Origin of the sequence: Paenibacillus sp. FSL W8-0439, from assembly GCF_038008995.1 — a bacterium.
Classification (GTDB): domain Bacteria; phylum Bacillota; class Bacilli; order Paenibacillales; family Paenibacillaceae; genus Paenibacillus; species Paenibacillus polymyxa.
Genome location: NZ_JBBPAK010000001.1, coordinates 880,001 through 937,671 on the forward strand (window position 1 = coordinate 880,001; position 57,671 = coordinate 937,671).

Consider the following 57,671-nt stretch of genomic DNA (forward strand, 5'->3'; position numbering starts at 1 on the left):
ACGTGGACGTAGACCCGAAACCGGGTGATCTACCCCTGTCCAGGGTGAAGGTGCGGTAACACGCACTGGAGGCCCGAACCCACGCATGTTGAAAAATGCGGGGATGAGGTGGGGGTAGCGGAGAAATTCCAATCGAACCCGGAGATAGCTGGTTCTCCCCGAAATAGCTTTAGGGCTAGCCTCGGAAAGAAGAATCGTGGAGGTAGAGCACTGATTGGGTGCGGGGCCCGCAAGGGTTACCAAGCTCAGTCAAACTCCGAATGCCATAGATTTAGTTCCGGGAGTCAGACAGTGAGTGCTAAGATCCATTGTCGAAAGGGAAACAGCCCAGACCATCAGCTAAGGTCCCCAAGTGTGTGTTAAGTGGGAAAGGATGTGGAGTTGCACAGACAACCAGGATGTTGGCTTAGAAGCAGCCACCATTGAAAGAGTGCGTAATAGCTCACTGGTCGAGTGACTCTGCGCCGAAAATGTAACGGGGCTAAACACACCACCGAAGCTATGGCTTGATGCTTGCATCAGGGGTAGGGGAGCGTTGAATGCGGGTTGAAGGTGTACCGGAAGGAGCGCTGGACTGCATTCAAGTGAGAATGCCGGTATGAGTAACGAAAAGATCTGTGAGAATCAGATCCGCCGAAAGCCTAAGGGTTCCTGAGGAAGGTTCGTCCGCTCAGGGTAAGTCGGGACCTAAGGCGAGGCCGATAGGCGTAGTCGAAGGACAACAGGTCGAAATTCCTGTACCACCGTAATCCGCTATGAGCGATGGGGTGACGCAGTAGGGTAGTGACGCGGACTGATGGATGTCCGTCTAAGCAGTGAGGCTGATGTGTAGGCAAATCCGCACATCGTAAGGCTGGGCTGTGATGGGGAGCGAAAATTATAGTAGCGAAGGTCATGATCTCAGACTGCCAAGAAAAGCCTCTAGCCAGGAGAAGGTGCCCGTACCGCAAACCGACACAGGTAGGCGAGAAGAGAATTCTAAGGCGCGCGGAAGAACTCTCGTTAAGGAACTCGGCAAAATGACCCCGTAACTTCGGGAGAAGGGGTGCCTCGGTAGGGTGAATAGCCCGAGGGGGCCGCAGTGAAAAGGCCCAAGCGACTGTTTAGCAAAAACACAGGTCTGTGCGAAGCCGCAAGGCGAAGTATACGGGCTGACGCCTGCCCGGTGCTGGAAGGTTAAGGGGAGTGGTAAGCCTTCGGGCGAAGCTATGAACCGAAGCCCCAGTAAACGGCGGCCGTAACTATAACGGTCCTAAGGTAGCGAAATTCCTTGTCAGGTAAATTCTGACCCGCACGAATGGCGTAACGACTTGGGCGCTGTCTCAACGAGAGATCCGGTGAAATTTTAATACCTGTGAAGATGCAGGTTACCCGCGACAAGACGGAAAGACCCCATGGAGCTTTACTGCAGCTTGATATTGAATTTGGGTACGATCTGTACAGGATAGGTGGGAGCCGTTGAACCTTGAGCGCCAGCTTGAGGGGAGGCATCCTTGGGATACCACCCTGATCGTATCTAGGTTCTAACTTGGTACCGTGATCCGGTACGAGGACAGTGTCAGGTGGGCAGTTTGACTGGGGCGGTCGCCTCCTAAAGAGTAACGGAGGCGCCCCAAGGTTCCCTCAGAATGGTTGGAAATCATTCGAAGAGTGCAAAGGCAGAAGGGAGCTTGACTGCGAGACCTACAAGTCGAGCAGGGACGAAAGTCGGGCTTAGTGATCCGGTGGTACCGCATGGAAGGGCCATCGCTCAACGGATAAAAGCTACCCTGGGGATAACAGGCTTATCTCCCCCAAGAGTCCACATCGACGGGGAGGTTTGGCACCTCGATGTCGGCTCATCGCATCCTGGGGCTGAAGTAGGTCCCAAGGGTTGGGCTGTTCGCCCATTAAAGCGGTACGCGAGCTGGGTTCAGAACGTCGTGAGACAGTTCGGTCCCTATCTGTCGTGGGCGTAGGAAATTTGAGAGGAGCTGTCCTTAGTACGAGAGGACCGGGATGGACGTACCGCTGGTGTACCAGTTGTTCCGCCAGGAGCACCGCTGGGTAGCTATGTACGGAAGGGATAAGCGCTGAAAGCATCTAAGCGTGAAGCCCCCCTCAAGATGAGATTTCCCAGTATGTAAGACCCCTTGAAGACGACGAGGTAGATAGGTTGGGGGTGGAAGTGCAGTAATGCATGGAGCTGACCAATACTAATCGGTCGAGGGCTTATCCTAAGATAAGACGCAATGAAGTTTCGGATCCAGTTTTCAGGGTGTAAGCATTGCATCGTATAAGTTCGAGTAGCTTATATGAGGCAAGCGAACACACAGCATTTGGCGATGCTGATTCCTGAAAAAGAATTTGCGAGGCAAATTCATGTTTGGTGGCGATAGCGGAGGGGTTCCACACGTACCCATCCCGAACACGACCGTTAAGCCCTCCAGCGCCGATGGTACTTGGACCGCAGGGTCCTGGGAGAGTAGGACGTTGCCAAGCAATAAGTAAAAAGGACCATGATCTTTTTGAGATCATGGTCCTTTTTTGTGTTAAATATCAGTAGAATTTTTAATTAGTTTAAGTTAGTTATAAGTTCGACTGAATCTGTGGATATTAGCTAGTAAATAGATAGACATTTTCTAAAGAAAATTAGTACCAGGTATTAGTATCTGGTGTTATAATATGAATAAGGATTATAAAGGAGAGTGATCAGATTGTTGAATTCAAAAGCAAAGTTAACGGCCCTTGGCACTTATGTACCTGAACGGATTTTGACGAACGCCGACTTGGAGAAGCTTGTGGAGACTAGTGACGAGTGGATTGTACAGCGAACGGGTATGCGGGAACGACGAATCGCGGCCGAAGATCAGTATGTATCTGATTTATGTATACAAGCTATTAAACGTATGGTTAACCTTTATAACGTAAATGTGGACGATGTTGACATGATCATTGTAGCGACGAGTACACCTGATTACTATTTTCCAAGTACGGCTTCCCGTATTCAGGCTTATTTTAATATTCCCAATACAGGGTCAATGGATGTTAGTGCTGCATGCGCAGGCTTTGCCTATGGACTTCATTTGGCAAATGGTCTTATTACGGGTGGTCTACATCGCAAGGTTCTAGTGATTGGAGCCGAAACATTATCCAAAATTACAGATTATACGGACCGGACGACATGTGTTCTTTTTGGAGATGGAGCAGGGGTTGCACTTGTTGAATATGACGAGGATGAAGGGTCGTTTTTGACTTCAGATATAGGAACCTTTGGGCAAGGAGGAGCACATCTTTATCGCGCAGGATTATCTAACTATTTGGATGGAGAGAAGCTGCAAGATAATGGTTTTATCGCTCAAAATGGACGTGAGGTTTATAAATGGGCTGTACGTTCTGTCCCAGCAGGAATCGAGCGATTAATGGATAAGGCAAATATGGGGAAAGAGGATCTTGACTGGTTTGTACCTCATAGCGCTAATCTGAGAATGATTGAGTCCATATGTGAAAAGAGTGCAGTACCTTTAGAAAAGACGCTGACGAGTGTAGAGTTTTATGGCAACACTTCGGCGGCGTCCATTCCGTTGGCTTTACAGTGTGGATTGGATGATGGGCGTTTAAGATATGGACAACATGTGGTGTTATATGGGTTCGGGGGAGGCCTGACGTATGCGGGTCTGTTATTAAAATGGAGTGTGCCTGATTTGTAAGCTGCTAACTAATGCATGAGCAATAGTAATAGTGTGTAAAGATCGTGTTAATAAAGAGACGTTGGTTGGCATTAGATTTATCGTAAGATGGCAGGATGGTATAATTAACATTATGAGAGAAAGGAGCGTAACATGAAGGTATTGGTATTGGCAGAAAAACCATCCGTGGCCAGAGAGATTGCACGTGTGATGGGCAGCCGTGAGAAGCATAAAAGTTATATAGAAGGACCTAAGTATGTAGTGACATGGGCTTTGGGTCATTTGGTCGGATTAGCAGAGCCTGAGGATTACGATTCTAAGTATGCGAATTGGAACTTAGAGGACTTGCCCATTCTTCCGAAGAACTCCAAGTTAAAGGTATTGCGGGAGAGCAATCATCAGTTCAAAGCTGTACAGCAGCTGATGAAACGACAGGACATTGGAGAACTTATCGTGGCAACAGATGCTGCTCGTGAAGGAGAATTGTTGGCGCGTTGGATTATACAAATGGCAAACTGGAGGAAGCCTTTCCGGCGTTTATGGATTTCCTCGCAGACGGATAAGGCAATTAAGGCAGGTTTCGCGAAATTATTGCCTGGCCAGCAGTTTGATCGTTTATATGAATCGGCTCGCTGTAGGGCTGAAGCAGACTGGATGATTGGTCTCAATGTAACCCGCGCGTTAACGGTTCGTTATAACGCCCAGCTTTCGGCTGGAAGAGTACAGACACCGACACTGGGGATGATTATGGAACGTGAGAAAGAGATCACCCAGTTTCGTTCTCAAGAATATGATACGTTGACGGCGGATTTTGGTCATTTTCAGGCAACATGGCGTGCAGAAAATGGGGATTCACGTATGTTTGACCGTACTCAGGCAGAGACTTTGCGCCGCAGGCTTGAGGGGGCCAAAGGTACAGTTGTGAGTGTTAAAAAAAGTGAAAAAAGCGAGCCTCACCCGCTCGCGTATGACCTAACTGAGCTGCAAAGAGATGCTAACCAGCGCTACGGCTTCTCGGCCAAGCAGACGTCTAATGTTCTTCAGCGTCTATATGAGCAGCATAAGCTGGTGACTTATCCACGTACAGACAGTCGTTATCTTACCTCCGATATGGTGGATTCCCTTAAGGAAAGGCTCAGTAGCGTAGCCGTGGGTCCGTATGCTTCTTTAGCACGTCCGCTATTGCGTAACAAATTGCCAATCACAAAACGAGTTGTAGATGACAGTAAAGTCACAGATCACCATGCGATTATTCCTACTGAGCAGACGTTATTGCTTAATCAGTTAAGCCCAGAGGAGCGTAAGCTGTATGATCTGATTGCACGCCGTTTTATCAGTCTGTTCTACCCACCTGCACGTTATGATGCTGTAGCTGTATCGGTCATGGTGGGGCAGGAAACATTTCAGGTAAAAGGTACAACCATAAAAGATAGCGGTTGGCGTGCTGTGTATGACGAAAGTCATTATGAATTGGACGAGGAAGAGACAGATGACCGTGAAAGTAATGGACGGGGCGTTATTTTGCCTGAGCTGAAAAAAGGAGACTCCGTCCAATTGCAGCGTTGTATTGTACGAGCTGGACGAACAATGCCGCCGAAGCGGTATACAGAAGCAGCCCTGCTGGCTCAGATGGAAAAGCATGGCCTGGGTACTCCAGCCACCCGTGCGGATCTGATCGAGAAACTCGTCAGCTCGGATACGATAGAGCGCCAGGGGAACGTGATGCATCCAACTGGCAAAGGCAAGCAACTGATCGAGCTGGCGGCTCCACAGCTGCGAACGCCCGAATTGACGGCACAATGGGAAGCGGAGTTAGAACGGATCGCCCGTGGTCAAGGACAACCTGAGCCATTTCTGAATTCTATCCGTGCTATGGCGAAAGAATTGGTTTCTACTGTGAAAAATAGCAGCGCTGAGTACAAGCCCCATAACGTAACGAATAGCCATTGTCCGGATTGTGGTACAAAGTTGTTGGAGAAGAAAGGAAAGAAAGGCAAGTTTCTTGTATGTCCAAGTGCGGATTGCGGTTACCGTCGTTCAGGCGAAAAACGTTTGTCCAATCGACGTTGTCCGCAGTGTCATAAGAAAATGGAAATGAAAGAGGGCAAGGCAGGTTTGTATGTAAGATGCTTATCCTGTGGCATTACGGAGACGCTAGATAAGGACAAGCAACGGGTAAACAAGCGGGAACAACAAAAGCTGGTAAAACAGTTTGAAAAGAAGGAATCTTTTGGCTCCAGCTTGGGTGATTTGCTAAAAGCAGCAATGGAGCAAAAGCAGGGCGAATAAAGATTGCCAGAGCGTGCTTCAAGCTACACAATTAGCAGGCGTATGTCGGTATAAAAAAGCTTACTCCTTGGCATGGTAATCCGAGGAGGTGAGTATTTATGCCCAAACATAAGCCGCTTAAAATCAATAATCAGCAAAATAAATCAAGTATACTGGAGGAAGAAATCGCTGCTCATCCAGAGAAGCAAGCTAAATATCCTCCAAGCTTGAATGGGATTCCCAAACAGCAGTCTTAATGCTACCTGTAAGGGAAAACGAATGGCTGTATAAGACCAAGACGTTTGGATACCAGATGTAATCGTTATGGGTGCCAGACATTGTCTTGCATAAAAGAAGCAGCAGTACGGTGGTCAACCGTAACTGCTGCTTCTTTTTTATAATAATGAAGTTATATTTATTTGGTTTGGAATAACTGCCCTTAGTATTCATTAAAGAAAGATTGGATTTGATTAACATCATGCGTCTGGGTCAAAGCGAGCATGAGTAAAATCCGTGCTTTTTGCGGATTGAGCGAATCGGTGGACACAAAGTTCGATGCTGCGTCTTTTGTCGATGGGGACACAACTCCACTTCCTACGCGGCTGGAGCGGGCAATAATAACTCCTTTTTTGCCTGCGGCCTCTGCGCCTTCTGAGGAGGTCTTGGATAAGGAACCATTACCGGAACCAGCGACCACTATGCCCTTGGCGCCAGCTGCTACGGCAGCATCATACAGGTAGCGACCGTTGTTTTGATACTCGTATAGAATATCTACTTGCGGCAGCTGGGTGAGATTAGAGACGTCGAATACAGAAGAAGTCGTATGCTTATGAGTGGATTTGTTGTAGTAGTATACTTGATCGCCCACTACAGCTCCAAGGTAGCCCTGCTCCACAGACTTGAACGTATCGACTGCAGTTGTGTTCGTTTTTGTGATGTATCTTGCTGCACCGATGCGATCGTTCAGCAATACGAGTACACCTTGGCCTTTGGAGGCCGAAGCTCCGGCAACTTTTACAGCATTATAAAGGTTGAATGGACCATCGGCACTGATGGCAGTAGCTGGGCGCATAGAGCCAACAACAACTACAGGCTTATCGCTCTTAACGACAAGGTTAAGAAAGTATGCCGTTTCTTCCAATGTATCTGTACCATGGGTAATGACAATACCGTCTACATCGTCTCTGGCAAGCAGCTCGTTGGTGCGTTTGGCAAGTTTTAAGAGGATTTCATTATTAACATCGGGGCTACCCACGTTAACCACTTGCTCACCACTGACATTTGCAATACTTTTCATCTCAGGAACGGCATTGATTAAGGTTTCAACACCTAATGCGCCTGCTTTGTAGCCAGTTGTATCCGTGTTGACGGAGGATGACCCTGCAATGGTCCCTCCTGTGGCTAGTATTTTAATATTGGGTAAATGATTAGTTTGTGGATTTTCAGATTTGTCTGAAGTTGTAGTGTTAGAAGTAGATACCGTTGTGCTGGTTGTAGCTGCTGCCGCAGCGTTAGCAGTAAATCCACCACTCCATAAGGTACTTCCGAGAATAAAGCCGGCCAACAGGGGAATCATTGTCATTTTTTTCATGTTAGTCATATAAAGCTCCTCTCCAATCTTAAACCTTGAAATATTAATGATAGATTAACTGACAAATATTTTGTCGAATTACGTTGATATCACGCATTATAGGGTGTAAAATCGTTTTTAGTCAATATATATGTTAGAAAATATAACTTTAAAACTCGTTTTTATATATGTAATCGCTTTAAATACAGCTAAATGAAAAATGTTTATAAAAGAAAGCAACAAGCAGAAATCTCATAAGGAGTCTGCTTGTTGCTTTTGATAAAAGGTGAACAACTGAGTATACCTTTAATTTTATTTAATGAGAGTCAGATCCCATGATCAGGGGTTTTTGCTATGCTGTTTTGTTGGCAAGCTGGCGCTGGGAGTTCCTTTTCCTTGTTTACGGTTACGTTCTGCCTTTTTTGCATTTTCTCGTAGCTTTTCAACGTATTCATGGGTGCTTTCCATCGTAGTTCCTCCTTTAAGACAAAATAAATGCACTCGGGAATTGCCCTCATACACCGTTACTATTTCCGCAAAAACGTTTTCCCAGTCAGAGAAGGCGTTGTTTCTATAAAAGGGGTGAGGTTATAATGAAGAAGAGAGCCCTATATAAGTCCTAATACCTGAAACTGGTACGGTGTGCAAAAGGAGGAGAGACATTGCAGACAGGCTTGTTGGTATGGCTACTGTTCATTAATGCAGTAGGCTATCTGGTAATGTCGGAAGATAAAAAGAGAGCACGTAAACACCGTGATCGTGTACCTGAACGGACGTTGTTTTTGCTGGCCCTGATCGGGGGCGCATTGGGTGTACTCATTGCGATGTACCGCAAACGCCATAAAACACGGCATATGACCTTCAGATTAGGTATTCCTGCGTTGCTATTCATTAACGCATTGCTCTATGGGTATTTTTTACGCTAAGGCTGGGAGTTTAGCTTCTCATAGGGAAGTTTAATGATGATTGAGAAGGCTATTCTCAGCCATTACATGATGTATGAAGTGAACAACCACAGGAATACATAATTTCAGGCTTTGATTTAACAAACTGAATTCGGAAGAGGTGCGTATTATGCTATTTTCAAAAGTATTGCTTGCTTATGACGGTTCGGATGCTTCCAACAAAGCTTTATTGAAGGCGGCTGAATTGGTGAAGGCATCACCCTCCTCGAAGCTTGAGGTAGTGACAGCATTCGATTTCCCGCGGATTTTTATGGGCGAAGGTTTGGCTCCAATTCCAGCTTCGGTGAATAAAGAGTATTATGATTTGGCTGAGCAAACTACGGATGAAGTTAAAAAGCGGCTTGCTGAGCAAGGTGTAGACGCCAAGGTAGAGCTGATTCAAGGCTCGCCGGCCGAAGTGATTTTGGATTATGCCAATGAGAATGGCTTCGATGTGATTGTGATTGGCAGTCGCGGATTGGGTGGTATTCGTGAATTTGTATTAGGTAGCGTAAGTCACAATGTGGTGCAGCATGCACGTATCCCCGTGCTGGTCGTAAAATAACGAAGTAAAAAAGCAAAAGTCGGATCACTGCCTGTACAGGAAGTGCCGGCTTTTTATTTTTGTTGGAAAGATGTATTGCTGGCCGTTACCAGTGTAGGTAGAGTGATAGCTAAATGTAATACAATAGTCCTGAGGTATGCATATAAAGGGCTTGGTTTTTGTTAAACACGAACATTAAATTGTATCATTATGACAATGTTCGTTTTCAAGTTGACACAGGGTGTAGGGAATTGTTAAACTATGAAGTGTATTGTCGATAAAAAATGAACTTTAGGTACAATTTAATTAGGTACACATGTTGGAGCCGAAATCCATCACGATTATGCTGGGAAAGTATATCGTTGGGTATGGAGTAAGCACAATCCTGACTCGTATAATGCCGGGGATATGGCCCGGAAGTTTCTACCTGGAAACCTTAAATTTCCGGACTACGGGAGACATACGGCTGAAGCCGCATTGGATGCGGTGGAACAGGCTTGCTTTTGGCATGCCTTTAAGAGGCTCTGTCGTTTGTTTTTTCGTAGTCCGGTGTCTTGAAAATAACGTTATTTTCGAGTGCCGGATTTTTGGCGCTTATTGATAAACAGGGAGTGAAGGACATGTCAGTGCAGGTCGCTGTCATTATGGGCAGCACATCAGACTGGGACACCATGCAACATGCATGTGCTGTGCTGGACGAGCTTGAAATCGGATATGAGAAAAAAGTAGTATCAGCCCATCGTACACCGGATTTAATGTTTCGTTTTGCAGAAGAGGCCGCCGGGCGCGGACTAAAGGTCATTATTGCTGGTGCGGGTGGGGCTGCACATCTGCCGGGAATGGTGGCTGCGAAGACCTCCTTGCCAGTGATTGGTGTGCCTGTTCAGTCGAAGGCTCTGAATGGTCTGGACTCCCTGCTCTCCATTGTGCAGATGCCGGGTGGTATTCCAGTTGCCACTGTGGCAATCGGTAAGGCAGGCTCTACCAACGCAGGTTTGCTGGCTGCACAAATATTAGGTGCTTTTGACGAAAAGATAAGTCAGCGGGTTGTGGCAAGACGCAACCGTATCCGTGACGAGGTACTGGAAGGCAGTGACTCGCTATGAATGAAGCATGTGAATCCGCTGGCCGTATTCGCCCTCCTGGCACAGTGATTGGAATTTTGGGAGGCGGACAATTAGGCAGAATGCTTGTACTGGCAGGTACAAACCTAGGCTATCGCTTCGTGACACTGGACCCTGCACCGGATAGTCCGTGTGGACAGGTGTCAGAACAAATCCGTGCTGCCTATGATGATGAGCACGCGGCCAGAGAACTGGCTGAACGGTGTGACGTGATCACGTATGAGTTTGAAAATGTGGATGCGGGTGTAGCCGCGCTTTTGGAACAGGAATCTAGTGTACCGCAGGGCAGCAGTCTTTTGTACACGACACAGCATCGTCTGCGGGAAAAACGTTCTATTGAAGCAGCTGGTGTTCCTGTCGCTCCATATCGTGAAATTAGCAGTCCTGCCGATATGGTTCAATCGGTAGCCGAACTGGGTGTGCCGTGTGTGCTCAAAACAGCAGTCGGAGGTTATGATGGCAAGGGCCAAGTGGTCATTCGCCAATCGGAGGAAGCCACGAATGCCTACGAGCAACTGGCTGGAAGCGGTGCGGAACTGGTGTTGGAACAGTTCATCCGTTTTCGCTGCGAAATCTCGGTGATTGTAGCTCGCAGCACGAACGGTGAAGCCAAAGCCTTTCCACCTGCGGAAAACATCCACGTGAACAACATTTTGCACACGTCGATTGTACCCGCACGCGTACCTGAAGCTGTCCAGGAGGAAGCACGCAAATTGGCGCTGGCTGTGGCGGAGTCATTGGATGCAGTGGGGCTGCTCGCTGTGGAGATGTTTGTCACCGAAGACGGACAATTATACGTTAATGAGTTGGCACCACGACCCCATAACTCCGGCCATTACACGATGGAGGGTTGCGCCACCTCGCAATTTGAGCAACATATACGTGCGATTTGTGGTTTGCCACTGGGCAACACGAAGCTGCTGACTCCGGTGGTGATGGTCAATGTACTAGGTGAGCATTTGGAGGACGTAATTCGACGGTTCGGACAATCAGATGCTGAAGCTGAAAGATTGAGTGTTGTACCAAAACTGCATTTGTATGGAAAAAGTGAAGCCAAGCCAGGCCGAAAGATGGGACATATTAATCTGTTGTGCCAGGACACGGAACAAGCGCTGGAATGGATTGATCAAACCAATATTTGGGGGAATAAATAGTCATGATCGAACGCTATAGCAGACCGGAAATGAGAGCGATTTGGACGGAAGAAAATAAATTTAAAGCTTGGCTGGAAGTAGAACTGTGTGCCTGTGAAGCATGGGCTGAGTTAGGTGTTATCCCAAAAGAAGATACCGTGGCTCTGCGTAAAAATGCAAGCTTTGATATTGAACGGATCTATGAAATTGAGCAGGAGACAAGACATGATGTCATTGCTTTTACCCGTACGGTATCCGAAAGTCTTGGCGACGAGCGCAAATGGGTACATTATGGCCTAACCTCTACAGACGTGGTTGATACGGCTCTGGGCTATCTGTTAAAGCAGGCGAATGAAATTCTGGAACGAGATATTCTGAATTTTATTGAAATTTTGAAGGAAAAAGCATTGGCTTACAAGCACACACCGATGATGGGACGTACACATGGAGTGCATGCTGAGCCGACCACATTTGGACTGAAAATGGGCTTGTGGTACGAGGAAATGAAGCGCAATCTGGAACGTTTCCGCTATGCTGCTGACCAAGTACAATACGGTAAAATGTCCGGTGCAGTCGGAACATACGCCAACATCGACCCGGCTGTGGAAGAATTCGTATGCCGCAAGCTCGGTACCAAGCCTGCCCCGATTTCTACACAAACGCTCCAGCGCGATCGTCATGCTGAATACATGGCCACGTTGGCGTTGATCGCCACATCGTTGGACAAGTTTGCTACAGAAGTCCGTGCATTGCAAAAGAGTGAATTCCGTGAGGTAGAAGAAGCTTTTGCCAAGGGTCAAAAGGGATCCTCCGCGATGCCGCATAAACGCAATCCGATCGGAAGTGAAAACATCTCCGGTCTGGCACGTGTGATTCGTGGGCATATGGTATCGGCGTATGAGAACGTAACGTTGTGGCATGAACGCGACATTTCGCATTCTTCTGTAGAACGTATCATTCTGCCAGATGCAACGATGCTGTTGAACTACATGCTGAACCGTTTTGGCAATATCGTGAAAAATCTGACGGTCTTCCCTGAAAATATGAAGCGCAATATGGCGCGTACGTATGGTGTACCATTCTCCGGCCGCATTATGACGAAGCTGATCGACAAGGGCTTTAGCCGTGAAAAAGCTTACGATACCGTGCAGCCGCGTGCGATGCAGGCATGGGAAGAGCAACGCCAGTTCCGCGAAATTGTCGAGGCGACTCCGGAAATTACTGCCGTGCTCAGTCCGGATGAAATCGAGGATGCGTTCAACCCGGCTTGGCATTTGAAGAACGTGGATACGATCTTTAAAAAGTTGGGATTAGGGGAGTAGAGAAAGGTTGGCGCTTGGAGAGGCCGCTGCGCGAACGGATCATTCTTCCGATTGCTGTTGCCCCTGGATTCCTGGAAAATCTGCAAAGGTTGGAATCCAGGGGCAAAGGCAAGCGCTAACGCTTCTCCAGAACGATTCCGTCCGCTCCGCTGCTTCCAGCACCAACCTTCGTATGGGAGCAGAACTAGGGGAGGTGCGGCACATAAGATGCCGCACCTTCCCAAGAGCGATGGAAAAGCGTGTTCCACTGCTTTTCTATCGCAGACTACGTGCTCGTGAGGGCTGCCGAATTTGCGCAGCAAACAGCCCGCAGTCCTCACGAGCACGCACAGGCTCAAGAAGCGAAGCCTTGAGCCAGCCGTTCGCACCAACGTAAAAGCGTTGCTGGATGAGGGCTTGTGCGAACAAGCCTTCATCCAGCGAAACGCGCTCACTTCACCATAGCTACAAAATACACGCCCTCACCTTGCCCATTAGCCAACCCTTGCGGGAGTCCCGAGGGCAGCAGCCCTGGGGGTCCTCCCTGAGGGGAGGATTTAGGAGGGGCCATACTCTTTTGAAAGAGGTGTAATGAAATGTCATTGTCTACCGCCGAAGGTCTGATTCATGCGCCGCTTTTGTACAAAGGCAAAGTGCGTGAGTTGTATGATCTCGGAGAACATTTTCTGATTGTCGTGACGGATCGGATTTCAGCTTTTGATTATGTGTTGGAGCCGCCTGTACCGGAAAAGGGGAATGTTCTGAACAAGCTCAGTACTTTCTGGTTCGAGCAGACGAAAGACCTGCTGGAAAACCATGTCGTGCATACCGATGTAAACAAGCTCGGACATGTCATCGACGAACAGAATAAAGAGCTGCTTAAGGATCGGATCATGGTCACGCTGAAGGCTGAACGCATCGACATCGAGTGTGTGGTGCGCGGATATATTACCGGAGGCGGCTGGCGTCAATATGAACAGACCGGTGAGGTAAACGGTATTCCATTGCCTAAGGGGCTACGTAAGAATGAACGCTTTCCCAAGCCTTTATTTACACCGGCTGCCAAAAACGACGTCGGTCACGACGAGGACATTTCCCTTCACCAAATGAAGGAACTGGTCGGGGTTGAGCTAACAGGTGAACTTGAGGAAAAAAGCTTGGCATTGTATGAATTTGCGCGTGCTTTCTGCGAAAAGCGAGGAATCATTTTAGCGGATTGCAAGTTTGAGTTTGGACTTGTTGATGGCAAGGTGATTTTGATTGATGAAATTTTCACTCCGGATTCATCTCGTTTCTGGGCACAGGAGAAGTATGAGCTGGATGTTGAGATTGATAGCATGGACAAGGAGCCGGTGCGAAGCTATTTGGCAGCCTCCGGTTGGGACAAGAACAGCAAGCCCGATCCATTGCCTGCTGAGGTCGTAGAAGAAACAACTGCAAGATATACGGATATTTGGCGGCGTCTGACGGCACAGTAAATAGTAATCATAATTCAACCAATAGGATTCACTCATTCGGAGGAGGAACTGAAGGAACATGATGAAAGCAACAGTCTATGTCACGATAAAGCAAAGCGTTTTGGACCCGCAGGGGGTCGCGGTGCAAGGCGCACTGCATTCTATGGGTTTCGGAGAAGTGGACAGCGTCAGAATTGGTAAGTATATGGAACTGAATCTGGATACAACAGACCGCGAGAGTGCAGAGAAACGCATCATCGAGATGTGTGAAAAGCTGTTGGCCAACACGGTCATTGAAGACTACCGCTACGAACTGGAGGGCTGATTCCATGAAATTTGCAGTTCTGGTTTTTCCGGGCTCCAACTGTGATATTGACTGCTATAAGGCGATAGAGGACACGGTCGGTGAACCTGTCGATTATGTTTGGCATACGGCAACGGATCTGTCACCTTACGATTGTATTCTTGTTCCGGGAGGCTTCTCCTACGGGGATTATCTGCGGTGTGGTGCGATTTCCCGGTTTGCTCCAGTGATGAAGGAAGTAGCCAAAGCGGCTGCCGAGGGCAAATATATTTTGGGGATTTGCAACGGTTTTCAAATTTTGACCGAAGCCGGGCTGTTGCCAGGAGCTTTGCGCCGTAATCTGTCGATGAAATTCCTTTGCCGTGATACGGTGTTGCAGGTTGCGAATAACCAAACGCCTTTTACAAGAGATTATGCTGCTGGTGAAGAGATCATTATTCCGATCGCACATGGTGAAGGCAACTATTACTGTGATGATGAGACGCTGGCTCGTTTGCAGGCGAACAATCAGATCGTATTTACGTATAAAGATAATCCCAATGGTTCCATGACGGATATTGCAGGGATTTGTAATGAACAAGGTAACGTGCTGGGCATGATGCCCCACCCGGAACGCGCGGTGGACGCATTGCTTGGAACGGATGACGGCAAACGTATGTTTACATCTATTTTGAATGCTTGGAGGGATCGTCATGGCGCAGCAAGTGTCCGCTAAGGAACCGACGGCAGAGCAGGTTGCCGAACATAAACTGTATCAGCAGATGGGTGTGTCGGACAGTGAATATGCGCTGATCTGCGAATTCATGGGGCGTCAGCCGAATTATACGGAGATTGGCGTGTTCAGTGTTATGTGGTCAGAGCATTGTGCTTACAAAAACTCCAAGCCGTTGCTGAGACGTTTCCCGACGAGCGGACCGCGAGTTCTGATGGGACCCGGTGAAGGAGCAGGGATTGTTGATATTGGAGACAATCAAGCGGTTGTATTTAAAATCGAAAGTCATAACCATCCATCCGCTGTAGAGCCTTTCCAAGGGGCAGCAACTGGGGTAGGCGGCATCATCCGTGATATTTTTTCCATGGGCGCAAGACCTGTTGCTGTTTTGAACTCGCTGCGTTTTGGCAAGCTGGAGAGCGACCGTGTGAAATATTTGTTCGAGCATGTGGTATCGGGTATTGCGGGCTACGGGAACTGTATCGGTATTCCGACCGTGGGTGGAGAGGTTGTATTTGACGAAAGCTACGAAGGCAATCCGCTGGTTAATGCAATGTGTGTTGGACTGATTGACCATGATAAAATCCAACGTGGTGTGGCAAAAGGGGTTGGTAACCCGGTGTTCTACGTAGGCCCACCAACAGGACGTGACGGGATTCATGGAGCAACTTTCGCATCCGTTGAGCTGACAGAGGAATCCGAAGCGAATCGGACTGCGGTTCAAGTAGGCGACCCATTCATGGAAAAGCTGGTTATGGAATCATGTCTGGAACTGATCGACAGCGGTATTGTACTGGGTATTCAGGATATGGGCGCAGCGGGACTTACCTGCTCCAGTGCTGAAATGGCAAGCAAGGCGGGCAACGGGCTTGAGCTGTACCTGGATCAGGTACCGCAGCGTGAAGAGGGCATGACACCTTATGAAATGATGCTGTCTGAATCACAGGAGCGTATGTTGTTCGTTGTTGAGCCTAAGGATGAAGCACAGGCGCTTGAAATTTTCGAGCGTTGGGGCGTCATTTGTGCCAAGGTCGGTAAAGTGACGGATGACGGTCGTTTGCGTTTGTTCCATCACGGTGAAGTGGTGGGTGATATGCCAGTGACGGCGCTGGTTGACGAGTGTCCGATCTATGACAAGCCTTCCGAAGTCCCTGCTTATTATGAGCAAAATGCTGCGATTGACACACTTCGGTATGCAGAAGTAACGGACTTGAACGGCGCGCTGAAAAAGGTGCTATCTTCACCAAGTGTAGCTAGCAAGAAATGGGTATACGAGCAATATGATTACATGGTTCGCACCAGTACGGCCGTTCGTCCGGGTTCGGATGCAGCTGTAGTGACCGTACGTGGCACCCGCAAGGGACTTGCAATGACTACGGACTGTAACGGACGTTATGTATATCTGGACCCTGAGGTAGGTGGACGGATTGCAGTCAGCGAAGCAGCTCGAAACATTGTATGCTCCGGCGGAGAGCCTTTAGCGATTACGGACAATCTGAACTTTGGTAACCCTGAAAAACCGGATATTTTCTGGCAAATGGAAAAAGCCGTAGACGGTATGGCAGAAGCTTGCCGTGTACTGGATACACCTGTTATCGGGGGCAACGTTAGCTTGTACAACGAAAATGCCAAAGGTTCGATCTATCCGACGCCTGTAGTCGGTATGGTCGGTCTGGTACATGACACAGATCATATTACGACACAAGGCTTCAAAGCCGAAGGCGATGTCATTTTCCTAGTGGGAGAGACGAAAGCTGAGCTAGGAGGCAGTGAGTTCCAGGCTATCGTGCACGGTGTATCCGAAGGACGTCCGCCTGAGCTCGATTTGAATGTAGAGAAAAAACTGCTGACTGCGGTACTAGGAGCGATTCAGGCTGGATTGGTACAATCCGCACATGATCTGTCAGAGGGCGGTTTGGCTGTAGCGCTTGCCGAATCTGGCATTAGCGGCGGATTGGGAGCACAGGTTAACGTAGAAACGTCTTTGCGCCCTGACCATGCTTTATTCAGCGAAAGTCAATCCCGCATTTTGTTATCTGCATCACCGGATAAAGCGTCTGCGCTAGAAGCACATCTGCGTGGACTGGAAGTACCAGTTACCGTATTGGGAAAAGTTGAAGGATCACAATTGACAGTTGAGGTAAACGGACAACCCGCTTTGAACGAGGCAGTCGCCAGTTTGAAGCAAATCTGGGAGGATGTCATTCCATGTCTGATGAAATAACAGCACGGACGTTGTGGACTGGAGATTATTATAATGAAGGCTCGGGTAAAGAGGGGCTGTTTGATAAATTAAAAGAGGAATGCGGCGTATTCGGGGTGTACAGACACTCTGATGCCGCTTCCCTAGCCTATTACGGCTTGCACGCGCTTCAGCATCGTGGTGAAGAAAGTGCAGGGATCTGTGTGAGCAGTGGCGACGAATTCCATTATCATCGTGGAATGGGACTTGTCAAAGAAGTATTTAATAAAGACTTAATGGCTTCGTTGACAGGCGATATTGCCATAGGACATGTGCGCTATTCGACAAGTGGAGACAGTAAGCTGACGAATGCACAGCCTTTGGTGTTCAAGTATCGTGATGGTGATTTGGCGGTAGCGACGAACGGAAATATCGTAAATGCTTTGCAAATTCGGCATGAACTGGAGCAGGGTGGGTCTATTTTTCAAACAACCAGCGATACCGAAGTAGTAGCACATTTGATCGCTCGGTCGTCCAAGGATTTAGTGGAGGCTGCCAAGGATGCATTAAAGCGTATTGTCGGTGGGTTTGCTTTCCTTATTATGACCAATGACAAGCTGCTTGTGGCTTCTGATCCCAACGGCTTGCGTCCATTGACGATGGGCAGATTGGGCGATGCTTATTTGTTTGCATCCGAGTCTTGTGCCTTGGAAACCATTGGTGCAGAATTGTTGCGCGATATCGAGCCAGGTGAACTGCTAGTTCTGGATAAAAACGGACTGCACGAAGACCGTTATACGGAAGATAAGCAGCGTAAAGCGCTGTGTGCGATGGAGTATATTTATTTTGCTCGTCCTGACAGTGACTTGAATGGTTCTAATCTTCATGCAGCACGCAAACGAATGGGCAGCCAGATGGCGCTAGAGGCTTTTGTCGATGCAGATTTGGTTACCGGTGTACCGGATTCCAGCATATCGGCTGCAATTGGTTATGCAGAGCAAACAGGTATTCCCTATGAGCTGGGCATGATTAAAAATAAATACACTGGACGTACCTTTATTCAACCGAGTCAGGAGCTGCGCGAGCAGGGTGTGAAAATGAAGCTGAGCGCTGTACGCCGTGTTGTTGAAGGTAAACGGGTCATTATGATCGACGACTCTATCGTTCGGGGCACCACATCTCGTCGAATCGTAAATATGCTGCGGGATGCGGGCGCTTTGGAAGTACATGTACGAATTACCTCACCGCCTTTCAAAAACCCGTGCTTCTACGGTATCGACACACCGGACCGTCGGGAACTGATCGCTTCGTCCAAAACCGTGGAGGAAATTCGGCAAGAGATTAACGCCGATTCGCTCTATTTTATGAGCGCAGAGGGATTGATTGCCGCGGTAGGCGGACATAACGAACAGGATTACAAGGGCGGTTTGTGCCTGGCTTGTTTCGATAATGATTATCCGACACAGGTAGATTTTAAAGGCGAAGAAAAGTTCGGGTGTAGTTGTTAATATAGGAACAAAAGAGGTACAGAGGTGCATGGAGGCATGGGATGGCGGTTCTGAGGAGACCACTCCGCGTGTGCAAGGTTCTTACGATCGCTGTTGCCGCCAGATTCCGGGATTGAAATAACCCCTTACAGGGTAGGAATCCGTCGGCGAACGCTTTCGCTTCTCCAGAATCCTTCCACCCGCTGCGTTCCTCAGAGGTGCAGCATTTTGCAGTAGTGCCTGTACCTCTTCTGTTCCCACCGGGAAGAGGTTAGGTAAGGCCGTTAAAAACTCATGGCATAACTATTTCATGCCATGAGTTTTTAACAGGCGGCTTGTAAAGCCGCCTGTGAGCCAGCGAAGCGAGGCTCAGGCAGCAGGCAGGGCGAAGCTACCTGCCTCAAGGGCCAAAGAAGTAAGCCGCCCGTTGGCGCTGCTCACTTCTTTGGCCGGGCACGTTCCCGCCTTTGCGAAGCAAACAGTCCGGGACGTGCCCCCGCCGCCGTCACTACCAAAGGCGGCCACGCATCAAAGCGTGTCCTTGTGAATTGCGGGAAGACCCGCAACTCACAATGGAAAACACGCGACGCTCATTACGAACCACCACCAAGCAGCACCCAATCCTACGCATCTGACCGACTCTTGAGGGGTCCAGGGGGAGCAGCCCCATGGAATCCTCCCTGCTAGGGAGGACTTAGGAGGGTCAATCATTTGAAGGAGTGTTCATGAATGTCCGAAGCATACAAAAACGCAGGGGTAGATATCGCTGCCGGTAATGAAGCAGTAGAACGGATGAAAAAGCACGTTAAACGTACCTTCCGTCCGGAAGTGCTCACGGACTTGGGCGGATTCGGTGCGTTGTTCGGCCTGAATAAAGATAAGTATGAAGAGCCTGTACTCGTTTCCGGTACCGATGGTGTCGGCACGAAGCTGAAGCTTGCCTTTGCAATGGATCGTCATGACACCATTGGCATTGATGCAGTTGCGATGTGCGTAAACGATATTGTCGTCGGAGGTGCAGAACCTCTCTTTTTTCTAGATTACCTTGCTTGTGACAAGGTTGTGCCCGAGAAGATTGAAGCTATAGTCGCTGGAATCGCAGAGGGCTGCCATCAGTCAGGGTGTGCGTTGGTCGGCGGCGAAACCGCAGAAATGCCGGGGATGTACAGTGAGGGCGAATATGATATTGCTGGATTCACCGTAGGGATTGTAGATAAGAGCAAAATCATTAACGGTAGTTCTATTGCTCCTGGAGATACCGTAATCGGGCTGGCTTCCAGTGGTGTCCATAGTAACGGCTTCTCACTGGTTCGCAAGCTGTTATTGGAACAGCAAGGCTATGATTTGCATGATGAAATTGAAGGCTTGAACGGCAAACTGGGCGATGTACTGCTGGAGCCAACGAAAATTTATGTGAAATCTGTGTTGGCATTGCTGGACAAGGTAAAAGTAAAAGGTATGGCGCATATCACGGGTGGCGGTTTTATTGAAAATATCCCTAGAGTATTACCGGATCACGTCAATGTAGATATACAGTATGGCACATGGCCAATTCTGCCGATCTTCCAGCTCATGCAGGAAAAGGGCGAAATCTCTAACAAAGACATGTTCACTACCTTCAATATGGGGATTGGAATGGTGATCGTTGTTGAGGCAGAGCACGCACAGACTGCATTGGAAGTTCTGAAGGAACAGGGTGAAGCTGCGTATGTGATCGGAAAAGTAACGGAAGGCAGCTCGATCGTGACCTTTACGGGAGCCGAGGTATAATGGGCAATTACCGGATTGCTGTTTTTGCATCAGGCGAAGGGACGAACTTTCAGGCTTTGGTGGATGCGGCCGCACGGGGTGAACTGGGCGGCGCCTCGGTAGAACTACTTATCAGTGACAAGCCTGCGGCTCCGGCTGTAGCTAGAGCACAGAAAGCTGGAATTGCCTGTCATACTTTTCGCCCTAAGGAATATCCTGCCCGAGAAGACTATGAGCGTGAATTGGTGGCTTTGCTGGAGCAGAAATCGATTGACCTCATCGTGTTAGCAGGCTATATGCGTTTGCTATCCAGTGTCATGGTTGATGCCTACGCTGGGAAAATCATCAATATTCATCCGTCACTGCTTCCGGCATTTCCAGGGAAAGATGCTGTTGGACAGGCATTGGCCTATGGAGTCAAGGTAAGTGGAGTCACCGTCCATTTTGTGGACGGCGGGATGGACACTGGTGCGATTATTGCCCAACGTGTCGTAGAAGTTCACGATCATGATACAGCGGAATCCTTATCCGCAGCCATTCAATCCGTGGAACGTCAGCTATATCCAGAGGTAGTTGGTAGACTGGCTCAAGGCAAAATCCAATTGAATGGCCGCAAGGTGAGCTCACTTCTCTAAAGATAACTGTAATTTGTCATATCATTGTCCTAACAAGGATACTGTACAGGCATTTTCCGATATTTCTCGGGAAATAAATTGATTGAAGAGAAATTTGCAAAATTCTGAAAGAGCTAAAGGAGGAGACAGGGTGAGTATTAAAAGAGCGCTCGTCAGCGTATCAGATAAACGGGGAATCGTGGAGTTTTGTCGCGAGTTGTCCAAATTGGGTGTGGAGATCGTTTCGACAGGGGGAACGAGCAGCTTGCTGTCGAAGGAGGGCATTCCTGTCATCGGTATTTCAGAGGTAACGGGATTTCCAGAAATTATGGATGGACGTGTTAAAACACTCCACCCTGCGGTACACAGCGGTTTGCTGGCTGTTCGGGATAATGAAGAGCATCAGCGCCAGATGAAGGAGCTTGGATTGGATTATATCGATCTGGTCGTTGTGAACCTGTATCCTTTTGCGGAAACGATCGCCAAACCCGGTGTAACTTATGAGGACGCGATTGAAAATATCGATATCGGCGGTCCAACGATGCTCCGTTCTGCGGCAAAAAACCATGCTTTTGTCAGTGTAGTGGTCGATGCGGATGACTATAGCACTGTACTGGAGGAAATACGTAAGGATGGTGACACGGAGCTAAATACTCGTAAGCGTTTGGCTGCAAAAGTATTCCGTCATACGGCGTCATACGACGCTTTGATTTCCGATTACTTGTCGAATGTGACAGGTGATCCTCTGCCTGAGCGTTACACTGTAACCTATGAAAAAATTCAGGATTTGCGTTATGGCGAAAATCCCCATCAACAGGCGGCATTTTATCGTGAGCCTTTGGCGGCCAAGGGTACACTAACAACAGCGAAGCAACTTCACGGTAAAGAGTTGTCTTACAATAATATCAATGATGCGAATGCAGCTCTGCAAATCGTCAAAGAATTCAGCGAGCCGACAGTAGTTGCAGTTAAGCATATGAATCCTTGCGGTGTGGGAATTGGCGGCAGTATTTATGAAGCGTACAGCAAAGCTTACGCAGCTGATCCAACCTCGATTTTTGGCGGCATTGTCGCGGCTAACCGGATTATTGACGGCGATACAGCAAATAAGCTGAGTGAAATCTTTTTGGAAATTGTATTGGCACCGGGCTTCACGAAAGAAGCATTGGAGATTTTAACGAAAAAGAAAAATATCCGTTTGCTTGATCTGGGTGAGCTTTCCCCATCTGAGGCGAAGAGCCGTTTCGTCGTGACTTCCATTGAAGGCGGCATGGTTGTTCAGCAAAATGACGTTCATGCTGTGGACCCGGATGCACTTACGGTTGTAACAGAGCGTACGCCATCCGAGGAGGAACTGAAACAACTTTTGTTTAGCTGGAAAGTGGTTAAACATGTGAAATCCAACGCTATCGTACTGGCGGCAGATAATATGACCATTGGCGTAGGCGCAGGACAAATGAACCGTGTCGGAGCAGCCAAGATTGCGATCGAGCAGGCCGGTGACAAAGCAAAAGGTGCCGTATTGGCATCGGATGCATTTTTCCCGATGGGCGATACGCTGGAGTTGGCAGCTAAAGCAGGCATTACAGCAGTCATTCAGCCGGGCGGTTCCATTAAAGATGAGGAATCTATCAAGGTTGCTAACGAATATGGCATTGCTATGGTCTTTACAGGCGTACGTCATTTCAAGCACTAAGTTGTGTGAGTTGTGGATGCAGCACACCTGAACGATCATAATGGGGCGGGAGGAATCACCTGAATGGATATTTTGGTTATCGGAGGGGGCGGCCGCGAACATGCAATTGTGTGGGCGCTGAAGAAAAGCCCCAAGGCCGGACAAATCTATTGTGCGCCAGGTAATGCTGGCATCGGACAATTAGCGGAGTGTGTGCCGATTCCGGTGAGTGAGTTTGACGCGCTGACAGAACTGGCGGAATCCAAAAAAGTCGGACTTGTCGTAGTAGGTCCCGATGATCCGCTGGCAGACGGCATTGTGGATGCCTTTGAAGCGAAGGGCATTCCAGTATTCGGACCGCGTAAAAATGCAGCGGAAATTGAAGGCAGTAAAATCTTCATGAAGGATTTGCTGCACAAATATCAAATTCCGACAGCAACTTACCGCAAGTTTTATACCTATGAGGAGGCACATGCCTACTTGAAGGAACAGCCTATTCCGGTGGTCATTAAGGCCGACGGATTGGCAGCAGGCAAAGGCGTGACAGTTGCTTACTCGATGGAGGAAGCGGAAAAGGCGCTGTCCGATATTATGGTAGCGAGGGTTTTTGGAGAAGCGGGTGCACAGGTCGTGATTGAGGAGTTCCTTGCTGGACAGGAAATGTCGATTCTCTCCTTTGTGGATGGTGAAACGGTTCGTCCAATGGCAGCGGCCCAAGATCACAAGCCGGTTTTTGACGGTGACAAAGGACCGAACACAGGTGGCATGGGAACGTATTCCCCGTTGCCTCACATAGCCAATTCTATTATTGAGGAAGCCATTGAGACGATTATTAAGCCGACGGCCAAGGCTATGGTTGCTGAAGGGCGCCCGTTCCGTGGTGTTTTATTTGCTGGTCTGATGATTTCGCCGGACGGCAAGCCGAAGACCATTGAGTTTAATGCACGTTTTGGTGATCCAGAAACACAAGTCGTATTGCCTCGCCTAAAATCCGACTTGCTCGATATTTTTCTCGCTGCCGTGAACGGTACACTGGATCAGGTGGAGATCGAGTGGAAGGATGAAGCTGCGGTGTGTGTCGTGCTGGCATCCGGAGGTTATCCCGCAGCTTACGCCAAAGGGGTACCTATCCATGGACTGGATCAGGCTGACGAAGCCATCGTGTTCCATGCCGGAACAGACATCAACGAACAGGGTGAGTGGGTAACGAACGGCGGACGCGTATTAGGTGTGGTTGGTTTGGGACGTGACATTGCCGAGGCACGGGACAAAGCTTACGAACAGGCGGCTCGTATTACCTTTGAAGGCAAGCAAAACCGTACAGACATTGCGGCAAAAGCATTGCTATAACAGCAATATATAGGATAAGAGGACCTCTGCGGAGGTTCTCTTTTTTCGTTTGACAAAAGTATACTTATCCTATAGGATTAAAAATACAAAACTGACTGACTGATCAATCGGGAGGAGGAAACCCATGCAGCCACGCAAGGCGAAGCAATCCAAAACCCTTTCGAATGACTCACCTGTTGATCACGGGGGAGAAGAAACAGACCGCAGGACTCAGCTTCTTCACATTGCGTTAAAGCGGTTTGCTGAGCAGGGTTACCACCAAACGAAGATTTCAGATATTGTGGTGGAGGCAGGAGTAGCTCAAGGCACATTTTATTGGCATTTTAAAAGTAAAGAGGCTCTGGCGCTGGAGATTATCGCAACAGGCCGTGAACAACTTTTGTCAGCGATCGGGCAGGGGTATCGCCGTGATGCAGGAACGCTGGCTGATATGGTCAAGGCATCGGAAGCGCTGTTTGTTCGGCTATTTCATTTTGCATTGGAGAACCGTTATCTGATGGGTTTGCTGCTGATCGGCAGTGGTGTCGATGAACCCGTACGGCAGAGTATCCGTGAGACCAGGACTGCAATGGAGCTTGCATTCAGGCGCAATATGGAGAGAGCGATCGAGCTGAACATGTTGCCTGCCGAATTAGATGTCGAATTAAGGGCTGCACTACTCATGAGCATGATCGAAGGGATCATTATACGCTGGTTATTCGGTTCAGAGGGAACACATGACCACATCAAGCAGGTATCCGCTACAAGATTGGCAGAAGAGGCTGCTAATTTTGAATTTTACGGACTATTAGGTCAAAGCTAGACGGTCAACATCGCATGAATGAGTAGTGTGCAACAAATAATATAGCCAAATTACACATACAAACTTAAACATTTACATCTAGACAGGAGAGAACGATACATGAAAACACGTAAAAAAGGATTCTTGGTGACCACACTCATGGCTCTGGCATTGTTCAGCCTTGTGCTGAGCGCTTGCGGTACCAAACAGGAAGCTTCCAATACCGGAACTGGAACGGGCAGCAATAATGAAGCAGCCGCCAATCAGCTCGAAGCCATCAAGAAGGCCGGTGTAATGAAGGTAGGCATGATGGGCACTTACCCACCGTACAATTTCTTGAACGACAACAAGGAGTTGGACGGGTTTGATGTGGATATTGCCAAAGAGTTGGCGAAACGGATTGGAGTAAAAGCGGAATTCACGGCCCAAGAATTTTCGGGATTGATTCCAAGTCTGCAAAAGAAAAAATTCGATGCAGTGGTTAGCCAGGTTGCGATTACAGAGGATCGCAAGAAGGCCATTGACTTCACAGATCCCTATATCACCAATAATGTGAATATTATCGTGAATAGCAAAACAAATGACATTACGAAGTTGGAAGACTTTAAAGGCAAAACCATTGGTGTCGGCTTGGGGACAAATGATGAATCTTATCTGCGCAACGAAGTGCTGCCAAAGGTAGGCGATTTTGAGATCAAAACATATGATGATGTCATTACTTCATTGAAGGATCTAAACTCTGGTCGTATTGATGCAACCATTAACAATCTATATGCTCTCAAACCCATTATCGACAAAAACGGGTTCCAAATTAAAGCCGTAGGCGAGCCGATTAAATCAGACCTAGCAGCTGTAGCCATTAACCAGAAAACTCCTGAGCTCAAGGAAGCCTTGAACAAGGCTCTGAAGGAAATGAAGGAAGACGGCACTTACAAAACAATTTTCAAAAAATGGTTTGGCGAGGAGCCAAAAGAATAACGTAAGCCTGTTACAGGCGTCTGGCTCCAGTCTTGGCTTTTATGCTGACATGGGGCCACTCGTCTGAAAGAAGGGAATATAATTGATGCTAGAATTAATGTGGGAGAACGTCCCTTTTTTATTGAAGGGCGCTTATTATACGCTGTATATAACGATTGTTTCTATGCTGTTTGGTTTAATTATTGGTTTGATTGTTGCTGTAGCGCGCTTGAAGGGGAATCGACCTGTTCGGTGGCTGGCTCGTATGTATGTATCGATCATCCGGGGAACGCCGGTTTTGGTGCAGATTGCGGTCATTTATTATGGTCTGGATGATTACGGAATATCTTTCGGATCGTTAACGGCTGCTTGTCTCGCGCTTAGTATTAATACAGGGGCGTACTTATCGGAGACGTTCCGTGGAGCTATTTTAGCCGTACCACAGGGACAGACTGAGGCTGCTTATGCGACGGGAATGTCGCCTGGTCAAACGATGTGGCGTATCATTCTTCCACAGGCGTTGCGCATTGCAATTGCACCGATGGGGAATACGTTCGTGGGTATGCTTAAAGAAACGTCGCTTGTGTCGGTTATCGGGGTTAGTGAATTGATGCGACAGGCACAGCTTTTACAGGCGCAGTATTTGCACTACATGCCGTTTCTGCTCGAAATCGCCCTGATGTACTGGATTATGAGCATTGGATTCTCCGCTATACTGGAGCGGGTGGAAAAGCGTCTGGCTCGAGCTTATTAAGGTGGAGATGATAGATGATGATAACAACAAACGGATTAGGTAAACGATTCGGACAGGTAGAGGTTCTGAAAAGCATTGATTTTCAGGTTGCCGCTCGTGAAATCGTCGTATTGCTCGGTCCCAGCGGTTCAGGTAAAAGTACCCTGCTGCGTTGCCTGAACGGACTGGAAGAGTTGTCTTCTGGCAAGTTTGAGGTGAACGGGATTGAGGTTGATGCTATGGCTCCTGTTCGTGCCCGCCAAGCAGCCATTCGTGATATTCGCAAGCAGACGGGGATGGTGTTCCAGCAATTCAATCTGTATCCGCACAAAACAGCTATCGGCAATGTCATTGAAGGACTGCTGACAGTAAAGAAAATGCCGCGCGACAAGGCTATGTCTATCGGACAACAGCTGCTGAAGCGGGTGGGGTTACTGGATAAGCAGGATGTACATCCATCTCGTCTGTCCGGTGGACAGCAGCAACGGGTAGCTATTGCACGTGCACTGGCGATGGACCCGGCGATTATGCTGTTCGATGAACCGACATCGGCGCTTGATCCCGAACTCGTGGGTGAGGTGCTGGGGGTTATGCGGGAGTTGGCTCAAGATGGAATGACGATGGTCGTCGTGACGCATGAGATGAAATTTGCCCGCGAGGTGGCAGACAAGGTTGTATTTATGGCGGACGGTATCATTGTGGAAGAAGCTGCACCACAGGCGTTTTTTGATGCTCCCCAGCATGAGAGGACACAAAAGTTTTTGCGTCAAATTAGCGAGTTTTAAGTTAGAGGATGAATCATAGATCACTAAGATGGAAAGAAGGCAATTGATTATGAAAGTATCTACAACTTGGCATGGCAAACGCGCGTTTACTTCGGAAGGACCGTCCGGTTATTCCGTAGGGATGGATGCTACGGCGGCTTATGGCGGCGATGGTAAAGGAATGACACCGATGGAACTGCTGCTTGCAGGTCTGGCGGGATGTATCGGTATTGATATTACGATGATTTTGGATCGTTTTTTGTCAGACATTACTCGAATTGATATTGATGCAGAAGGTACACGCAAGGAGCAAATGCCAACAGGATTTACAGCGATTGATCTGACGTTTCACGTAGATGGAGATATTCCAGATTACCGCGTATGGAAAGCGATTCAGATGGGGAAGGAAAAATATTGTGCAGTATCTGATTCCCTAAAAGCGGAAATCCGGATGCACCTCATTTTGAATGGAACAGAAGTACCCTATCCAGCGTAAGTGTTGAGGGGTGAGGAGAGTCAGCCTGTGTTATATACAGGAGGGCTCTCTTTTTTTATGTTGTCTGACAATATGACGCATAATGAAATCTTGTGTGTGGAATGCATATCGAAGTTACTGTACGATGAATCGTTTAGAAAAGAAACCAATCAGCGGATCGGTCTATAGGTTTCCTTATCCGCTGCTTTTTTGTTTGCGTTCCCGCAGCAAGAGATACAGGAAATAGGGCGCGCCAATTACGGCTGTCACGATGCCGGCGGGGATTTCGAGCGGCGGCTTCAGCCCCCGTCCGAGTGCATCGGCAAGGACGAGGATCAGGGCACCGATCATGGCTGCGCCGGGCAACAGATAGCGGTGGCGATTACCAAACAATCGCCGTGCCAGATGTGGTGCCAGCAGCCCTATAAAGCCGATGGAGCCGATGGCAGCGACACAGGCAGCAGCTAAGGCCACAGATACGGCCAGCAGTCCTGTGCGCATACGCTTCACGCTAAGTCCCAAACCAGCGGAGCTTTCCTCATCCAGACTCATAATATCCAGCTTGTGCTGTAGTGTATAGGCAAGAGGCAGCAATACAATTAACCATGGCAAAAGCCCATATACTTCATCCCAGCCTTTGCCCCACAAGCTTCCAGCTAGCCAAGTCAGCGTATCGCTGGCTTCGAGTGGATATTTGACCAGAATATAATCGGTCGCAGCCTGGAAGATAGCACCTACCGCCAGCCCGGTTAAGGCTAGCATATTAGGACGCATGCCTCCCCTCATCGAAAGCTGTACGAGCAGTAGTGCAGCTAACCCGGCACCGACAAAGGCAGCGACAGGCAGCAGCGCCACCGGGGATGAGGGGAGCAGCACGATGACGAGAACCGCAGCAAAGCCGGCTCCCTTGGATACACCCACCACATCCGGCGAAGCCAGTGGGTTGCGAATCATGCCTTGCAGTAGCACGCCGGCTACAGCAAGACCAGCACCGGCCATGATGGCCAGCAGGTCACGAGGCAGTCGATAATGGTGAACGATGAACCAGGAAGAGGCATTTCGGTTAGTCAGCGCCGTGATCAGCTCAGCGGGCGTAATGTAGGTGCTGCCCACGCCGATAGCTGTAAAGGAAACACCCATCATTATCACGAGTAAAATCCACAGCTTTTTCATCGTGAAGCCCTCCCATTCTTGTGCGCCAGATATAAAAAGAAGGGCGCACCCACCAATGCGGTTACAATACCAACGGGCGATTCATAAGGAAAGGCAATAAATCGTCCAAGCACGTCCGCATATGTCAGCAGCAGAGCTCCGCAGATTGCAGACAGGGGGATGACCCGTTTGTAATTGTCGCCTGTAAATACCTTAATGATATTCGGCACCATCAGACCCACAAAGCCGATGGCCCCGGCTACCGCTACAGCAGAGCCTGCCAGCATAATAACTGAAACTGAGGCCAGCAAGCGGACAAGACGTACGTTTTGCCCCAGTCCCTGTGCGACCTCTGTACCGAGGCTAAGCACAGATAGCGAAGGGGCTAGCGCTAATGCAAGGATCAAACCGACGGCGAACCATGGCAGCACCAGACGCGTGTCGGCCCAAGTAGACCCGTCGATGGCTCCGGCGAGCCAATACAGTACATCGGATATTTGCTCGTTGAACACGAGCAGTCCCTGAGTGACAGAGGCCAGCAGCAGATGCACAGCCATCCCGGCAAGAGCCAGCTTGACTGGCGTCATGCCCGCCGTTCCGGCCAGCGCATATACGAAGGAGCCACCTGCGATCGCTCCGGCAAAAGCAAAATAAATGCTGCCGGACGACCCGATATTAGGCAGCAGCACGACCGACAGGACGACAGCCAGCGAAGCGCCAGAGCTGACCCCAAATACCTGTGGCGAAGCCAGCGGGTTGCGTGTGATGGCCTGCATCAGCGCTCCGGCCACGGCAAGCCCGGCGCCGACGATCAGACCAATGACGGCACGTGGCAGGCGTATCGTCAAGATAATGAGCTGATCCTTGGACGGATGCTCGGTGAATAGTGCAGTCAGCATGGTGGGGATGTCCATCCTGACTGGGCCAATCGCCACGCTCAGCAATAGTCCAGCCAGCAGCGCGAATAGAAGTGCAAAGAAGACCGGCTTATTTAGCCGGTCGCGTAAGGCTTGTCCGATCAACGGGAGCCGTCTCCTTTAGTTTGCGCGGGATACAGAAGCGAAATCGCTTGCTCCAGTATTTTCTCGGCAGAGCCGAGTCCACGGTACCGGGTCCACAGTGCCCGGTTTACTTCGTAAACTTCCCCTTTTTTCACGGCCGTAATGTTTTGCCATAACGGATTTTGCTTCCATTCTGCAAGCAGCTTCTCATCGGCTTCCACTAAGAAGATCACGTCCGGATCAGCTTGTGCAATCTGCTCCAGTGTCAGCTTGACTGTAGGCTCGCTTGTATTTTGAAGGGCATTGTGGATGCCTGCTTGCTCCAGCAGTTGTCCATCAAAAGATGAAGCGCCGTGAGCCGATAGTGAATCAGAACGAAATACCCCAAGCAATACGCTACGTGACTCACCAGCTTGGATGCCTTCTTTCAGCTTTGCCATTGTGGCTTTATGTGCTGCGAGAATTTGCTCACCCTTTTCCTTCTCACCCAACGCGTCAGCGATAACGCCGAAGGATGCCAGGTTTTGCTCATAAGAGGAATTGCGGCTCTTTAGAACAATGGTAGGAGCAATCTCACTTAGTTCTTTGTAAATGCTCTTATGACGGTTCAGATCAGCAATAATCAAATCGGGCTTCAAAGAGCTGATCGTTTCCAGGTTCGGCTGTTTGCGTGTGCCGACAGGTGTAAAGTCGATTCTTTTGCCAAGCAGCCCATCGATATCATCATCATTTTCCTGAGCTATGCCGACAGGCATCACGCCCAGTTGGGTAGCAGCATCGACAAAAGAGAATTCCAACGTCACGATTCTTTTGGGTTTGCCTGTAACTTTGGTTTCTCCCATCTCATGTTTGATCGTTCGAGTGTCGCCTGTGGTTTGAGGTGCTGCTGCGTTATTATTTTGTGATTGGCCTCCACATCCCGCCATAACGGCTGTCAGTAGTACCAGAATCGCTGCAAGCAGCACGCCTGTGCGTAGTGGCTGTTTCGGTGTTGCCATATGTTGTCCCCCGTTCCAAATATGCTTACCAGAGAAACTGATAATCATTATCAATTAACTAACTGTTGACCATTCTAGCAACCGGGAAAGGGGACGTAAATAATGTGATCATTTAAACCATTTTAGCATATTATGAGAATTAAGTTCATTAAAATCACAAGCGAGATGAGAGGATGGAAGAGACCAGACGTATGAATTGGTGGTTTATGCATTTTCCTGCCGTCTGCGGTAGATACGCTCCGGTCTGCCGACAGTTCCGTATACCTGATCGTGGTGAGCATCGCCACTTTCCACTAAATATTCCAGATACCTTCTGGCGGTAGATCGGCTCATACCTAGCTCAATTCCCACTGTACCCGTAGTTACCTCACCTCGTCGGTTCAGGAGATCAAGCACCTTTTCGCAAGTGACTTTATCAATGCCTTTGGCCCATAGCTCTCCTACTCCGTTACCCGTCATCCGACCCGTGCCCGCGCTTTGAAGCAGACGGTCAATTTCCGATTGCTCCACCGTAGAGTGTTCTTCTTGCCATGTTGTGACTTGGCGGCGAAAACGAGCATATTCCTCTAAGGTCGCCCGCAATCTCTCGAATACGAGCGGCTTTACGATAAAATCAAATACGCCTGCTCGAACCGCTTGTACCACAGTTTCAGCTTCTTTGGCGGCAGTCAGCATAATGACATCTGTAGCTGGATAGTGTTGCTTGATGAACGATAGTAGGGTTAGACCATTCGTATCGGGAAAATAAACATCCAGCACGGCTAAAGACGGTCGCAATACATCCAGTTGAAGCTTTGCCTCAAATTCGTTCGTTGCTATTGCACATACGGTGAACCCGTCCACCTTTTCAATAAATCGTCGGTTAATCTCCGCAATTCGCGGATCATCTTCAATAATAAGAACCTCAATGTCCGATAAAACCCGCTCATTCATGGCCGTGACCTCCTTTTACATCATGATTCGTGTCTGTTCTAATTAAAGGAATGTATACTTCAAAAATGCTACCCCCACCAGGCCGTTCATGTACTTTTATGGAGCCACTCATTCGTTCGGTGTACTCCTGCACGAGAGCAAGGCCATATCCGTGTCCTGCCTCTGCTTTAGTTGATGCTCCCTTAACGAACAGTTTTTCCTGGATATCCTCCGAAATACCCGATCCATTATCCATAACTTCGACGACGATGGCTTCAGTCATTTCTTCAAGCCGGAACCAGACCTGTCCGTCAGGTATAGAGCCTATTGCAACTGCTTCCATAGCATTGTCCAGCAGGTTTCCGGCAATGGTAGCAAGAAGCGACCACTCCAACGCAGGAGACGGGGTTGAAAATGCTCCTTTTATATATGAATGGAGTACAATCCCTTTTTCCAACGCCTGTTTTTTCTTGCTGATCAGCAGGCTGGCGATGATTGAATCGGGTGAAAGAGAAGACGAAACGGAACTATGTACACGATACTCTTCCGATTCCTGAGTAATAAAGTCCACTGCTTCGTCATAACACTCCAACTGAATCAGGCCGGATATGAGATATAGCCGATTGGTATATTCATGTGTTTGTGATCGTAACACGTCCGCATAATCCTTGACCTCTGTCAACTGCCGCGTCATGCGAAGCAGCTCTGTTTTGTCACGCAGGCTGGCAACGGTGCCTAGCATTCGTCCGAATCGATCCTTGATCGGTACACGGCTGACGACTACGACTCGTTGTTGGATCTCAATTTCCTCATTGAATACGTTTTGTTCCTGATCCGGCTTCATGCTAGGATTCTTTTCGATAAAATCTGTAGCAAGTACATCTGCCAGCTGATATGCGGCGCCCGCCAAATGACGAAGCTCGCATCCATAGAGGCTAGTTTCCGGAGGAAGACCAAGCAAACGGACGGCTTGTGGATTGGCAAGTGTGACTTGTCCACTGCTATTAACCGCGATAATCCCTTCACCTATGGATTCGAGAATGGCTTGCTTTTCCTGATACAAACGTCCAATCTCCACTGGCTCCAGCCCATGCAGTTCGTGCCTTACCCGTCGTGCTATAACCAGACTTCCTAATATGCCGATCATTAGCGCGCCTACCATGAACCACAGCCATGTATATGTGTATGTACGAATATTTTGCGCCACATCTGTCATCAGGAAACCTACAGAAACGAGTCCGATAGCTCGGCCTTGTTCATCATAGACTGCGGTTTTGGCTCGCAGTGACGGTCCGAGAGAGCCGGTGGATTCCGTAATAAAGGAATGTCCTTGCAGCACCTTATTATTCAGCGGGTCCATCATAGGCTGCCCGATGCGTTCCGGGTTAACATGCCATTGCCGAATGAGATGACGATCTGCAATCGTAATAAAATCAGCGCCGGTGCTGGCTTGGACAGGTTTCACTGCTTCGTTGATCCGAACACGTAATTGCGTCGTGTCGGTCTGTTCCAGAGCATCCCTGACCTGTGCATCTACCGCAAGCGTATTGGCCACAGTCAGTGCCCTTTTCCCAATCTCTTCGTACAAGGCGGAGGTAATCATATAACGCAAGGATAATCCCAACAGCCCGGTAACGACTAGCACTAAAAGGGATATGAATACCATTAATTTTGTCTGAAAACGCACATGCCTTCACCGCCATTAAACAAAATATAGGAGCAGTTGATCAGCGGATAAACACCCCAATATGAATCATTTTACTGTATTCCAGAAACGGCCGCACTTTTAATCTATCGAAAGAATGGTCTATAATAGAAATAGTTACATAATACGAGGAGGAAAATATTATGATTATTATTCATGCAGATATGAAAGTTTTACCAGAAAAGAGAGAGACCTTTTTGCAACAAACCCAAGGGTTGATCAGCGCATCACAAGCTGAAGAAGGCAATGTACGCTATACGTTAATGCAGGATTTGAATGATCCCAACGCATTTACGATGGTTGAAGAGTGGAAGGATGCTGCTGCTGTAGATTTCCATAACAAGTCTGCCCATTTCCAGGCATTTGTTGCTGCAGCTAAAGAATTGTTGGCTGCTCCGCTTGAAGTGAATGCTTTTCAGGATGCAACTAAACTGTAATCATCCCGTTGGATAATTTATAACTAGGAATAGGAGGAGATAGACATGGGGAACATTGCGGATACAGCTTTACTAAATAACGGAGTTCAGATGCCTTGGCTTGGTTTTGGTACGTACAAGGCGGAAGGCAATGAGGTCTACGAAGCAGTCAAAACAGCTATTGAGGTCGGTTATCGTCACATTGATACCGCGGCGATCTACGGCAATGAGGAACTGGTCGGACAAGCCATTCGTGACAGTGGAGCGGACAGAGACAATCTGTTTGTGACCACTAAGCTATGGAATCAAGATCAGGGCTACGATTCAACACTGCGTGCTTTCGAGGAAAGCCGCAAGCGGTTGGGCCTGGATATCATTGATCTGTACCTTATCCATTGGCCTGGCAAGGACAAGTACAAGGAAACTTGGAAGGCGTTCGAACGGCTGTATGAAGAAGGAAGCGTACGCGCGATTGGAGTAAGCAACTTCCAAATTCACCATCTCGAAGACCTCCTGAAAGACAGTAATATTGTACCTGTCATTAATCAGGTAGAGCTTCACCCGCGTCTGACTCAGCAGGAGCTGCATCAATACTGCCGGGAACACCAGATCCAGCTTGAATCGTGGAGTCCTCTGATGAAGGGGAAACTGACGGAGCAGCCAGATATCGTTGAGATTGCTGCCAAATACGGCAAAACGACTTCTCAGGTTATTTTGCGTTGGCATCTGGATCGGGGAATTGTGACGATTCCCAAATCGGTTACCGCGCATCGTATCCGCGAGAATGCCGATTTGTTCGATTTTGAACTGACGACTGAGGATATTGACCGAATTAATGGTCTTCATCTGGATGAGCGTGTGGGTACTCATCCCGATAAGCTGTTGTTCTAATGGAATATGTAGATGTATAAAGAACCTCCCATTCTGCTTTTATCGCGGTTTGGGAGGTTCCTTTTTTATCCCTACTGATGATTTATTTTGCGATGCAGTAGGAAGGAGTAGAGTACAGGAATGACGACGGATATAAACAGCCCGGTGAGAAAAATGACGGTGCCCGCCACTCCATCGACCCATGCCGCTACCAAGCCCGAAGCACCACCGAACATCATCATAGGTCCGCCCAAACGGTGCGTTTTACGCCATACTTCCGGATTGGACAGAGTCCATGGCGTGCGGATACCGAAGGTATAGTTTGGCTGTACCTGAGTCATATAATTACCCAGCACCAGCAGCATCAGACCCAGCACTCCATAAAGGATCGTAAGCATCTGTAGCCGATAATTCAGGTTATACAGCAGCATTCCCCAACCGGCTATAGCGAGAATGAGCGAAGTGCCTACACGCGTAACCTCATAGGCTTTAGTAAATTTCTTGAAATTTGCTCTGTTGGGGTCCATGTAGCGGGATAGCCGAAGGAGCAAAGGCACCAGCCCCAACAGCACCAGCATGAGAATAGAACTGTTTTTACTCATATACCCGTCTGCGGTATTGTCCATGCTAAAATGAGAGGCCAGCACATCGGGAAGCCGGTTATACAGTAGTAAAGCGCCTATAGCAGGTGATAAGGCAAGCAAAGTCGTCAAAACATCCGTCAAGCTCCAACGTGTTCGGAACTTCATTCAGACCCCTCCGTATCCTTAATATCATTCGAAGTTGGTTTTACAGGGGCATCCGATTGGGCGATACTGAACATCCAGCCGATGACATCCGCCACAACTGTTGTATGCAAGGTGTAAATAATGCTTTGCCCCTGTCGCTCATCCAGCACAAGCCCCGCCTGCTTCAGCAAATTCAGATGGTGGGATATGCTGGGCTTGCTGATTTGAAAATGCTCAGCGACGTCGCCCGCGCTCATGCTTTTCTCTTTCAAAAGCTGCAATATTTTGCGCCGGGTCGGATCAGCCAAGGCTTTGAAGGCATCATTCAAAGTTTGCTCACTCCTTTAGATATTTAGATAATTCTCTAAATATCTAATCACATAGTAAAATAAAGCTATACTACATGTCAATGGAACAAGACATCATTTTAGAAAAAATTAACGAGGTCAATTATGTTTGTATAAAGCAGTGAAATGGGCTATAATCAAATTATACAAAAATAAGATTCTTAATTTAAAGTTAATTGGAGGAGGGAATAGATATGAAACACGTCTTTCGTAAAGGAAATGATCCGCAAGCTCCGGTTATTTTGCTGTTGCACGGTACCGGCGGGAATGAACAAGACTTGCTACCATTGGCTGATTTGGTTGCACCAGGCGCATCTGTGTTAGGTGTGAGAGGTAATGTGCTGGAAAATGGAATGCCGCGCTTCTTTCGCCGTTTGGCAGAAGGTGTGTTCGACATTGAGGATCTCGTATTTCGTACCAAAGAACTAAGCGAATTTGTTGATTCAGCTGCAGAGCAATATGATTTTGACCGTAACAAAGTGGTGGCTCTGGGCTATTCCAATGGAGCCAACATAGCGGCCAGTATGCTCTTCCATGATGCAAAAGCGCTGCGTGGGGCCATTCTCCATCATGCTATGGTGCCATTGCGAGGGCTGGAACTGCCGGACTTGAACGGTGTCCCTGTATTTCTGTCTTCCGGTGAAAATGACCCCATTGTTCCAGCGGCGGAATCTCAGGAGCTGCAAGCCCTGCTGGAAGGGGCCGGAGCACAGGTAGAAGCCTACTTGGAACGCAATGGTCATCAATTGACTCGCACTGAAGCCGAAGCCGCAGGCCGATGGTTTGGAAAGCATTTTAATGTATAAAATAACTCGATAACGATCAAGCTACGGTTTAGCGCTCTAGTGAGCGATTCTATGATTAGGAGGCGTCAAACCGATGGCAAAACCGGATAATCGAGCAGATAATGTGGAGCATTTGCAACAAAATATTCAGAATACATTGCAGAATCTTCATGAGGCTGAAGGATATCTAAACGAATTTTCCTCTGAAATCAGCAATGAGGAGCGTCAGCAGATCGAAGAAAAAAATAATCGTCGTAAACAAAGTATTAGATCATTTCGAGAAGAAGTGAAAGACGAAGCAGCACATTCGCAAGAGTAGTTAACATAGCGCGACCCAACTCCGAGTTTCAATTGGAGTTGGGTCGTTTTTTTATGCAGAAATCATCATATTCCCATCCAATTCATTTTCCCCCTATAATGCAATGAGATCTGTTTTACACAAAAACGAATTTTTTTTGAATAATATTGTTGTAAACTAATTTGTATTGATGTTAAATAATAAAAGAAAGCGCAATCATTTACGAATTAGGATTTCATCATGCGAAGGGGGAAGGATATGCTGCTGCGAAGAAAAAGCATGGCTTTGATGCTTATGGCGGTGGTTTTGATGGCTGGACTGCTGCAAGGTTGTTCTTTCAAGACTGATGAAAAGGATGGGCCGGGAACAGAACTTGTATTATGGACATTCAATGAACTGCATGAGAAGTTTTTTCTGCAAATGGCTGACCAATGGAACCAACAGCACCCTGATGAATTGATTAATTTGAAAGCGAATACATTTCCTTATGACAACCACCACAGCAAGCTCTCGATTGCGTTGCAATCAGGGGTGGGAGCGCCGGATATCGCGGATATTGAGGTCAACAAAATTGGTAATTTCCTCAAAGGAATACCGCAATTGGTCCCGCTCAATCCGGTGATTGACCCTGAGATCAATAACATTGTGCCTTCCAGAGTACAGATTTACGGCAAAGACGGTAAGTATTACGGCATTGACTTTCACGTTGGAGCCGAAGTGATGTATTACAATAAAGAGATTATGGATCAGGCGGGGGTAGACCCGGATTCCATCGTTACCTGGGCAGACTACGCTGCTGCTGGCAAGCAAGTGCTGGCCAAAACGGGCAAGCCGATGGCGACCTTGGAGACCAATGACCTGTGGAGCTACTGGCCGATGATCTCCCAGCAAAATTCAGATTTTTTGGATGACAAGGGCGAGTTGACGCTGGATAACGAAACCAATATTAAAACACTTGAGTTTCTCCAACAGATGATAAAAGACAAAATCGCTATTCCCGCACCGGGTGGCGGGCATCATATGGAGGAATACTACGGGTTTATGAACAAAGGCGGGGCCGCTTCAGTGTGGATGCCGATGTGGTATATGGGACGTTTTACGGATTACATGCCTGACTTGAAAGGAAAAGTCATCATTAGACCGATGCCGGCGTGGGAAAAAGGCGGCTATCGCTCAGCAGGTATGGGCGGAACCGGAACGGTAGTCACGAACCAATCGAAGCACCAGGATTTGGCGATGCGTTTTCTAGCCTTTGCCAAGCTGTCCAAGCAAGGGAATGTGGAGATTTGGAAGCAACTAGGGTTTGATCCCATCCGCAGTGAAGTGTGGACTATGCCGGAAGCCAAAGCCAAAAATAAATTTACGGATTATTTCGGAACGAATATTTTTGATACGCTGATCGAAGTAAAAGATGAAATTAATGCGGTGCATATTGGACCGAAAACGCCTGACATCGCCAGTGCTGTACGTAATAAAATACTTTATCGGACACTACAGAGTGGCGAAGATCCAGCCACGGTGCTGCATGAGCTAGCAGATGAACTGAGATAGACCCCAACAGGAAAGGGAGTGAGATTCATGGCAACGCCCGTTCATACGAACGCTAATGTACCGACAGGTCAGCCGCCAAAAACTCAGCGTCCGACCAGAAGCCAATGGAGCCGCTTTATTCATTCCAGTCGTACGGCACCGTATGTATTTGTCCTTCCATTTTTACTGTCCTTTGCGCTGTTTTTTGCGTATCCGGTCATCTCGACGGTCATTATGAGCTTTCAGGAAGTCTTGCCTGGGATAACAACTTATGTTGGCCTGGAAAATTATAAGGATTTAATGAATCCTACATTTGGAAAAGCAATATTGAACAGCGTCCTGTACACGCTGCTTACACTGGTCGTGTTGATTCCTCTGCCACTGGTACTGGCGGTATTGCTAAATTCGCCTAAAATGCCGGGTAGAGGGCTGTTTCGCTCCGTAATGTTTATACCCGCACTAACTTCAGTAGTGGTAGCAGGAACAATCTTCCGACTCATGTTCGGGGAATTGGATGGTTCGCTGATGAACTCCCTGTTGGGGATATTCGGTCTTGAGCCTTACAAATGGCTAATGAATGCGAACACCGGCTTTTTAGCGTTGATCGTGTTGGCCTTATGGAGATGGCTGGGGGTAAACATGCTGTACTACATGTCGGGGTTACAGAACATTCCTCCCGAGTTGTATGAAGCTGCTCAGATCGATGGGGCCAGCCGCTTTGATTCATTTTGGCGGATTACGATTCCTATGCTAAAACCCGTGACAATCTACGTATTTACGATCAGTATTTATGCCGGATTGTCCATGTTCACCGAGAGCTATATGCTGTGGAACGGAAACAACTCTCCGAATGATATTGGATTGACGATCGTTGGCTATCTCTATCGCCAAGGTCTGGAACAGAACAGCATGGGCTTTGGAGCAGCGGTAGGGATTGTATTGCTCGTATTCACATTAGTACTGAACCTGATCCAGCTCAAATTTTTTGGCATGTTTCGGAAGGAGGATTAAGCGATGGCTCAGAAACAAAAAGGCCCGTTATCTGCATTTCTCGTTGTCCTGTTCATTCTGTTTGCCGGGTTCGCCCTGTTTCCGCTATTTGCCGTGACGCTTGCCTCATTCAAGCCATCAACGGAGTTGCTGCGCTACGGCTTGAATCTCAAGCTGGAGTGGGCCATCATGTCCTTAAAAAACTATGCGTTTATCTTTCAGGGGACGACGGATTATTTTCAATGGTACTGGAATAGCCTTGTCATTACTATCTTGTTTACGGTGTTATGTCTGATATTGTCCGCGATGGTCGGGTATGGCCTGGAGATGTATCGTTTTAGACTGAAAAATGTGATTTTTACACTGGTGTTGGTCGTGATGATGATCCCGGTAGAAATTATTATGCTGCCACTTTACAAACTCATGATCGGTATGAAGCTGATCAATACGGTATGGGGTGTGATTTTGCCATTTGTCGTCGCACCGATTCCGATCTTTTTCTTCCGTCAATATTTAAGCGGGGTACCCAAGGACTTTATGGATGCTGCACGGGTTGACGGCTGTTCAGAGTATGGTATTTTTGTGCGGATTATGATGCCTCTGATGGCACCTGCCTTTGCGGCAATGGCTATTTTACAAGCTATGAACAGTTGGAATAACTTCCTGTGGCCGATGATCGTATTGCGTACTAACGACATGCTGACACTGCCAATCGGTCTGTCCAGTCTGCTGACGCCATATGGCAACAATTATGATGTGTTGATTGCCGGTTCAGTCCTGGCTATTTTGCCGATTCTCGTCGTGTTTCTGTTCTTCCAGCGTTACTTTATTGAAGGGATGACTGCAGGCGGGGTAAAAGGATAATCATTGCGGTGCTGAATGAGTCGACTGAAGACAAGAAATGTATAGAGTCAGGAAAGGCGGGTCGGGCATTGTCTCGGCCTGTTTTTTTATGAACTCAATGATTTTCATTCTCATTTTCATGACTATCAACTGCACAAGCTATAGGTAAACGTGGTATGATGTTTGAAAGATTTCAAATACAGCACTTTGCATAATTCGATTCCTAACGCTCAAAAGTTTAATATATAGACGAACTAAACCGATTCGATCTATATATTACTGATTTGAAATCGCTCTTGGGATTTATGCAAAATGCTCAATACAGAAATATTCAGGCGGAGCGTGGAGAACCTATGGAACCAACAGAAACCCAGAAAACTGAGCCGGCCACAGCGTCAACCGTTGGCATGGAGGATATTGTACGGGCGCATCATATGCTGCGTGAGGTGATTGTTCGTACACCTTTACAGAGGGATGCCGTCCTATCGGCCAAATATAACTGTAATGTGTATCTGAAGCGAGAGGATCTCCAAGTTGTGCGGTCCTTTAAAATCCGTGGAGCTTACAACATGATCCGCAGCCTAACTCCTGAGCAAATGGAAAAAGGGATCGTGTGCGCGAGTGCGGGTAATCATGCGCAAGGTGTGGCTTTTTCATGTAACGCGCTTGGCATCCACGGTAAAATATTTATGCCGAGCACAACGCCCAATCAGAAGGTGAAGCAGGTACGTCGCTTTGGCGGAGACAGTGTAGAGGTCATTTTGACTGGAGATACGTTTGACGATGCTTATGACGAGGCCATGAAGGTATGCAGCGAACAGGAAATGACCTTTATCCATCCGTTCGATCAACCGAAAATTATTGCGGGCAATGGCACGATTGCGATGGAAGTGATGGAAAGCCTGGATACACCTGCGGACTATATGTTCGTGACGATTGGCGGCGGCGGTTTGGCGGCAGGCGTAGGCACATATGTTAAAACTGTGAATCCGACCACCAAAGTAATCGGTGTAGAACCCCTGGGTGCAGCATCGATGACGGAAGCGATGCGTTTGAACAAGGTCGTTACACTGGAGCACATAGACAAGTTTGTTGACGGGGCTGCGGTGAAGCGAGTGGGTCAGTTAACATATGACATTTGTAAACATACCTTGGATGATATTGTGAAGGTACCGGAAGGCAAGGCATGTACAGCGATTCTGGCGCTGTATAATGAAAATGCGATTGTTGTGGAGCCCGCGGGTTCGCTGCCTGTAGCAGCACTTGATCTGTATCGTGAGCAGATTCAAGGCAAAACAGTAGTCTGTATCGTTAGTGGTGGCAATAACGACATTGATCGTATGCAGGAGATTAAGGAACGCTCCCTGATTTATGAAGGACTAAAACATTATTTCATGGTTAATTTCCCGCAAAGAGCAGGGGCACTGCGTGAGTTTCTTCAGGATGTGCTTGGACCAGACGATGATATCACAAGGTTTGAGTATACGAAAAAGAATGATAAGGAAAACGGCCCGGCGCTGGTCGGCATTGAGTTGTTCCACAAGGAGGACTATCTTCCTTTAATTGAACGGATGAATCGCAAAGGGATTCAATATACGGAATTGAACAAAAATGAGAATCTGTTTAATATGCTAATCTAACAAAGAGCCTACGGGCTCTTTTTTTTGTATGTGCAATGTTATTGTAAAAAGAAAATAAACCATTAGACTGGGAACGGCATTAAGCTACCGGCAGGATAGCTGGTTCGCGAAAAATAATAATGACTACTGTTAGGCGCAATAAGGTACGCCTATTTTTAATCTAGGGTAAGGAAACTACTGTATTACATTTTTGCTTTTAAAATCATGGAATTTTCGTGAAAATAAAAGTTTTTTCCTCTTAATTCACTTCATCCCCCTTTAATCATCCATGTAAAAAAGTGTTTTATTTATATAAGCTTATACGGAAGCGAAAGCTTTTTTAAGCGGCAAAAAATAAATAAAGGAGATTTTTTTCGTGAACTTAAACACTGCTCTTATAAGAAAAGGCGGTGCAAATGTGTCGTCTTCCAAACGTCTCCCGTGGGTCGGGTTGCTGGCTTTAGCCATGGCGGGATTCATCTGCATTCTTACGGAAAGCCTGCCTGCTGGATTACTGCCGCAAATTGCACAGGATCTAGGGGTCACAGAAGCTCTTGCTGGACAATTGGTTACTCTCTATGCGGTTGGATCTCTTCTAGCCGCCATTCCTTTGACAACGGCTACCCGTGGGTGGAGGCGCCGACCGCTTCTGCTGCTGTGCATCATCGGCTTTCTTGTATTTAACACCATCACCGCGTTATCTTCCGTATATGTGCTGACGCTTGTCGCGCGTTTCTTCGCAGGTGTCTCAGCAGGTGTTCTGTGGGGGATGACGGCCGGTTATGCGCGGCGCATGGTGCCTGATTCGCTGAAAGGAAGAGCGATGGCCGTAGCCATGGTCGGCACCCCGCTGGCATTGGCGCTGGGCGTTCCGCTTGGTACTTTTTTCGGAACATATACTGGGTGGCGTCTCATTTTCGGAGCTGTATCATTACTGACTGCAGCCCTTATTGGCTGGGTGCTCTGGAAGGTGCCGGATTATGCAGGTGAGCCTGCCGGTGATCAACTCCCTTTTCACAAGGTTTTCCTGATTCCCGGTGTACGGACGATTCTGTTTGTCGTTTTGGCATGGGTACTAGCTCATAATATTTTGTACACTTATATTGCACCGTATCTTGCGGAAACCGCGTTTGCTCAGCGAGTGGATTTGGTTCTTCTTATTTTCGGAATTACCTCGGTAGTCGGCATTTGGGTGATAGGCATGCTGATTGACCGTTTTCTAAGAATGCTGGTTTTAATCAGCATCACAGGATTTGCTTTGGCTTCTGTAGCCTTGGGAATAGGAATAAATCAACCTGAAATCATCATTCTTGGTGTTACGGCGTGGGGGCTTACGTTTGGCGGGGCAGCCACTTTACTACAAACAGCAATAGCACAAGCTGGGGGAAAAAGCGCAGATATAGCCCAATCGATGCTGGTTACTGCATGGAATGTGGCAATCGGCGGAGGAGGCATTATCGGCGGGCTTCTTCTCGAACTGCTTGGAGCCGGATTTCTTCCGGGCTCATTAATCATCCTGCTGCTTCCCTCTTTGCTTGCAGTTTGGCTAGCTAAAAAGCATGGCTTTCCTTCCTAAAGAAATCCATGAGTATGTGTAACATAAGCAAAAAAATGAATCCGCTGCATGGCGGATTCATTTTTTTGGGATTAGAGAATTACATCTTATGCAAGCAAATTCGTTTCTCCAATGAAATTTTTATAAGCGATCGGTGAAGACATTACGATCAGAGTCGTATAGGTTCCGTATTGATCGCACCGGTTTTCAAACTCTTCCAGCTCCTGGGTTGTTTCCGTAAGGACCTTCAATAAATAATTATGCTCTCCGCTTATCCGGTAACATTCCGTTACCTCCGGTGATGAACGACAAAAATCAAGGAAAGGATAGCAATTCCGGGTCCGAACAAGCATATAGGCTGTGCATTGCTTACCCACTTTTTGCGAAGAAATGACGGTTCGATATTCCTCGATAACCCCCTTTTCTTCCATGCGTTTTACACGTTCCGTTACGGCTGGCTGAGACAGTCCCACCAGCTTTCCTAAATCTGTCATTGATAATCTTGCCTGGTTCTGCAAATGGAGCAGGATGTTTTTATCGATTTCGTCCAAAAAAATCGACTCCTTTGTTTTAAAAGTTATTTCTTTCAAATACCTTTAGAATCATCGAAAATTTCTTTATTTAACTTGTTTGTTTTATGCAAGACGAAAGAAATTATTTATATAATAAACACACTTGCTATAAATAATCAAGTAAATTACAGCAGGAGAGGATGAGAAGCATGAGAAAAATAGATCTGGAATTGCTGCATAAAAGCGTCAATGAGGTAATTGACCACACACTTGAGGAAAAAAGGATTGTGGGTACCGTTGTCCAAATTGCATTAGGCGGAAACCTTGTTTACAACAAACCTGCTGGTTGGGCCGACCGTGAGCAGAAACGACCGATGCAGGAGAATGCTTTGTTTAGATATGCTTCGGTAACCAAGCCGATCGTGTCAACGGCAGCCTTAGTATTAATTTCGCAAGGGAGATTGCAGTTAAACGATCTGGTTGAAAAATGGTTGCCCGCCTTTCGTCCCAAACTGCCAAACGGAAAATATGCCTCCATGACCGTTCACCATCTGATGACCCATACCGCCGGCTTAACCTACCGTTTCTTCCAGGAAGAAAAGGGAACTTATGAGCTTGCCGGGGTATCGGACGGCATGGATCTGGCGGGAATTACACTTGAAGAGAATCTGCAAAGACTCGCTTCTGTCCCACTTCTTTATGAGCCGGGGAAAATGTGGAGGTATTCCATAGCAACAGACGTGCTCGGAGCGGTCATCGAAAAGGTTACAGGAATGCCGCTAAGTGAAGCTGTACGGTTGCTTGTAACTCATCCGCTTTCCATGATGGACACGGATTTCAAGGCCGTGGATACGGACAGATTGACCACGGCTTACGCAGACAGCGCTGGAGAGCCCCGGCGCTTGCAGGATTTTGATACCGTTCCTTTCGTGGAGGGGACGGCAGGTTTCCTCCTTTCACCTAACAGATTTACCGATAAGACAGCTTATCCTTCCGGAGGAGCCGGCATGATTGGCAGCGCAGGAGACTTTCTTAAACTGCTGGAAGCTTTGCGGCAGGGAGGAAATCCGATTCTGCCTCAGGCTCTTGTCGCAGAAATGACAACCAATCAAATTGGTAACCTTGTGATGCCCTATTGGCCGGGGAGAGGCTTTGGACTTGGTTTCACGCTGCTTAAAGACCCAGCGGATGCCAATACACCGGAATCGCCGGGAACGTGGCGGATGGGCGGTACCTATGGTCACTCCTGGTTTGTTGATCCGAGTGAGGAGCTTAGTGTTGTAGCGTTCACCAATACAGCACTTGAAGGAATGTCAGGCAGGTTTACAACGGAGCTGTGCGAATCTGTCTACAAGGGTATTCGAGGAGTTAAGTAAAGAGTAAAAACGTTATCTTGAACAAATATTCGGAATCAACAATTCCAGTCTAAAACTATATTTTCTTCATACAGTTATGCGTAGTTTATGAATTTCTTTTTATTTGAAATAAAGCGTTTACAAAACCGAAGTTAATAGGTTAATATATGTGTAACTTCATAAGCGAAAACACTAACGTAATAGACGTATCACCAGATTTCTCATTATAAGATACTTATTCGGAGGTGCGAAAGAATGTTGAAAGCATGGAAAGAATCAGTACAGGGTAAATTCGCCCGAACAGCGTTTGCTGCCGTAACTTCGGCTGCTTTGTTGCTGTCCGTGGTGCCGTCTACATCAGCCGAGCATTGGGCGTTAACTGGTGATGTGGCAGTACATGATCCGTCCATCACTAAAGAAGGCAATGCATGGTATATTTTCTCGACAGGGCAGGGGATACAAGTTCAAAGATCGGATGACGGGCGAAATTTTTACAGATTGCCGCAAATATTCTTGTCGCCGCCATCATGGTGGAAATCGTATGTACCTAAACAAACCCCAAATGATGTGTGGGCACCGGATGCTCAAAAGTACAATGGACGTGTGTGGGTGTACTATTCCATTTCTACTTTCGGGTCCCGTACTTCGGCCATTGGCTTGACTTCGGCAACGAGCATTGGCGCAGGAAGCTGGAGAGATGATGGACTGGTGCTGCGTACAACGGATTCTGACGATTATAATGCGATTGACCCGAATCTGGTCATTGACGCTTCCGGAAACCCGTGGCTTTCCTTCGGTTCATGGAATACGGGCTTGAAAGTGACTCGACTGGATAAAAATACGATGAAGCCTACGGGCCAGATTTATTCTATTGCTAGACGTACGGCTGGAGGTTTGGAAGCACCGCATGTTACATACCGCAACGGCTACTATTATCTGTTTGCTTCCATTGATAACTGCTGTAAAGGCGTAAATAGTAATTACAAAATCGTTTATGGTCGCTCCACCAGTATTACCGGGCCGTATGTGGACAAGAGCGGAAAAAGCATGATGGACGGCGGTGGAACGATATTGGATGCGGGGAATGATCGCTGGAAGGGACCGGGCGGACAATCTGTCTATAACAACAGTGTGATTGCGCGTCATGCCTATGATGCCACCGATGGCGGAAATCCAAAGCTGCTGATTAGTGATTTGAAATGGGATTCAGCAGGCTGGCCTACGTATTAAATAGCGGATTACTTGAAATCATTCACAGCGATCTCACATAGATATATCTAAAAACTGTTCCTCCTAATGGGGGAACAGTTTTTGGCTTGCAATGTCATAGAAACATGCTATTATGTATCAAGTTGATAATCATTATCATTGACGTTATCGTAATGAGAGCCATGGTGGCTTTCAGGTATGGAGGGAGTGACCTCACCGAATGCAGTCTAAAGACAGCATGGACAAACATACAGCTTCGACAGAGAGGACCGCACCTGAAGTAGCCTCTGTAGCCCGTCCGGTGCTCCGAGCGGGTAGGATTCGGCAGGCGTTGTTGTTTACAGCTTCTGCTGTATTGTTGGCCTTGGCCATATTCGCTGCCATTTCTTTTGGAGCCAAAGACCTGACCGTAAGCACGGTGTGGTCGGCAGTATTTCACTATGATCGTTCGCTGATGACACACAGGATCATTCATGAGCTGCGATTGCCGCGTGTACTCGGTGCAGCTATCATTGGGGCTGCCCTGGCGGTTGCAGGCTCCCTGATACAAGGCATTACACGCAATCCGTTGGGGGATACAGGTGTGCTGGGCATTAACGCAGGAGCGATGTTTGTAGTTGCAGTGAGTTTTGCTTTTTTCCCCGATCTACCTTATGGGACGTTAATTATATTGTCGTTCCTGGGGGCACTGATGAGTACCTTACTGGTATTCGGGCTGGGGGCATCCGCGCCGGGAGGACTGACACCCATGAGACTAACGGTGTCTGGAGCTGTGACAGCAGCCTTGTTAGGTTCCATGACTTCGGGAATTGCGATTTATTTTGATCTAAGTCAGGATCTAGCCTTCTGGTATGCGGGTGGTGTTGCCGGAATCAAATGGTCGCAGCTTAAGATTCTTGCGCCGATTTTGCTTATTGTGATCGCTTGGTCTATGGGGCTCGCACGCTCCATTTCATTGATTTCAATGGGCGATGAGGTAGCATTGAACCTGGGACTAAATCTCAGGCGTATCCGGCTGTTGGGGTTGCTGACTGTGGTGGTCCTGGCTGGGCTATCCGTATCGGCTGCCGGGGCCATCGGCTTTGTAGGCTTGGTCGTTCCACATATTGCCCGCAAGCTGATCGGTGTGGATTATCGCCAGATCGTACCATTGTCTGCATTATTGGGAGCCGTGCTGCTAGTGCTGGCTGATTTGGGAGCGAGAATGGCGAATCCACCGGAGGAGCTAGCTATTGGAATTATGGTGTCTTTTATCGGAGTACCTTTTTTCCTCTTTCTCGCCCGTAAGGAAAGGAGGGAGTTATAGTGAGTCGCTCTCTAGGGACAGGAGACACAAGAACGACCAAGGCTTGGCTCGTTTGCTTAGTATTGGCTGGAATCAGCTTTGCTGTCCTTGTTCTAGGTTTGAATACCGGAACGATTCGTATTCCACCGCTACGCGTGCTGGATACACTGTTTGGCGGCGGGAGCGGACGTGATCATATGGTCCTGTTTGAATACCGTCTGCCGCGGATTGTTGTAACAGTGCTGGCTGGAGCGGGACTGGGTGCAGCCGGGGCAGTCATGCAGGGCTTATCGCGAAACGCACTCGCAGATCCGGGAGTGCTGGGCCTTCATGCGGGGGCTGCGTTGGGTCTGGTAATGTATGTTAGCTTTTTTCGCGATCTGGAAGGATCAGTAGCCTTGTTCATTCCCTTGTTTACCTTTGCAGGAGGTGTCGTTGCGGCGGTACTGATTGTTATGTTGTCCTATAGTGGCAGCAGAGGAATCGTGCCTGTGCGATTGATTCTGTCCGGTATCGGTGTAGCCTCAGGGCTCAGCGCCATAACGCTGTATTGGTCGTTGCGGCTGGATGAGGATACGTACGCATTTACCGCACGTTGGTTGGCTGGCAGCGTATGGGGACGGGATTGGATACATGCAGTGGCTTTACTGCCGTGGATTGTCATCGTATTGCCCTACGTTCTGTCTCAGACACGTAGCCTGAATAATCTGTCGCTGGGTGATGAGACCGCAGCTGGAATTGGTACAAGTGTGAAGCGCCAGCGCTTGATATTGCTTGGCGCAGCAGTGGCTCTATCGAGCGCCAGCGTATCCATGGCCGGAGGCATCGGTTTTATTGGGCTGATTGCGCCTCATCTGGCTCGCCGTCTGGTTGGACCGATGTATCAGCATTTGCTGCCAGTAGCCGCTTTGGTCGGGGTCGTTATTCTGGTCACAGCAGATACGATTGGTCGTTCGGTATTTCAGCCGAATGCGATTCCAGCAGGTGTAGTGGTTGCTGTGGTAGGAGCTCCGTATTTTTTATTCTTGTTGTCCCGAACCAAATGACAATAGGATTAGGTTACATATGAAATCTAAAGCTGCACATGATGCAGCGTGCGGAACAACAACGAAGTAGAAGTTTTGACGATTTAACATTATAAAATAGAGCTTCTATAGTATAGGAGAGAATATTCATGAGAAAAAATAGATTTGAGGGTTCAGGGCTTAAACATTCATGGGTAGCCCTGTCTCTTGTGGCATGCATGATCATGCTGTCCGCTTGTGGACAAGCAGCAGACAAACAGGCTAGCGATACGAAAGCGGACGATAGTGCCCAAACCACCATTAGTGCGGATTCGCGTATTGCCTCAATGTCTATTCATTTGACGAATAATCTGCTGGCATTGGGCATTACTCCAGCAGGTTCAGTTATTGGTGGAGATGTGAAGGATTTTCTGCCCCATGTAAAAGATCGTCTTCAAAATACTCGTAAGCTGGGAGTTGTCACAGACCCTGATATGGAAGCGGTACTGGAGCTTCAACCTGATCATATCTTCCTCGACAAAAAATATTCGGGAACTGATGTGGCCAAGTTTGAAAAAATTGCACCAACCGAGGTTTTTGATTTGGATGAAGGTACATGGAAAGATCAATTGAAAAAAATAGCTGCTATGGTTAAACATGAAGCACAGGCAGACACTTTTCTAAAAGATTATGATACACAGAGGGAACGGGTCAAAAAGCTCATTCATTCCAAAATCGGAGACGGGACTGTCATGGCTGTACGTGTCACAGCGAAAGAAGTTCGTGTCATGGGGATGAAGCGTCCAGTAGGACCGTTATTGTATCAGGACTTAGGCTTGAAGCCAGCCAAAGGTGTGGAAAAGATCAACAAGGCCTACCAGGTTGTATCCCAAGAGGTTTTGCCGGATTATGATGCCGATGCCATCCTGGTTATTATTAGTAAAGGTACGGATGCGCAAAAGGTATACAAGCAGCTGGAGGGGAATACAGTATGGCAAGGACTTAAGGCTGTGAAGCAAGGTCATGTCTACATGCTGGACGGACAGCCTTGGCTGGACTATTCCGCGATGGGGCACAAAATTGCATTGGATAATGCAGAACAACTATTTTCCAAATAAATGCTAAAGTACAGCAAGCCGTATTTCCCATGCATCTTCTTGCAGGTGGGGATACGGTTTTTCTGACGATCCCAAGCTTCAAGTGAGATAGCTGATTGCAAATAAAAAGGAGCTGCTACGATTCCGTTATGAGGCAGCTCCAGCACTGTGAGAATTGCGAGGTTATGAATGTTTTTTACGCAAAAAAATCGGTTTGAGTCCAATAAAGCCAATAGCCGCAAACACTAAATTCATCCATGGTGAGATTTTGAATACCGGCAGCACACTGCGCAGCGCAAGTCCGGCGACAAGAATGACAACAACCAGTACTACATACATCAAAATGGATTTAAAATTCATTTGGGGCTTCACGGGAGCATGGTCTGGTTGTTGTGTCTCCTCGCCTTCTTCAGGACGATCCATGAAATTCATCAGTGCTTCAACCAGCAGAATGGCACCTGCGGCGATGATGATGAGGGTGGAAAGGCTAATTTTTTCAAAAGGTTTGATATCCCCGCCTGTAAATGTGATAAACCAACCGATAATCGCCTGTGTCAAGAAAAACATGGACAAGGCAACCCATGCAATAAGCGTATAATTTTTTGCTTTATTCATTGCTTCCTCCTGCTTTATGATCGTATTCCAAACTGATGGAATCGCCATTTTGTAACAAAGACAGTATACGTGAGGAAACGCCGGATGGCAAAAGGCTTATCCATTATGTATATTACCGCCGCATTCTCCTCAAACTGGATACAGGGTGAGCGCATGGAGCAACCTGAATATAAAACGTTGAGAGGATGTGGCATCATGGAACTGGAGAACCAGGCAGATTATTCGGTCCAAAAACGACTGACAGGTGCTCCGAACGGGAACAGTGGGGGAGCCTTGCTTGCAAACGTGAGTCACCGGAGCGTTCAAGGGACATCTCCAACGTACCGTATATTGGACGATACTGAATTGGCTGAGGACACAGAATTTGCAGGTGAACTGGGTGAACAGAGCTACCGCAGCCTGTGGCATGAGGATCAAAATAACGGCGCCTCTTGTAAACTGGAGTGGGAGGGACGAGTCGAAACCCACCAAATGTTCAGGCACAGCTACGAATAGCAAGTCGTCTACTTTAATGTAGAGATTGCACTCTAATAAGCGAGTAGTATGGCGTTCTCCGACAAGCATTGGGGAGCGCCATTTCTTTACTTCCATATCGGTATGAACTGACAGGTTGACAAGGAAGCAGGGCGATGATAGACTGACTTTACTATAAAACTTATTAAACTTATCGGAATTAAAGTGAATGAATATTCTGGATGGATATTCCACGTTACTATATGAGCTTGAATGATGAAATGCTGTAATGAAGCTTGAAACAGGGGGAATCAGGATGGAACGGCAAATTGGAATTCGTTTTGAAAATGAGGAACTGGCCGCTACAATTCATTATCCAAACCGTACAAATGAGGGAGAGCGTCAAAGACGTGTTCCACTCGTTGTTATTTGCCACGGTTTTGTGGGCAATCGAATCGGAGTCGATCGATTATTTGTCAAGACTGCGCGTGAACTGGCTGAAGGGGGGTATTTTGTACTGCGCTTTGATTTTGCCGGTTGTGGAGAAAGCACTGGTGAATACGGCAAGCAGGGGCTCGAATCCATGATCAATCAGACACGCACCGTGTTGGATTACGCCGTGAATTGCGCGGACATTGACCCGACCAAGGTGACGCTGATCGGTCACAGTTTGGGGGGCGCAGTTGCCCTTCTCACAGCCGTTCGGGACAAGAGAGTACAGAACCTGGTCCTTTGGTCAGCTGTCGGCTATCCGTTCAACGACATTGTCAAAATTACGGAGCGAAGCGTATACGACGAATCTGTTAAAACCGGTCATGCAGACTACCTGGGCTATAGGTTCACACCAGCTTATTTTGAGTCATTAGCTCAATTCCAACCGTTCCAGGAGGCCGTTAAATTTAACGGTGATGTGCTCGTTATTCATGGCACCTCGGATGATATCATTCCTGTGGATTATGCGTTTCTGTTTCAAAAGGTGTTCTGGATGCGTCCGGAAGGACGCTGTGATAAGGAAATTATTTTTCAGGGAGATCACACATTCTCATCAGGTAAAGAGCGGCAACAGCTGATTGACCGCACACTGGAATGGCTGGATGAACAAGAAAATATTCAACGGGATTGGCAGCACTGGATGATCTGATTTCAGGGTGTAACGGTTTGTATTGGAAATTGTGCCTCCGCCGGAGTAAAATGAAAGAGTAACACTATACTGGCGTGTGGAGGTTGGCAGCGATGACATTACCCTCAATTTTTGTTGCGCATGGTTCACCGACACTGGCTGTAGAAAATAACGCATATACCAGTTTTCTTGCAAAGCTGGGCGCGAGCCTGCCCCGACCCAAAGGAATTGTCATTTTTTCCGCGCATTGGGATAGCCCCGATCAATGTATCGGCGCGGATGATCAGCATGCAGCGTTGCACGATTTCTACGGCTTTCCTGAAGAAATGTACACTCTTGATTACCCTGCACCAGGCGATCCAAAGCTGTATGAGGAGATAGGGCATCTGTTCAGTCAGCATAACCTGTTCCACCAGCCGATTCGGAACCGGGGACTGGATCATGGAGCATGGGTGGTTTTGCGGCATATATATCCTGATGCGGACATACCGGTCGTACCCTTATCCATTGATTCACGGCGCGATCCTCAGGAGCAATACGAGATTGGACGGATGCTGGCGCCACTGCGTGATCAAGGGATTTTGATCCTCGGTAGTGGAGGCTTGGTCCACAACTTGCGGACACTCAAGCAGACGAGTGAGCCAGCCGATTGGGCCGTTCAATATGATGACTGGATCGCACAGCAGCTTCAAGACTGGAATTTGCGTCATCTGTTCCAATATGACAAGAAGGCTCCGTATGCCAAGCAGGCGGTTCCTTCGTATGGAATAGAGCATTTTTCACCTTTGTTTTACGTGATGGGAGCTGCCGATCATGATCGCTCCGCGCGTAAGCTTTTTCAGTCGTATGTCCTTGGCTCATTGAGTCTCAATTGTTGGGCTTTTGGTCAAGAAAGTGATCTGTAAATGTAAGAATAAGAACTTCCGAAACCACATGATGTGTGGGGTTGGAAGTTCTTTTGGTCTGTTCCTCTTTGATTAATTAGCAGGCACGTTCTTTTTTAGCCAGGCGGATACTTGCGTAGTTCGCTTATCTTCATTTTGATCTAGTAGTGTCATAAATGCCTTTAGCTTTTGAATGTAGGGACTCTTCGAATCCCTGTTGCGCTGAACGACGAGCTGATATCCTTTTTTGGCATTGGGGCGAATCTTGTTGGTGTCATCATCGAATAATGGTGTATTGTTCGTACCATAAAAAGTATAGAAGAAATAGAGATCATGTAATGATTTGACTGCTTGTGTACGATTGGAATGTGGATATTGGGTTATAAACGACTCTTGCGCCAGCACTCTTCCGGCTAACTGTTGATAACCGATGTGTAAAGCTGCATCCTTGGTAGCCGGCTGTCCAGATTCCGTCGCCATGATGTCAATATAGTCGCGGATATCTGCGGTAATGTTATTTCCGAGTACTTTATATTTCTCATAATTGATGACTGGGTAAAACATGCCTTCTGCGGTTTCAAGTTTGTAGCCGGCATCTCTTGATTGAGTGAGTAGCTTTTTCAGCTTTGTATCACTTGTCCGACTGATTACATTAGTGAACGAATCACCAGGTTTATAGACTTGATTAATCTTAGTTTGAATAGAGGTCGGATATAAGGCCTGTGCATATGAATCCAATTGCTGTTTCTGTGCATTTTCCAAGTGTAGCACTAGGATGGTAGCTTGAGAGGCCGGAATGGATTGGATATGCTTTTGTAAATAAGTGAATGCCTGAGGTAACTTGCCTGGTTGGCGTAGTAGCTGCTCGAAGGTTTTCGAAATATGTTGCACACCTTCTGCTTGAGATATTGTAGTAGATGTCGCTGCTTTGGCTGATGTCGTAGATCCCAATCCGATCGTCTGTACTGTGAAAGTTACTGCTGCGAGCATGAGGTAGGCTTTGGTGATTTTTTTCATGATATAACCCTCCATTGCGTTCTTTGATGTAACTGTAGTGTACAGGGTAAATGTATCGTGAACATTCCATGTTGTATCCAACTTGTAAACGTTTGTGGGGGAAGATGAATCCGAAAAAGGAGTCTCCAAGTCAGAGTGGACTTGAGGACTCCTTTGTTCATTTAAATAGAGGAGGGGCAGCATGGTCACACATACAAGCAGCATAGCTGCACAAAAAAACAACCATTAGCCAGAGGATAACGGTTGTTTTTTGGGTAGTTAAGCTATTTTTCGATTGGGGTCCGTTTGATAAGTATCTTTATTTTTACCAAACAGTCCACGCAGGAAGGGCAGTACCCAACGGTCAAAGCCGATTCTTCCGGCATTTGCACCAGCAACGATAAGGAAGATTTCAACCAGCAGGTAGATTGCATTGGTGCTTACTGTACCCGAGAACAGGAACGAGAAGTTCATAACCATAGCCATCAAAGTAGCCAGTGTAGTCAATGTACCAAGCAGTAGGCCAACCCCGACCAAGAACTCACCCAATGGGATCAGGACGTTGAACAAACCGACATTCGGCAGAGCAAAGGCTTCAAGGAACGATCCCCACCAGCCTTGTACAGCGGGATGATCTCCACCTGTTTTAGCAATGGCCCCCGAGATAAATCCACCTGCGTCGAATCCGCCAGTCAGCTTCTCAAGTCCGTGGGTCATCCATTCATAACCTAGATAAACCCGTACTACAGTCAGCAGCCACATTGCTACTTTGTTCTCACGTAACCAGTTGTTAAACATTTAAACCACTCCTCTTTCTTAATCTATAATGATGGGTTGTATTTCATTTTGTTTGGGATGATCATCTTTGCTACACCTTTATTGTATTAGGTTCAGTTACAGTTATTTGTGATAAAAATCACAAAGTCTAAATATTTTTTTAAATTTTAATGTCTTCAGATAAGTATTCTATAGAGAGGTAATGCCTCAATCAAGACAAAAACAGGAAATAAAGCTTATAATGAGAAAAATAACTATGTGGAGGGATGAACTTGTCCGGGCCCATGTCTCAACGAAATTATTGGCTGCGTGTGATGGCCTCAGCTCTGTTATGCATGACAATGATGTCTTGTTCTGCTTTGTCCAATACGGGTGAATCTGAATCCGTTCCCAAACCGACCCAGCAAGAAACAGAGAAAAAGGTGCTTGAACCGTCTAAGGAGCCATCTGTTCCGGCATTTACAGCTCCGCTTACCGGGCTTCCGGTGGAGCAGTCTGTTATAGAGCGGCCGCTGGCTGTCATGATTAACAATGCTCCGGCTGCGCGTCCACAGGCGGGGCTTAGCCAGGCAGACATGGTATATGAAGTTCTTGCAGAAGGCGGAATTACCCGTTTGGTAGCTTTTTTCCAAAGTCATGGTGGTGATGTGAAGATCGGTCCGGTCCGAAGCATCCGACCGTATTTGATTGAACTGGGCGAAACCTATGGTGCGTTGCCGATACATGCAGGGGGAAGTACAGATGCCTATGCGATTTTACAGCAGCAGCGGAAGGAGCATCTGGACGAGATTTCAAATGGAGGGGCTTACTTCTGGCGAAGCAAAGACCGTCGTCCTCCACATAATTTATACACAGATGTGAGCAGACTGCGTAAAGGAAGCGATAGCAAAGGGTATGTCAAGCAGACGGAGGTTCCAGTATATCGTTATCTTAAAACTGGCGAAACTCCAGTTATGGTGGACGAGAGTGCCGCCTCTTTGCACATCCGATTTTTGTTAAAAAGCTATCGCGTATCTTATACCTATGATCCAGCTGATCAACGATATAAGCGTTTTGTGAACGAAAAGTCACATCTAGATCAAAATAATAATCAACAGCTCTCAGCGGCCAATGTGATTGTGATGAGTACGAGGCATCGAACGTTGGATGATGTAGGTAGACTAAGTGTTGAGCTGGACGGTAGCGGAGAAGCCATGGTGTTTCAACAAGGAAAGCTAATACGTGCTGAATGGCAGCATATATCTGGCGATGCGATTCGGTTTATGAAAAATGGGGTTGAAATCCCGTTAACGCCAGGCACATCCTATATACATGTGGTACCTGCAGATACTTCACTAGCGGAACATGTAACAATAGAAGCAAATTAGAAAACGTAATACTCCTTTTTAGGGAAAAATTGTCGGATAATGACCTTCCATGTCGGGCATTGTATACGTATATCTAGAAATTTGCTTTTACAAACATTACAAAAACATTGATGAGTGTGATAAGATAGCAAAGGTTGTCTATTGCAGTCGAAACAGGTTGCGGATATTTTCGTAAAGGGGTAATCGTTATGAGATTGAAGAAAAAGGATATATTCTTCGAGACGTTGGAAAATATGGCAGATACGATCGTGCAAGCAGCCGATTATTTTGCCCAACATACTTCAAATCTTCAAGATGTGACTTTGTTTACCAATGAGATGAAGAAGTATGAAAATAAGTGTGATGATTACACACACACGATTATTACTGAGTTGAACAAGACCTTCATTACGCCGCTCGAACGCGACGACATCATGGAACTGACAACGACCATGGATGATGTGCTGGACGGTCTTGAAGCGACAGCCTCTCGTTTTTATATGTACAACATTACAGAGCCGGACGAGTATATTGTGCAGTTCGCTGATATTTTGCGTCAATCAGCTTACGAAATTCAAAAGGCTGTACATTTGCTTTCACAGAAAAAATTGCTGGCTATTCGTGAATACACCATTCGCCTGAATGATTTGGAAAATCAGGGGGATGAATTACTGCGTATTTGCATCAAAAACCTGTTTGCAACTGTAACTGATCCTATTGAGCTGATTAAACGCAAAGAATTGTACGAACGCCTTGAAACGACAACGGATTCATGCGAGGATGTTGCAAATATGCTGGAATCCATCATTATGCGTAACTCGTAAGGGAGTCCTTTTACATGGATACAAGTTTACTGGTACTAGGTATTGTTATTTTTCTTGCTCTGGCATTTGATTTTATTAATGGATTTCATGATACGGCGAACGCAATTGCTACTTCGGTCTCGACCCGTGCATTGACGCCGCGACGTGCGATTATTATGGCTGCGGTTATGAACTTTCTCGGAGCGATCTTGTTTACCGGGGTTGCCAAGACCATTGGTGGAAGTGTCGCTGATCCAACCAAGCTTACGAACGGAATTGATATCGTCATTGCGACGTTGATCGCCGCTATTATCTGGAATCTCTTGACTTGGTGGTTCGGTATTCCTTCATCCTCTTCCCATGCATTGATTGGTGCGTTGGCCGGAGCGGTGTATGTAGGTGCAGGACAGGATAAATTAAATTGGAGCGGCTTTATCGGGATTGTTGAGGGTCTTATTTTCTCCCCGCTGATTGCTTTTGTTGTCGGTTACATTGTGATGATGATTTTGAAATACATCTTTGCTTATCGCAGTCCGCATACGGTGAACAAGGGTTTCCGTACCATGCAGGTGATTACGGCAGCTATTCAGTCGTTTACGCATGGTACGAATGATGCTCAGAAGGCGATGGGGATTATCACGTTCGCACTCGTCTCGGCAGGGTATCAAGACCAT

56 protein-coding genes, 2 rRNA genes and 1 riboswitch (2 of these 59 running past the window's edge) are annotated in these 57,671 nt (G+C 47.5%); of the genes, 44 read left to right on the forward strand and 14 right to left on the reverse strand.

All coding sequences use genetic code 11. From position 1 onward, the window contains the following. From MKX36_RS03950 to MKX36_RS03970, 5 genes are all read left to right on the forward strand, one after another. Positions 1 to 2,219, forward strand: a 23S ribosomal RNA gene (locus MKX36_RS03950); it begins 707 nt to the left of the window's first position. Between the two features lie 145 nt (positions 2,220 to 2,364). Continuing rightward, positions 2,365 to 2,481 (forward strand): 5S ribosomal RNA (rrf, locus tag MKX36_RS03955). A gap of 215 nt (positions 2,482 to 2,696) precedes the next feature. Continuing rightward, complete coding sequence (locus tag MKX36_RS03960) at positions 2,697 to 3,689, forward strand: ketoacyl-ACP synthase III (RefSeq protein ID WP_019686165.1); 993 nt, start codon at positions 2,697 to 2,699, stop codon at positions 3,687 to 3,689. A gap of 132 nt (positions 3,690 to 3,821) precedes the next feature. Further along, the gene (locus MKX36_RS03965) at positions 3,822 to 5,957 is read left to right on the forward strand and encodes a DNA topoisomerase III (RefSeq protein WP_340864252.1); all 2,136 of its coding nucleotides are present in this window, start codon (positions 3,822 to 3,824) and stop codon (positions 5,955 to 5,957) included. Positions 5,958 to 6,055: 98 nt separating this feature from the next. Then, complete coding sequence (locus MKX36_RS03970; RefSeq protein ID WP_016819760.1) at positions 6,056 to 6,193, forward strand: hypothetical protein; 138 nt, start codon at positions 6,056 to 6,058, stop codon at positions 6,191 to 6,193. Positions 6,194 to 6,375: 182 nt separating this feature from the next. Here the strand turns inward: MKX36_RS03970 and MKX36_RS03975 are convergent, their stop codons facing one another. Beyond that, the gene (locus MKX36_RS03975) at positions 6,376 to 7,536 is read right to left on the reverse strand and encodes a type II asparaginase (protein WP_019686167.1); all 1,161 of its coding nucleotides are present in this window, start codon (positions 7,534 to 7,536) and stop codon (positions 6,376 to 6,378) included. A 309-nt stretch (positions 7,537 to 7,845) separates the two neighbouring features. After that, positions 7,846 to 7,974, reverse strand: a complete 129-nt coding sequence (locus MKX36_RS03980) for a DUF4023 family protein (protein ID WP_013369463.1) — start codon at positions 7,972 to 7,974, stop codon at positions 7,846 to 7,848. Positions 7,975 to 8,168: 194 nt separating this feature from the next. Between MKX36_RS03980 and MKX36_RS03985 the strand changes: the two genes are divergently transcribed. The 5 genes from MKX36_RS03985 (at position 8,169) to purB (ending at position 12,573) form a co-directional block, all read left to right on the forward strand. Continuing rightward, complete coding sequence (locus MKX36_RS03985) at positions 8,169 to 8,432, forward strand: DUF1294 domain-containing protein (RefSeq protein WP_013369464.1); 264 nt, start codon at positions 8,169 to 8,171, stop codon at positions 8,430 to 8,432. 148 nt (positions 8,433 to 8,580) lie between these two features. After that, positions 8,581 to 9,015 (forward strand): universal stress protein, encoded by a 435-nt coding sequence (locus MKX36_RS03990; RefSeq protein ID WP_013369465.1) that lies wholly within the window; start codon positions 8,581 to 8,583, stop codon positions 9,013 to 9,015. A 349-nt stretch (positions 9,016 to 9,364) separates the two neighbouring features. Continuing rightward, a riboswitch (purine riboswitch) is annotated at positions 9,365 to 9,466 on the forward strand. A 148-nt stretch (positions 9,467 to 9,614) separates the two neighbouring features. After that, on the forward strand, positions 9,615 to 10,100 hold the full coding sequence (gene purE / locus MKX36_RS03995) for a 5-(carboxyamino)imidazole ribonucleotide mutase (RefSeq protein ID WP_340864253.1): 486 nt from the start codon (positions 9,615 to 9,617) through the stop codon (positions 10,098 to 10,100). Then, positions 10,097 to 11,272 carry a 5-(carboxyamino)imidazole ribonucleotide synthase gene (purK, locus tag MKX36_RS04000; protein ID WP_340864254.1) on the forward strand — a complete coding sequence of 392 codons (1,176 nt, stop codon included), beginning with the start codon at positions 10,097 to 10,099 and terminating at the stop codon, positions 11,270 to 11,272. Before purE ends, purK begins: the two co-directional genes overlap by 4 nt. A gap of 2 nt (positions 11,273 to 11,274) precedes the next feature. Then, positions 11,275 to 12,573, forward strand: coding sequence for an adenylosuccinate lyase (gene purB, locus MKX36_RS04005; protein WP_031462891.1), 1,299 nt, complete (start codon positions 11,275 to 11,277; stop codon positions 12,571 to 12,573). A 255-nt stretch (positions 12,574 to 12,828) separates the two neighbouring features. Here the strand turns inward: purB and MKX36_RS04010 are convergent, their stop codons facing one another. Further along, on the reverse strand, positions 12,829 to 12,981 hold the full coding sequence (locus tag MKX36_RS04010; RefSeq protein ID WP_318300905.1) for a hypothetical protein: 153 nt from the start codon (positions 12,979 to 12,981) through the stop codon (positions 12,829 to 12,831). A gap of 167 nt (positions 12,982 to 13,148) precedes the next feature. On the opposite strand from MKX36_RS04010, the gene MKX36_RS04015 reads away from it, so the two are divergent. From MKX36_RS04015 to MKX36_RS04080, 14 genes are all read left to right on the forward strand, one after another. Next, the gene (locus MKX36_RS04015) at positions 13,149 to 14,030 is read left to right on the forward strand and encodes a phosphoribosylaminoimidazolesuccinocarboxamide synthase (RefSeq protein WP_017426169.1); all 882 of its coding nucleotides are present in this window, start codon (positions 13,149 to 13,151) and stop codon (positions 14,028 to 14,030) included. A gap of 58 nt (positions 14,031 to 14,088) precedes the next feature. Next, positions 14,089 to 14,334 carry a phosphoribosylformylglycinamidine synthase subunit PurS gene (gene purS, locus MKX36_RS04020; RefSeq protein WP_013308797.1) on the forward strand — a complete coding sequence of 82 codons (246 nt, stop codon included), beginning with the start codon at positions 14,089 to 14,091 and terminating at the stop codon, positions 14,332 to 14,334. A gap of 4 nt (positions 14,335 to 14,338) precedes the next feature. Next, entirely contained in the window at positions 14,339 to 15,028 is a 690-nt protein-coding gene (purQ, locus tag MKX36_RS04025; protein ID WP_016819768.1) for a phosphoribosylformylglycinamidine synthase subunit PurQ, read from the forward strand. Continuing rightward, positions 15,006 to 17,249: a phosphoribosylformylglycinamidine synthase subunit PurL gene (gene purL, locus MKX36_RS04030; protein WP_290403586.1), complete on the forward strand. Its 2,244-nt coding sequence runs from the start codon at positions 15,006 to 15,008 to the stop codon at positions 17,247 to 17,249. Before purQ ends, purL begins: the two co-directional genes overlap by 23 nt. Further along, on the forward strand, positions 17,234 to 18,715 hold the full coding sequence (purF, locus tag MKX36_RS04035; RefSeq protein WP_017426172.1) for an amidophosphoribosyltransferase: 1,482 nt from the start codon (positions 17,234 to 17,236) through the stop codon (positions 18,713 to 18,715). The genes purL and purF overlap by 16 nt, the downstream gene beginning before the upstream one ends. Positions 18,716 to 19,423: 708 nt before the next feature. After that, entirely contained in the window at positions 19,424 to 20,464 is a 1,041-nt protein-coding gene (gene purM / locus MKX36_RS04040) for a phosphoribosylformylglycinamidine cyclo-ligase (RefSeq protein WP_019686171.1), read from the forward strand. Beyond that, the gene (gene purN / locus MKX36_RS04045; protein ID WP_016819772.1) at positions 20,464 to 21,078 is read left to right on the forward strand and encodes a phosphoribosylglycinamide formyltransferase; all 615 of its coding nucleotides are present in this window, start codon (positions 20,464 to 20,466) and stop codon (positions 21,076 to 21,078) included. The genes purM and purN overlap by 1 nt, the downstream gene beginning before the upstream one ends. 130 nt (positions 21,079 to 21,208) lie before the next feature. Then, the gene (gene purH, locus MKX36_RS04050; protein WP_016819773.1) at positions 21,209 to 22,753 is read left to right on the forward strand and encodes a bifunctional phosphoribosylaminoimidazolecarboxamide formyltransferase/IMP cyclohydrolase; all 1,545 of its coding nucleotides are present in this window, start codon (positions 21,209 to 21,211) and stop codon (positions 22,751 to 22,753) included. A 63-nt stretch (positions 22,754 to 22,816) separates the two neighbouring features. Next, on the forward strand, positions 22,817 to 24,082 hold the full coding sequence (gene purD / locus MKX36_RS04055; RefSeq protein ID WP_340864255.1) for a phosphoribosylamine--glycine ligase: 1,266 nt from the start codon (positions 22,817 to 22,819) through the stop codon (positions 24,080 to 24,082). Positions 24,083 to 24,206: 124 nt separating this feature from the next. Next, entirely contained in the window at positions 24,207 to 24,884 is a 678-nt protein-coding gene (locus MKX36_RS04060; RefSeq protein WP_016819775.1) for a TetR/AcrR family transcriptional regulator, read from the forward strand. 99 nt (positions 24,885 to 24,983) lie between these two features. Then, entirely contained in the window at positions 24,984 to 25,841 is an 858-nt protein-coding gene (locus MKX36_RS04065) for a transporter substrate-binding domain-containing protein (protein ID WP_017426177.1), read from the forward strand. 85 nt (positions 25,842 to 25,926) lie between these two features. Then, positions 25,927 to 26,574 (forward strand): amino acid ABC transporter permease, encoded by a 648-nt coding sequence (locus MKX36_RS04070; RefSeq protein ID WP_340864256.1) that lies wholly within the window; start codon positions 25,927 to 25,929, stop codon positions 26,572 to 26,574. A 14-nt stretch (positions 26,575 to 26,588) separates the two neighbouring features. Beyond that, positions 26,589 to 27,338: an amino acid ABC transporter ATP-binding protein gene (locus MKX36_RS04075; protein ID WP_017426178.1), complete on the forward strand. Its 750-nt coding sequence runs from the start codon at positions 26,589 to 26,591 to the stop codon at positions 27,336 to 27,338. A 49-nt stretch (positions 27,339 to 27,387) separates the two neighbouring features. Further along, complete coding sequence (locus tag MKX36_RS04080; protein WP_044787193.1) at positions 27,388 to 27,813, forward strand: OsmC family protein; 426 nt, start codon at positions 27,388 to 27,390, stop codon at positions 27,811 to 27,813. 174 nt (positions 27,814 to 27,987) lie between these two features. Here MKX36_RS04080 and MKX36_RS04085 read toward each other — a convergent pair whose 3' ends face one another. The 5 genes from MKX36_RS04085 to MKX36_RS04105 form a co-directional block, all read right to left on the reverse strand. Then, positions 27,988 to 28,965: a FecCD family ABC transporter permease gene (locus tag MKX36_RS04085; RefSeq protein WP_016819781.1), complete on the reverse strand. Its 978-nt coding sequence runs from the start codon at positions 28,963 to 28,965 to the stop codon at positions 27,988 to 27,990. Next, positions 28,962 to 29,966 (reverse strand): FecCD family ABC transporter permease, encoded by a 1,005-nt coding sequence (locus MKX36_RS04090; RefSeq protein WP_090888522.1) that lies wholly within the window; start codon positions 29,964 to 29,966, stop codon positions 28,962 to 28,964. Before MKX36_RS04090 ends, MKX36_RS04085 begins: the two co-directional genes overlap by 4 nt. After that, a complete protein-coding gene (locus MKX36_RS04095) occupies positions 29,963 to 30,943 on the reverse strand; it encodes an ABC transporter substrate-binding protein (protein WP_016819783.1) in 981 nt (326 codons plus the stop codon). The genes MKX36_RS04090 and MKX36_RS04095 overlap by 4 nt, the downstream gene beginning before the upstream one ends. 204 nt (positions 30,944 to 31,147) lie before the next feature. After that, positions 31,148 to 31,876, reverse strand: coding sequence for a response regulator (locus tag MKX36_RS04100; RefSeq protein WP_031462898.1), 729 nt, complete (start codon positions 31,874 to 31,876; stop codon positions 31,148 to 31,150). Next, positions 31,869 to 33,542 carry an ATP-binding protein gene (locus MKX36_RS04105; RefSeq protein WP_151255675.1) on the reverse strand — a complete coding sequence of 558 codons (1,674 nt, stop codon included), beginning with the start codon at positions 33,540 to 33,542 and terminating at the stop codon, positions 31,869 to 31,871. Before MKX36_RS04105 ends, MKX36_RS04100 begins: the two co-directional genes overlap by 8 nt. Before the next feature lie 161 nt (positions 33,543 to 33,703). On the opposite strand from MKX36_RS04105, the gene MKX36_RS04110 reads away from it, so the two are divergent. Both MKX36_RS04110 and MKX36_RS04115 read left to right on the forward strand, forming a co-directional pair. Then, positions 33,704 to 33,997, forward strand: coding sequence for a putative quinol monooxygenase (locus tag MKX36_RS04110; RefSeq protein WP_017426184.1), 294 nt, complete (start codon positions 33,704 to 33,706; stop codon positions 33,995 to 33,997). A gap of 45 nt (positions 33,998 to 34,042) precedes the next feature. Next, positions 34,043 to 34,867 (forward strand): aldo/keto reductase, encoded by an 825-nt coding sequence (locus MKX36_RS04115; protein ID WP_017426185.1) that lies wholly within the window; start codon positions 34,043 to 34,045, stop codon positions 34,865 to 34,867. 71 nt (positions 34,868 to 34,938) lie between these two features. On the opposite strand, the gene MKX36_RS04120 is transcribed toward MKX36_RS04115, so the two are convergent. Together MKX36_RS04120 and MKX36_RS04125 are read right to left on the reverse strand one after the other, a co-directional pair. Further along, positions 34,939 to 35,595, reverse strand: coding sequence for an SdpI family protein (locus MKX36_RS04120; RefSeq protein ID WP_340864257.1), 657 nt, complete (start codon positions 35,593 to 35,595; stop codon positions 34,939 to 34,941). Next, positions 35,592 to 35,903, reverse strand: a complete 312-nt coding sequence (locus tag MKX36_RS04125) for an autorepressor SdpR family transcription factor (protein ID WP_016819789.1) — start codon at positions 35,901 to 35,903, stop codon at positions 35,592 to 35,594. Before MKX36_RS04125 ends, MKX36_RS04120 begins: the two co-directional genes overlap by 4 nt. Before the next feature lie 212 nt (positions 35,904 to 36,115). Here MKX36_RS04125 and MKX36_RS04130 point away from each other — a divergent pair, with 212 nt between their 5' ends. From MKX36_RS04130 to MKX36_RS04160, 7 genes are all read left to right on the forward strand, one after another. Beyond that, positions 36,116 to 36,727, forward strand: coding sequence for an alpha/beta hydrolase (locus MKX36_RS04130; protein ID WP_340864258.1), 612 nt, complete (start codon positions 36,116 to 36,118; stop codon positions 36,725 to 36,727). A gap of 73 nt (positions 36,728 to 36,800) precedes the next feature. Then, positions 36,801 to 37,025: a small acid-soluble spore protein Tlp gene (tlp, locus tag MKX36_RS04135; RefSeq protein WP_016819791.1), complete on the forward strand. Its 225-nt coding sequence runs from the start codon at positions 36,801 to 36,803 to the stop codon at positions 37,023 to 37,025. Between the two features lie 237 nt (positions 37,026 to 37,262). Further along, the gene (locus tag MKX36_RS04140) at positions 37,263 to 38,555 is read left to right on the forward strand and encodes an ABC transporter substrate-binding protein (protein WP_016819792.1); all 1,293 of its coding nucleotides are present in this window, start codon (positions 37,263 to 37,265) and stop codon (positions 38,553 to 38,555) included. A 27-nt stretch (positions 38,556 to 38,582) separates the two neighbouring features. Continuing rightward, positions 38,583 to 39,545 (forward strand): carbohydrate ABC transporter permease, encoded by a 963-nt coding sequence (locus MKX36_RS04145; protein ID WP_016819793.1) that lies wholly within the window; start codon positions 38,583 to 38,585, stop codon positions 39,543 to 39,545. Positions 39,546 to 39,548: 3 nt separating this feature from the next. After that, a complete protein-coding gene (locus MKX36_RS04150) occupies positions 39,549 to 40,388 on the forward strand; it encodes a carbohydrate ABC transporter permease (RefSeq protein ID WP_016819794.1) in 840 nt (279 codons plus the stop codon). A 332-nt stretch (positions 40,389 to 40,720) separates the two neighbouring features. Further along, complete coding sequence (gene ilvA, locus MKX36_RS04155) at positions 40,721 to 42,007, forward strand: threonine ammonia-lyase IlvA (protein WP_031462902.1); 1,287 nt, start codon at positions 40,721 to 40,723, stop codon at positions 42,005 to 42,007. A 355-nt stretch (positions 42,008 to 42,362) separates the two neighbouring features. Continuing rightward, positions 42,363 to 43,562 carry an MFS transporter gene (locus tag MKX36_RS04160; protein ID WP_290403576.1) on the forward strand — a complete coding sequence of 400 codons (1,200 nt, stop codon included), beginning with the start codon at positions 42,363 to 42,365 and terminating at the stop codon, positions 43,560 to 43,562. 86 nt (positions 43,563 to 43,648) lie between these two features. Here MKX36_RS04160 and MKX36_RS04165 read toward each other — a convergent pair whose 3' ends face one another. Next, entirely contained in the window at positions 43,649 to 44,092 is a 444-nt protein-coding gene (locus MKX36_RS04165; RefSeq protein ID WP_017426192.1) for an Lrp/AsnC family transcriptional regulator, read from the reverse strand. Between the two features lie 170 nt (positions 44,093 to 44,262). On the opposite strand from MKX36_RS04165, the gene MKX36_RS04170 reads away from it, so the two are divergent. The 5 genes from MKX36_RS04170 (at position 44,263) to MKX36_RS04190 (ending at position 50,024) form a co-directional block, all read left to right on the forward strand. Continuing rightward, positions 44,263 to 45,429 (forward strand): serine hydrolase domain-containing protein, encoded by a 1,167-nt coding sequence (locus MKX36_RS04170; RefSeq protein ID WP_025364057.1) that lies wholly within the window; start codon positions 44,263 to 44,265, stop codon positions 45,427 to 45,429. Positions 45,430 to 45,663: 234 nt separating this feature from the next. Then, the gene (locus MKX36_RS04175) at positions 45,664 to 46,638 is read left to right on the forward strand and encodes a glycoside hydrolase family 43 protein (protein WP_340864259.1); all 975 of its coding nucleotides are present in this window, start codon (positions 45,664 to 45,666) and stop codon (positions 46,636 to 46,638) included. 217 nt (positions 46,639 to 46,855) lie between these two features. Further along, positions 46,856 to 47,923: a FecCD family ABC transporter permease gene (locus MKX36_RS04180; RefSeq protein WP_371317303.1), complete on the forward strand. Its 1,068-nt coding sequence runs from the start codon at positions 46,856 to 46,858 to the stop codon at positions 47,921 to 47,923. Beyond that, entirely contained in the window at positions 47,923 to 48,948 is a 1,026-nt protein-coding gene (locus MKX36_RS04185; protein WP_340864260.1) for a FecCD family ABC transporter permease, read from the forward strand. Before MKX36_RS04180 ends, MKX36_RS04185 begins: the two co-directional genes overlap by 1 nt. Positions 48,949 to 49,076: 128 nt before the next feature. After that, positions 49,077 to 50,024, forward strand: a complete 948-nt coding sequence (locus MKX36_RS04190; RefSeq protein WP_340864261.1) for an ABC transporter substrate-binding protein — start codon at positions 49,077 to 49,079, stop codon at positions 50,022 to 50,024. A gap of 162 nt (positions 50,025 to 50,186) precedes the next feature. Here MKX36_RS04190 and MKX36_RS04195 read toward each other — a convergent pair whose 3' ends face one another. Next, complete coding sequence (locus MKX36_RS04195) at positions 50,187 to 50,618, reverse strand: hypothetical protein (protein WP_017426198.1); 432 nt, start codon at positions 50,616 to 50,618, stop codon at positions 50,187 to 50,189. A 195-nt stretch (positions 50,619 to 50,813) separates the two neighbouring features. On the opposite strand from MKX36_RS04195, the gene MKX36_RS04200 reads away from it, so the two are divergent. From MKX36_RS04200 to MKX36_RS04210, 3 genes are all read left to right on the forward strand, one after another. Next, on the forward strand, positions 50,814 to 51,113 hold the full coding sequence (locus MKX36_RS04200) for a hypothetical protein (protein ID WP_025364061.1): 300 nt from the start codon (positions 50,814 to 50,816) through the stop codon (positions 51,111 to 51,113). A gap of 274 nt (positions 51,114 to 51,387) precedes the next feature. Further along, complete coding sequence (locus MKX36_RS04205; RefSeq protein WP_340864262.1) at positions 51,388 to 52,212, forward strand: alpha/beta hydrolase; 825 nt, start codon at positions 51,388 to 51,390, stop codon at positions 52,210 to 52,212. Between the two features lie 92 nt (positions 52,213 to 52,304). After that, a complete protein-coding gene (locus tag MKX36_RS04210) occupies positions 52,305 to 53,096 on the forward strand; it encodes a dioxygenase family protein (RefSeq protein ID WP_340864263.1) in 792 nt (263 codons plus the stop codon). Positions 53,097 to 53,168: 72 nt separating this feature from the next. Here MKX36_RS04210 and MKX36_RS04215 read toward each other — a convergent pair whose 3' ends face one another. Continuing rightward, positions 53,169 to 54,092 carry a hypothetical protein gene (locus tag MKX36_RS04215; RefSeq protein WP_340864264.1) on the reverse strand — a complete coding sequence of 308 codons (924 nt, stop codon included), beginning with the start codon at positions 54,090 to 54,092 and terminating at the stop codon, positions 53,169 to 53,171. Positions 54,093 to 54,350: 258 nt separating this feature from the next. Further along, positions 54,351 to 54,869 carry a DoxX family membrane protein gene (locus MKX36_RS04220; protein ID WP_013369513.1) on the reverse strand — a complete coding sequence of 173 codons (519 nt, stop codon included), beginning with the start codon at positions 54,867 to 54,869 and terminating at the stop codon, positions 54,351 to 54,353. Positions 54,870 to 55,120: 251 nt separating this feature from the next. On the opposite strand from MKX36_RS04220, the gene MKX36_RS04225 reads away from it, so the two are divergent. The 3 genes from MKX36_RS04225 to MKX36_RS04235 all read left to right on the forward strand — a co-directional run. After that, positions 55,121 to 56,215, forward strand: coding sequence for a DUF3048 domain-containing protein (locus MKX36_RS04225; RefSeq protein ID WP_340864265.1), 1,095 nt, complete (start codon positions 55,121 to 55,123; stop codon positions 56,213 to 56,215). A 188-nt stretch (positions 56,216 to 56,403) separates the two neighbouring features. Further along, positions 56,404 to 57,018, forward strand: a complete 615-nt coding sequence (locus tag MKX36_RS04230; RefSeq protein WP_007428879.1) for a DUF47 domain-containing protein — start codon at positions 56,404 to 56,406, stop codon at positions 57,016 to 57,018. A gap of 14 nt (positions 57,019 to 57,032) precedes the next feature. Then, positions 57,033 to 57,671: the 5' portion of an inorganic phosphate transporter gene (locus MKX36_RS04235; protein ID WP_016819805.1), read on the forward strand. Its footprint extends 351 nt past the window's final position; only the first 639 of its 990 coding nucleotides appear in the window; the start codon lies at positions 57,033 to 57,035; its stop codon lies beyond the right edge, outside the window.

Coding starts and splice junctions, on each gene's coding strand:
- MKX36_RS03965 (WP_340864252.1), top strand. CDS start 3,822: ATGAAGGTATTGGTATTGGCAGAAAAACCATCCGTGGCCAGAGAGATT.
- MKX36_RS03970 (WP_016819760.1), top strand. CDS start 6,056: ATGCCCAAACATAAGCCGCTTAAAATCAATAATCAGCAAAATAAATCA.
- MKX36_RS03975 (WP_019686167.1), bottom strand. CDS start 7,536: ATGACTAACATGAAAAAAATGACAATGATTCCCCTGTTGGCCGGCTTT.
- MKX36_RS03980 (WP_013369463.1), bottom strand. CDS start 7,974: ATGGAAAGCACCCATGAATACGTTGAAAAGCTACGAGAAAATGCAAAA.
- MKX36_RS03990 (WP_013369465.1), top strand. CDS start 8,581: ATGCTATTTTCAAAAGTATTGCTTGCTTATGACGGTTCGGATGCTTCC.
- purE (WP_340864253.1), top strand. CDS start 9,615: ATGTCAGTGCAGGTCGCTGTCATTATGGGCAGCACATCAGACTGGGAC.
- purK (WP_340864254.1), top strand. CDS start 10,097: ATGAATGAAGCATGTGAATCCGCTGGCCGTATTCGCCCTCCTGGCACA.
- purB (WP_031462891.1), top strand. CDS start 11,275: ATGATCGAACGCTATAGCAGACCGGAAATGAGAGCGATTTGGACGGAA.
- MKX36_RS04015 (WP_017426169.1), top strand. CDS start 13,149: ATGTCATTGTCTACCGCCGAAGGTCTGATTCATGCGCCGCTTTTGTAC.
- purS (WP_013308797.1), top strand. CDS start 14,089: ATGATGAAAGCAACAGTCTATGTCACGATAAAGCAAAGCGTTTTGGAC.
- purQ (WP_016819768.1), top strand. CDS start 14,339: ATGAAATTTGCAGTTCTGGTTTTTCCGGGCTCCAACTGTGATATTGAC.
- purL (WP_290403586.1), top strand. CDS start 15,006: ATGGCGCAGCAAGTGTCCGCTAAGGAACCGACGGCAGAGCAGGTTGCC.
- purF (WP_017426172.1), top strand. CDS start 17,234: ATGTCTGATGAAATAACAGCACGGACGTTGTGGACTGGAGATTATTAT.
- purM (WP_019686171.1), top strand. CDS start 19,424: ATGTCCGAAGCATACAAAAACGCAGGGGTAGATATCGCTGCCGGTAAT.
- purN (WP_016819772.1), top strand. CDS start 20,464: ATGGGCAATTACCGGATTGCTGTTTTTGCATCAGGCGAAGGGACGAAC.
- purD (WP_340864255.1), top strand. CDS start 22,817: ATGGATATTTTGGTTATCGGAGGGGGCGGCCGCGAACATGCAATTGTG.
- MKX36_RS04060 (WP_016819775.1), top strand. CDS start 24,207: ATGCAGCCACGCAAGGCGAAGCAATCCAAAACCCTTTCGAATGACTCA.
- MKX36_RS04065 (WP_017426177.1), top strand. CDS start 24,984: ATGAAAACACGTAAAAAAGGATTCTTGGTGACCACACTCATGGCTCTG.
- MKX36_RS04070 (WP_340864256.1), top strand. CDS start 25,927: ATGCTAGAATTAATGTGGGAGAACGTCCCTTTTTTATTGAAGGGCGCT.
- MKX36_RS04075 (WP_017426178.1), top strand. CDS start 26,589: ATGATGATAACAACAAACGGATTAGGTAAACGATTCGGACAGGTAGAG.
- MKX36_RS04080 (WP_044787193.1), top strand. CDS start 27,388: ATGAAAGTATCTACAACTTGGCATGGCAAACGCGCGTTTACTTCGGAA.
- MKX36_RS04085 (WP_016819781.1), bottom strand. CDS start 28,965: ATGAAAAAGCTGTGGATTTTACTCGTGATAATGATGGGTGTTTCCTTT.
- MKX36_RS04095 (WP_016819783.1), bottom strand. CDS start 30,943: ATGGCAACACCGAAACAGCCACTACGCACAGGCGTGCTGCTTGCAGCG.
- MKX36_RS04100 (WP_031462898.1), bottom strand. CDS start 31,876: ATGAATGAGCGGGTTTTATCGGACATTGAGGTTCTTATTATTGAAGAT.
- MKX36_RS04110 (WP_017426184.1), top strand. CDS start 33,704: ATGATTATTATTCATGCAGATATGAAAGTTTTACCAGAAAAGAGAGAG.
- MKX36_RS04115 (WP_017426185.1), top strand. CDS start 34,043: ATGGGGAACATTGCGGATACAGCTTTACTAAATAACGGAGTTCAGATG.
- MKX36_RS04120 (WP_340864257.1), bottom strand. CDS start 35,595: ATGAAGTTCCGAACACGTTGGAGCTTGACGGATGTTTTGACGACTTTG.
- MKX36_RS04130 (WP_340864258.1), top strand. CDS start 36,116: ATGAAACACGTCTTTCGTAAAGGAAATGATCCGCAAGCTCCGGTTATT.
- tlp (WP_016819791.1), top strand. CDS start 36,801: ATGGCAAAACCGGATAATCGAGCAGATAATGTGGAGCATTTGCAACAA.
- MKX36_RS04140 (WP_016819792.1), top strand. CDS start 37,263: ATGCTGCTGCGAAGAAAAAGCATGGCTTTGATGCTTATGGCGGTGGTT.
- MKX36_RS04145 (WP_016819793.1), top strand. CDS start 38,583: ATGGCAACGCCCGTTCATACGAACGCTAATGTACCGACAGGTCAGCCG.
- MKX36_RS04150 (WP_016819794.1), top strand. CDS start 39,549: ATGGCTCAGAAACAAAAAGGCCCGTTATCTGCATTTCTCGTTGTCCTG.
- ilvA (WP_031462902.1), top strand. CDS start 40,721: ATGGAACCAACAGAAACCCAGAAAACTGAGCCGGCCACAGCGTCAACC.
- MKX36_RS04170 (WP_025364057.1), top strand. CDS start 44,263: ATGAGAAAAATAGATCTGGAATTGCTGCATAAAAGCGTCAATGAGGTA.
- MKX36_RS04175 (WP_340864259.1), top strand. CDS start 45,664: ATGTTGAAAGCATGGAAAGAATCAGTACAGGGTAAATTCGCCCGAACA.
- MKX36_RS04180 (WP_371317303.1), top strand. CDS start 46,856: ATGGACAAACATACAGCTTCGACAGAGAGGACCGCACCTGAAGTAGCC.
- MKX36_RS04190 (WP_340864261.1), top strand. CDS start 49,077: ATGAGAAAAAATAGATTTGAGGGTTCAGGGCTTAAACATTCATGGGTA.
- MKX36_RS04195 (WP_017426198.1), bottom strand. CDS start 50,618: ATGAATAAAGCAAAAAATTATACGCTTATTGCATGGGTTGCCTTGTCC.
- MKX36_RS04200 (WP_025364061.1), top strand. CDS start 50,814: ATGGAACTGGAGAACCAGGCAGATTATTCGGTCCAAAAACGACTGACA.
- MKX36_RS04205 (WP_340864262.1), top strand. CDS start 51,388: ATGGAACGGCAAATTGGAATTCGTTTTGAAAATGAGGAACTGGCCGCT.
- MKX36_RS04210 (WP_340864263.1), top strand. CDS start 52,305: ATGACATTACCCTCAATTTTTGTTGCGCATGGTTCACCGACACTGGCT.
- MKX36_RS04215 (WP_340864264.1), bottom strand. CDS start 54,092: ATGAAAAAAATCACCAAAGCCTACCTCATGCTCGCAGCAGTAACTTTC.
- MKX36_RS04220 (WP_013369513.1), bottom strand. CDS start 54,869: ATGTTTAACAACTGGTTACGTGAGAACAAAGTAGCAATGTGGCTGCTG.
- MKX36_RS04230 (WP_007428879.1), top strand. CDS start 56,404: ATGAGATTGAAGAAAAAGGATATATTCTTCGAGACGTTGGAAAATATG.